The sequence below is a fragment of the Kitasatospora sp. NPDC088861 genome, from assembly GCF_044750105.1.
Classification (GTDB): Bacteria; Actinomycetota; Actinomycetes; order Streptomycetales; family Streptomycetaceae; genus Kitasatospora.
In genome coordinates this window covers 56251-112776 of sequence record NZ_JBIVJF010000002.1, presented here as the reverse complement: position 1 = coordinate 112776, position 56526 = coordinate 56251, and the positions used below count along the sequence as shown (strand labels likewise).

General features: G+C 74.5%; 49 protein-coding genes and 1 pseudogene (2 of these 50 cut by a window edge). 21 read left to right on the top strand and 29 right to left on the bottom strand.

From position 1 onward, the window contains the following. Positions 1-339: the 3' portion of an AMP-binding protein gene (locus ACIP37_RS04360; RefSeq protein WP_363579900.1), read on the top strand. The gene continues 1203 nt to the left of window position 1, outside the view; only the last 339 of its 1542 coding nucleotides appear in the window; the start codon falls outside the window, past its left edge; it ends in the stop codon at positions 337-339. 56 nt (positions 340-395) lie between these two features. Here the strand turns inward: ACIP37_RS04360 and ACIP37_RS04355 are convergent, their stop codons facing one another. After that, the gene (locus tag ACIP37_RS04355) at positions 396-1568 is read right to left on the bottom strand and encodes a HAMP domain-containing sensor histidine kinase (RefSeq protein WP_363579899.1); all 1173 of its coding nucleotides are present in this window, start codon (positions 1566-1568) and stop codon (positions 396-398) included. Continuing rightward, positions 1565-2335, bottom strand: a complete 771-nt coding sequence (locus ACIP37_RS04350; RefSeq protein WP_363579935.1) for a response regulator transcription factor — start codon at positions 2333-2335, stop codon at positions 1565-1567. The genes ACIP37_RS04355 and ACIP37_RS04350 overlap by 4 nt, the downstream gene beginning before the upstream one ends. 259 nt (positions 2336-2594) lie before the next feature. On the opposite strand from ACIP37_RS04350, the pseudogene ACIP37_RS04345 reads away from it, so the two are divergent. The 3 genes and pseudogenes from ACIP37_RS04345 to ACIP37_RS04335 form a co-directional block, all read left to right on the top strand. Then, positions 2595-3308 (top strand): annotated as a pseudogene (locus ACIP37_RS04345) (glycosyltransferase family 2 protein); the annotation flags it as partial. Positions 3309-3407: 99 nt separating this feature from the next. Then, the gene (locus ACIP37_RS04340; protein ID WP_400803819.1) at positions 3408-3935 is read left to right on the top strand and encodes a DUF2064 domain-containing protein; all 528 of its coding nucleotides are present in this window, start codon (positions 3408-3410) and stop codon (positions 3933-3935) included. Next, positions 3932-4588: a class I SAM-dependent methyltransferase gene (locus ACIP37_RS04335; RefSeq protein WP_363579898.1), complete on the top strand. Its 657-nt coding sequence runs from the start codon at positions 3932-3934 to the stop codon at positions 4586-4588. Before ACIP37_RS04340 ends, ACIP37_RS04335 begins: the two co-directional genes overlap by 4 nt. Before the next feature lie 116 nt (positions 4589-4704). Here the strand turns inward: ACIP37_RS04335 and ACIP37_RS04330 are convergent, their stop codons facing one another. The 4 genes from ACIP37_RS04330 to ACIP37_RS04315 all read right to left on the bottom strand — a co-directional run bounded on the left by ACIP37_RS04330 (position 4705) and on the right by ACIP37_RS04315 (position 7748). Continuing rightward, positions 4705-5961 carry an MFS transporter gene (locus tag ACIP37_RS04330; RefSeq protein ID WP_400803396.1) on the bottom strand — a complete coding sequence of 419 codons (1257 nt, stop codon included), beginning with the start codon at positions 5959-5961 and terminating at the stop codon, positions 4705-4707. Next, complete coding sequence (locus tag ACIP37_RS04325; RefSeq protein ID WP_363579896.1) at positions 5958-6119, bottom strand: hypothetical protein; 162 nt, start codon at positions 6117-6119, stop codon at positions 5958-5960. The genes ACIP37_RS04330 and ACIP37_RS04325 overlap by 4 nt, the downstream gene beginning before the upstream one ends. A gap of 323 nt (positions 6120-6442) precedes the next feature. Further along, a complete protein-coding gene (locus tag ACIP37_RS04320; RefSeq protein ID WP_363579895.1) occupies positions 6443-7051 on the bottom strand; it encodes a cytochrome b/b6 domain-containing protein in 609 nt (202 codons plus the stop codon). Next, positions 7035-7748 (bottom strand): molybdopterin-dependent oxidoreductase, encoded by a 714-nt coding sequence (locus tag ACIP37_RS04315; protein WP_371516110.1) that lies wholly within the window; start codon positions 7746-7748, stop codon positions 7035-7037. Before ACIP37_RS04315 ends, ACIP37_RS04320 begins: the two co-directional genes overlap by 17 nt. A 322-nt stretch (positions 7749-8070) precedes the next feature. Here ACIP37_RS04315 and ACIP37_RS04310 point away from each other — a divergent pair, with 322 nt between their 5' ends. The 3 genes from ACIP37_RS04310 (at position 8071) to ACIP37_RS04300 (ending at position 12566) form a co-directional block, all read left to right on the top strand. Beyond that, complete coding sequence (locus ACIP37_RS04310) at positions 8071-8544, top strand: hypothetical protein (RefSeq protein ID WP_363579893.1); 474 nt, start codon at positions 8071-8073, stop codon at positions 8542-8544. 311 nt (positions 8545-8855) lie between these two features. Beyond that, positions 8856-10070, top strand: a complete 1215-nt coding sequence (locus ACIP37_RS04305; RefSeq protein ID WP_400843277.1) for a glycosyltransferase — start codon at positions 8856-8858, stop codon at positions 10068-10070. 90 nt (positions 10071-10160) lie between these two features. Beyond that, complete coding sequence (locus ACIP37_RS04300) at positions 10161-12566, top strand: HelD family protein (protein WP_400843274.1); 2406 nt, start codon at positions 10161-10163, stop codon at positions 12564-12566. Here the strand turns inward: ACIP37_RS04300 and ACIP37_RS04295 are convergent. Continuing rightward, complete coding sequence (locus ACIP37_RS04295) at positions 12487-13899, bottom strand: glycosyltransferase 87 family protein (RefSeq protein ID WP_400843271.1); 1413 nt, start codon at positions 13897-13899, stop codon at positions 12487-12489. The two genes, ACIP37_RS04300 and ACIP37_RS04295, sit on opposite strands and share 80 nt — an antisense overlap. Before the next feature lie 113 nt (positions 13900-14012). Between ACIP37_RS04295 and ACIP37_RS04290 the strand changes: the two genes are divergently transcribed. Both ACIP37_RS04290 and ACIP37_RS04285 read left to right on the top strand, forming a co-directional pair. Further along, on the top strand, positions 14013-15116 hold the full coding sequence (locus tag ACIP37_RS04290) for a molybdopterin-dependent oxidoreductase (protein ID WP_400843268.1): 1104 nt from the start codon (positions 14013-14015) through the stop codon (positions 15114-15116). Further along, positions 15116-15538, top strand: coding sequence for a hypothetical protein (locus ACIP37_RS04285; RefSeq protein WP_363579888.1), 423 nt, complete (start codon positions 15116-15118; stop codon positions 15536-15538). The genes ACIP37_RS04290 and ACIP37_RS04285 overlap by 1 nt, the downstream gene beginning before the upstream one ends. On the opposite strand, the gene ACIP37_RS04280 is transcribed toward ACIP37_RS04285, so the two are convergent. Beyond that, positions 15513-16364, bottom strand: coding sequence for an S-methyl-5'-thioadenosine phosphorylase (locus ACIP37_RS04280; protein WP_363579887.1), 852 nt, complete (start codon positions 16362-16364; stop codon positions 15513-15515). The genes ACIP37_RS04285 and ACIP37_RS04280 overlap by 26 nt on opposite strands. 243 nt (positions 16365-16607) lie before the next feature. Between ACIP37_RS04280 and ACIP37_RS04275 the strand changes: the two genes are divergently transcribed. Beyond that, positions 16608-17252, top strand: coding sequence for a transglycosylase family protein (locus ACIP37_RS04275; RefSeq protein ID WP_363579886.1), 645 nt, complete (start codon positions 16608-16610; stop codon positions 17250-17252). A 76-nt stretch (positions 17253-17328) separates the two neighbouring features. Here ACIP37_RS04275 and ACIP37_RS04270 read toward each other — a convergent pair whose 3' ends face one another. The 3 genes from ACIP37_RS04270 to ACIP37_RS04260 form a co-directional block, all read right to left on the bottom strand. Further along, positions 17329-19332, bottom strand: coding sequence for an amino acid transporter (locus ACIP37_RS04270; RefSeq protein WP_363585964.1), 2004 nt, complete (start codon positions 19330-19332; stop codon positions 17329-17331). Positions 19333-19567: 235 nt separating this feature from the next. Further along, a complete protein-coding gene (locus ACIP37_RS04265) occupies positions 19568-21169 on the bottom strand; it encodes a multicopper oxidase family protein (protein WP_400803414.1) in 1602 nt (533 codons plus the stop codon). Positions 21170-21267: 98 nt separating this feature from the next. Then, complete coding sequence (locus ACIP37_RS04260; RefSeq protein ID WP_400803417.1) at positions 21268-21678, bottom strand: DUF6153 family protein; 411 nt, start codon at positions 21676-21678, stop codon at positions 21268-21270. A gap of 199 nt (positions 21679-21877) precedes the next feature. Here ACIP37_RS04260 and ACIP37_RS04255 point away from each other — a divergent pair, with 199 nt between their 5' ends. The 4 genes from ACIP37_RS04255 to ACIP37_RS04240 all read left to right on the top strand — a co-directional run bounded on the left by ACIP37_RS04255 (position 21878) and on the right by ACIP37_RS04240 (position 25085). Continuing rightward, positions 21878-22279, top strand: coding sequence for a hypothetical protein (locus ACIP37_RS04255; protein ID WP_363585961.1), 402 nt, complete (start codon positions 21878-21880; stop codon positions 22277-22279). A 3-nt stretch (positions 22280-22282) separates the two neighbouring features. After that, complete coding sequence (locus ACIP37_RS04250) at positions 22283-23986, top strand: alpha/beta hydrolase (protein WP_400803421.1); 1704 nt, start codon at positions 22283-22285, stop codon at positions 23984-23986. After that, on the top strand, positions 23983-24510 hold the full coding sequence (locus ACIP37_RS04245; RefSeq protein WP_363585959.1) for a hypothetical protein: 528 nt from the start codon (positions 23983-23985) through the stop codon (positions 24508-24510). Before ACIP37_RS04250 ends, ACIP37_RS04245 begins: the two co-directional genes overlap by 4 nt. Before the next feature lie 173 nt (positions 24511-24683). Beyond that, the gene (locus ACIP37_RS04240; protein ID WP_063346584.1) at positions 24684-25085 is read left to right on the top strand and encodes a YccF domain-containing protein; all 402 of its coding nucleotides are present in this window, start codon (positions 24684-24686) and stop codon (positions 25083-25085) included. Between the two features lie 136 nt (positions 25086-25221). On the opposite strand, the gene ACIP37_RS04235 is transcribed toward ACIP37_RS04240, so the two are convergent. From ACIP37_RS04235 to ACIP37_RS04205, 7 genes are all read right to left on the bottom strand, one after another. Beyond that, complete coding sequence (locus ACIP37_RS04235; RefSeq protein ID WP_400843264.1) at positions 25222-26853, bottom strand: AMP-binding protein; 1632 nt, start codon at positions 26851-26853, stop codon at positions 25222-25224. A gap of 139 nt (positions 26854-26992) precedes the next feature. Next, positions 26993-27232, bottom strand: coding sequence for a chaplin (locus ACIP37_RS04230; RefSeq protein ID WP_363585957.1), 240 nt, complete (start codon positions 27230-27232; stop codon positions 26993-26995). A gap of 92 nt (positions 27233-27324) precedes the next feature. Then, a complete protein-coding gene (locus ACIP37_RS04225) occupies positions 27325-27735 on the bottom strand; it encodes a hypothetical protein (RefSeq protein WP_400843261.1) in 411 nt (136 codons plus the stop codon). Next, positions 27732-30299: an Hsp70 family protein gene (locus tag ACIP37_RS04220; protein WP_400843258.1), complete on the bottom strand. Its 2568-nt coding sequence runs from the start codon at positions 30297-30299 to the stop codon at positions 27732-27734. Before ACIP37_RS04220 ends, ACIP37_RS04225 begins: the two co-directional genes overlap by 4 nt. A 31-nt stretch (positions 30300-30330) precedes the next feature. Continuing rightward, positions 30331-31110 (bottom strand): nucleotide exchange factor GrpE, encoded by a 780-nt coding sequence (locus tag ACIP37_RS04215; protein WP_400843256.1) that lies wholly within the window; start codon positions 31108-31110, stop codon positions 30331-30333. Next, positions 31107-31532: a hypothetical protein gene (locus tag ACIP37_RS04210; RefSeq protein ID WP_350883251.1), complete on the bottom strand. Its 426-nt coding sequence runs from the start codon at positions 31530-31532 to the stop codon at positions 31107-31109. Before ACIP37_RS04210 ends, ACIP37_RS04215 begins: the two co-directional genes overlap by 4 nt. A gap of 128 nt (positions 31533-31660) precedes the next feature. Then, the gene (locus tag ACIP37_RS04205; protein ID WP_400843253.1) at positions 31661-35803 is read right to left on the bottom strand and encodes a hypothetical protein; all 4143 of its coding nucleotides are present in this window, start codon (positions 35801-35803) and stop codon (positions 31661-31663) included. A 242-nt stretch (positions 35804-36045) separates the two neighbouring features. Here ACIP37_RS04205 and ACIP37_RS04200 point away from each other — a divergent pair, with 242 nt between their 5' ends. Continuing rightward, a complete protein-coding gene (locus ACIP37_RS04200) occupies positions 36046-37836 on the top strand; it encodes a protein kinase domain-containing protein (RefSeq protein ID WP_363585952.1) in 1791 nt (596 codons plus the stop codon). A 173-nt stretch (positions 37837-38009) separates the two neighbouring features. Here the strand turns inward: ACIP37_RS04200 and ACIP37_RS04195 are convergent, their stop codons facing one another. The 3 genes from ACIP37_RS04195 to metF all read right to left on the bottom strand — a co-directional run bounded on the left by ACIP37_RS04195 (position 38010) and on the right by metF (position 42666). Next, positions 38010-40250 (bottom strand): heavy metal translocating P-type ATPase, encoded by a 2241-nt coding sequence (locus ACIP37_RS04195; RefSeq protein WP_400803438.1) that lies wholly within the window; start codon positions 40248-40250, stop codon positions 38010-38012. A 210-nt stretch (positions 40251-40460) separates the two neighbouring features. Next, positions 40461-41624: a permease gene (locus ACIP37_RS04190; RefSeq protein ID WP_400803441.1), complete on the bottom strand. Its 1164-nt coding sequence runs from the start codon at positions 41622-41624 to the stop codon at positions 40461-40463. A gap of 103 nt (positions 41625-41727) precedes the next feature. Further along, positions 41728-42666, bottom strand: coding sequence for a methylenetetrahydrofolate reductase [NAD(P)H] (metF, locus tag ACIP37_RS04185; protein ID WP_400843249.1), 939 nt, complete (start codon positions 42664-42666; stop codon positions 41728-41730). Positions 42667-42916: 250 nt separating this feature from the next. Here metF and ACIP37_RS04180 point away from each other — a divergent pair, with 250 nt between their 5' ends. Beyond that, positions 42917-43249, top strand: coding sequence for a heavy-metal-associated domain-containing protein (locus ACIP37_RS04180; protein ID WP_400803447.1), 333 nt, complete (start codon positions 42917-42919; stop codon positions 43247-43249). A gap of 96 nt (positions 43250-43345) precedes the next feature. On the opposite strand, the gene ACIP37_RS04175 is transcribed toward ACIP37_RS04180, so the two are convergent. Both ACIP37_RS04175 and ACIP37_RS04170 read right to left on the bottom strand, forming a co-directional pair. After that, entirely contained in the window at positions 43346-43888 is a 543-nt protein-coding gene (locus tag ACIP37_RS04175; protein WP_363618399.1) for an MOSC domain-containing protein, read from the bottom strand. Between the two features lie 64 nt (positions 43889-43952). Beyond that, a complete protein-coding gene (locus ACIP37_RS04170) occupies positions 43953-44576 on the bottom strand; it encodes a TetR/AcrR family transcriptional regulator (protein ID WP_371516127.1) in 624 nt (207 codons plus the stop codon). Between the two features lie 105 nt (positions 44577-44681). On the opposite strand from ACIP37_RS04170, the gene ACIP37_RS04165 reads away from it, so the two are divergent. Together ACIP37_RS04165 and ACIP37_RS04160 are read left to right on the top strand one after the other, a co-directional pair. Continuing rightward, positions 44682-46259: an FAD-dependent monooxygenase gene (locus ACIP37_RS04165; protein WP_400803452.1), complete on the top strand. Its 1578-nt coding sequence runs from the start codon at positions 44682-44684 to the stop codon at positions 46257-46259. A gap of 149 nt (positions 46260-46408) precedes the next feature. Continuing rightward, a complete protein-coding gene (locus ACIP37_RS04160) occupies positions 46409-47638 on the top strand; it encodes a cytochrome P450 (RefSeq protein ID WP_400803455.1) in 1230 nt (409 codons plus the stop codon). A gap of 76 nt (positions 47639-47714) precedes the next feature. On the opposite strand, the gene ACIP37_RS04155 is transcribed toward ACIP37_RS04160, so the two are convergent. Then, positions 47715-48923, bottom strand: coding sequence for a Dyp-type peroxidase (locus tag ACIP37_RS04155; RefSeq protein WP_363627521.1), 1209 nt, complete (start codon positions 48921-48923; stop codon positions 47715-47717). Between the two features lie 31 nt (positions 48924-48954). On the opposite strand from ACIP37_RS04155, the gene ACIP37_RS04150 reads away from it, so the two are divergent. Continuing rightward, entirely contained in the window at positions 48955-50319 is a 1365-nt protein-coding gene (locus tag ACIP37_RS04150) for a right-handed parallel beta-helix repeat-containing protein (RefSeq protein ID WP_363585942.1), read from the top strand. A 42-nt stretch (positions 50320-50361) separates the two neighbouring features. Here ACIP37_RS04150 and ACIP37_RS04145 read toward each other — a convergent pair whose 3' ends face one another. Next, positions 50362-51126, bottom strand: coding sequence for a hypothetical protein (locus ACIP37_RS04145; RefSeq protein WP_400803459.1), 765 nt, complete (start codon positions 51124-51126; stop codon positions 50362-50364). 140 nt (positions 51127-51266) lie between these two features. Beyond that, a complete protein-coding gene (locus ACIP37_RS04140; protein WP_400803462.1) occupies positions 51267-53882 on the bottom strand; it encodes an SdrD B-like domain-containing protein in 2616 nt (871 codons plus the stop codon). A 640-nt stretch (positions 53883-54522) separates the two neighbouring features. Between ACIP37_RS04140 and ACIP37_RS04135 the strand changes: the two genes are divergently transcribed. After that, on the top strand, positions 54523-54897 hold the full coding sequence (locus ACIP37_RS04135) for a helix-turn-helix transcriptional regulator (RefSeq protein ID WP_363585965.1): 375 nt from the start codon (positions 54523-54525) through the stop codon (positions 54895-54897). Between the two features lie 36 nt (positions 54898-54933). Here ACIP37_RS04135 and ACIP37_RS04130 read toward each other — a convergent pair whose 3' ends face one another. Beyond that, positions 54934-55113, bottom strand: a complete 180-nt coding sequence (locus ACIP37_RS04130; protein ID WP_363585939.1) for a hypothetical protein — start codon at positions 55111-55113, stop codon at positions 54934-54936. A gap of 39 nt (positions 55114-55152) precedes the next feature. Next, positions 55153-55446: a helix-turn-helix domain-containing protein gene (locus ACIP37_RS04125; protein ID WP_400843245.1), complete on the bottom strand. Its 294-nt coding sequence runs from the start codon at positions 55444-55446 to the stop codon at positions 55153-55155. A 217-nt stretch (positions 55447-55663) separates the two neighbouring features. Between ACIP37_RS04125 and ACIP37_RS04120 the strand changes: the two genes are divergently transcribed. Continuing rightward, positions 55664-56491, top strand: a complete 828-nt coding sequence (locus ACIP37_RS04120; RefSeq protein ID WP_363627518.1) for an aldo/keto reductase — start codon at positions 55664-55666, stop codon at positions 56489-56491. A 17-nt stretch (positions 56492-56508) separates the two neighbouring features. On the opposite strand, the gene ACIP37_RS04115 is transcribed toward ACIP37_RS04120, so the two are convergent. Beyond that, positions 56509-56526, bottom strand: partial view of an NAD-dependent epimerase/dehydratase family protein gene (locus ACIP37_RS04115; RefSeq protein WP_363585936.1) — the end only. 915 nt of this gene lie beyond the right edge of the window; only the last 18 of its 933 coding nucleotides appear in the window; its start codon lies beyond the right edge, outside the window — the gene reads right to left on this strand; it ends in the stop codon at positions 56509-56511.

Sequence of the window (56526 nt, the reverse complement as noted above, 5' to 3'; positions counted from 1 at the left end):
GACGGCTGCCTCTACCTGGCCGACCGGGTCAAGGACCTGATCATCGTGGTCGGCGGGCACGTCTACCCGTCCGAGGTGGAGGACCTCCTCCTCACCCACCCGGCGATCGCCCGCTGCGCGGTCTTCGGCGTGCGCGACGCGCAGGAGGCGGAGCACGTCCACGTCGCCGTCGTTCCCGCTCCGGGGCAGCAGCCCGAGTTGGCGGACGTCCAGGCGTTCGTCACGGCCCGCAAGGGGCGGATCTACGCGCCGGAGGCCCTGCACCTCGTGGACGAGATCCCGCTGACGTCGGTCGGCAAGCCGGACAAGAAGCGGCTGCGCGAGGCCGTGGCCGAGTAGGCCGAGCGGGCCGAGCGCGCCGCGCGTCCGAAGGGCGGACCCCAGGACCTGCCTCGTCATTCCCGCCGGGCGCGCGGCGCGGGCAGGGCGATCTCGAAGCAGCAGCCCCCGGCGACGTTGCGCACCTCCGCGCGCCCGGCGTGCGCCTCGACGATGCCGCGCACGATGGCGAGCCCGAGCCCGGCACCGCTCTCGCCGGGCTCGCCGGCGGCCCGGCCGTCGTCGCGGCGGGGCGTGCGGGCGGAGCCGCCGCGCCAGCCCGTCTCGAACACCCGGGGCAGGTCCTGTTCCGGGATGCCGCCGCAGCCGTCGGTCACCGACAGCACCACCTCGTCGGCCTCCCGCCGGGCGGCGACGGCCACCACGCCGTCCGCGGGGGTCGAGCGGATCGCGTTGACCAGCAGGTTGCCGAGCACCCGGGTGATCTCCCCGCTGTCCACCTCGACCGGCTCGGCCGCCGCCGGCTCGTCGGCCACCTGCCGCCCCTCCAGCCGGACGCCGCGCCGCCGGGCCAGCGGGTACGCCCCGGCGAGCGCGTCGTCCACCAGGTCGTACACCGAGACCCGGGTGAGCGAGAGGGCGAGCGCGCCCGCCTGGATCCGGGAGAGCTCGAACAGGTCGTCCACCATGCCGGTGAGCCGTTCGACCTCGGTGCCGATCCGCACCAGGTAGCGGTCGGGGTCCTCAGCGACGCCGTCCTCCAGCGCCTCGGCCATCGCCCGCAGGCCGGCCAGCGGGGTGCGCAGGTCGTGCGAGATCCACGCGACCAGCTCCCGGCGGGAGTGTTCCAGGGCCTGCTCGCGCGCCCGGGACTCCGCCAGCCGGGCGCTGGTGGCAGCCAACTCCGCGCTCAGCGCGGCGAGTTCCGCGCCGAGCGGGTGCGCGGGCGCGGTGAACCCGGCGTCACTGCCGACCGTCCGGACGGCCTCGGTCAGCGCCCGGCTACCGGCCACCACCTGACGGCCGAGCAGCGCGGCGGTGAGCAGCGAGACGACGGCGGCCATGCCGAGCACCGTGATGACCACGCCGAGGTCGTGGGTGGACAGGAACATCGCCTGCGCCACGGCGAACGTCCCGGACGTCACCGCGAGGACGGTCACGACCGCCACGCAGAACAGGGACAGGGCGACGGAGCGGCGGCGCAGCAGCCGGATCGCCGCCCAGCCGAGCAGGCCGGCCCCGCCCGCGCCGAGGGCGGCGAACAGGGCGATCAGCAGCAGGTCCTTCACGCCGCACCGCCCTGCGGGTGGTGCGGCATGTCGTGAGCCGGGTCATGGGGAGCCGGGCCGTGGGGCGCCGGGTCGTAGCGGTAGCCGACGCCCCAGACGGTGCTGATCAGGGCGGGCGCGGCCGGGTCGTCCTCGATCTTCTCGCGCAGCCGCCGGACGTGGACGGTGACGGTGGAGAGGTCGCCGAAGTCCCAGCCCCACACCCGCCGCATCAGGCTCTGCCGGGAGAACACCGTGCCGGGGTGCCGGAGCAGGAACGCCAGCAGGTCGAACTCCCGCAGGGTGAGGGCGAGTTCACGCGCACCCCGGTGGGCGCGGCGGGCCTTCGGGTCGAGCGTGACGTCCCCCGAGCGCAGCACCCCGTCGCCCGGCCCGCCGCCCGTCCCCTCGGCGGCCCCGCTCCCCGCCCGGGCGCGGCGCAGCACCGACTGCACCCGCAGCACCAGTTCGCGCGGGCTGAACGGCTTGGTGACGTAGTCGTCCGCGCCCAGCTCCAGGCCGAGGATGCGGTCCGCCTCGTCGCCCTTGGCAGTGAGCAGCACCACCGGCAGCGCGGCGCCCCCGGCGGAGGCCCGCAGCCGGCGCAGCACCTCCAGCCCGTCGAGGCCGGGCAGCATGAGGTCCAGCACCAGCAGGTCGGGGCGGGTGCGCTCGGCGAGGTCCAGGCCCAGCGCACCGTCGGCGGCCCGGTCCACGTGGTGCCCGGCGCGGGTGAGGTAGCCGGCGACGACCTCGGCCACGGTCGGGTCGTCGTCGATCACCAGGATGTGCGAGGTGTCGTTCACCTCGCCGAGGATAGGAGGCCTCGGCGGCGGGCGCGGGCGGAAGCGGGCCCGCGTTCGCGTTCCGTAAGATCCGCCGCCCGCACCTCGCCCGACCCGGACCAGCCCAACCCGATGCGACCCAGCCCAGCCCAGCCCGATGCGGCCCGGGCCGATCCGCCGGACGGGTCAGCCGCCGGGGCGTCCGACTTCCGTAAGGCTGCGCCGCCGCCGCACCCCGCCGTCCCGCACTTAGCGTGGCCGGGTGACCTCACCCACCTCCCCCGTCTCCCCCGTCGACGTCGTGCTGCCCTGCCTCGACGAGGCCGCCGCGCTGCCCTGGGTTCTGGGGCGGATCCCGGACGGCTGGCGGGCCGTCGTCGTCGACAACGGCTCCCGGGACGGCTCCGCCGACCTCGCCCGCTCGCTCGGCGCGACGGTGGTCGAGGAGCCCCGGCGCGGGTTCGGCGCCGCCTGCCACGCCGGGCTGCGCGCCGCCACCGCCGACCTGGTCTGCTTCCTGGACTGCGACGGCTCCCTCGATCCCGCCCAGCTCCCCCTGGTCGCCGGTCCGGTGCTGGCCGGCTCCGCCGACCTGGTGCTGGGCCGCCGCCGCCCGGCCACGGCCGGGGCGTGGCCGCTGCACGCCCGCCTGGCCAACACCGTCCTGGCCCGACGGCTGCGCGCCCGCACCGGCGCGCCGCTGCACGACCTCGGCCCGATGCGGGCCGCCCGCCGGGAACAGCTGCTGGCCCTGGGGCTCGGCGACCGCCGGTCCGGCTACCCGCTGGAGATGGTGCTCGCCGCCTCGGCCGCCGGGCTGCGGATCACCGAGACCCCCGTCGACTACCTGCCGCGCGCGGGCCGCTCCAAGGTCACCGGCACCCTGCGCGGCACCCGCCAGGCCGTCCGCGACATGCGGGCCGTGCTGGCCGCGCCCCCGCCGACCCTGCTGGTGATCGCCAAGTCGCCCGCCCCCGGCCGGGTGAAGACCCGGCTCACCCCGCCGTGCACCCCCGAACAGGCCGCCGCCCTGGCCTCGGCCGCCCTCGCCGACACCCTGCACACCCTGGGCACGATGCCGGCCGGGCGGCGCGTGCTCGTCCTGGACGGCCAGCCGGGCGACTGGCTGCCGCCCGGCTGGGAGGTCGTCGCGCAGACCGGCGGCGGGCTGGACGAACGGCTGGCCGCCGCCTTCGCGCACGCGGCCCGGGTGGCCCCGCACGCCCCGGCGCTGCTGGTCGGGATGGACACCCCGCAGCTGAGCGCCGCCGCGCTGGCCGAGCCGCTGTCGGCCGCACGGCGGGCGGGCACGGACGCCTGGTACGGCCCGGCGGCCGACGGCGGCTTCTGGGCACTGGGCCTGGCCCGGCCGACCGCCGAACTGGCCGCGCGCCTGCTGCACGGCGTGCCGATGTCCACCCCGAGGACCGGCGCGACACTCCTGGAACGCCTCACCGAAGCGGACTTGACGATTCATCATCTTCCGCTGCTCACCGACGTGGACACCGCCGAGGACGCCCGCCGCGTCGCCGCCGAGGCCCCGGACAGCCGTTTCGCCGCCCAGCTGGGAACGGTCGACCCGAAGCCGGAGGTGGCGAGTTGACGACCGCCACCGCCTGGGTGGACGACCCGTTCGCCGAAGCCGTCCGCACCGGGCGCGGCCCGCTCTGGCTGCGCCGGGAGGACGGCCACCGCCTCCGGCTGGACATCGAACGCTGGTGCGCCCCGGCGGCCGGCGCCGACCACAGCCTGCTCCGGCGCTGCGCCCGCCGGGCCGCGCCCGTCCTCGACCTCGGCTGCGGGCCCGGGCGGCTGGTCGCCGCGCTGCTCGCGCTCGGTGTCCCGGCCCTCGGCGTCGACGTGACCAGGGCGGCCGTCGCCCGCACGGTCGGACTGGGCGGCCCGGCGCTCTGCCGCTCGGTCTTCGACCGGCTTCCCGCCGAGGGCCGCTGGGGCGCCGCGCTCCTCGCCGACGGCAACCTCGGCATCGGCGGCGACCCGGACGCCCTGCTCCACCGGGGCGCCGAACTCATCGCGCCGGACGGTCTGCTGCTGGTCGAGGTGGAGCCCGTGGAGTTGGACGAGCAGGTCACCGTCCAGGTCGAGGGCCCGGACGGCCGGCTCGGGCCGGCCTTCCCCTGGGCCCGGCTCGGCACGGCCGCCGCCCTACGGCGGGCCCACGCCGCCGCCGGACTGGTCGAGGCGGAGCGCTGGACCTCGCACGGCCGCCGCTTCCTCGCCCTGCACAAGCGCTGAGGCGCACAAGGCCGTTGCCCTTGACGGACGCGACCCCACCCTCCTGACGTGTCGGCGGGTCCTCGGCAACGACGGCATCCCGGTCCCGCTGCCATCAGGACGGGCCCCGCAGCCCCTCAGCGGGCCCGCCCACCTGCCCGTTCCGCCGCCGCGCCCACCGACGCCGGCTTCGACTCCGGCTCCTGCTCCAGGCCCGGCGGCGGGGCGGACTCATCCGTCGGCAGCACCCGGTCACGCAGCCGCAGTCCGCAGACCAGGGCGACCAGCAGCACCCCGAGCACCGATCCCAGTACGGTGCGCAGCCCGTACGCGTCGGCGATCCGGCCGAGCAGCGGGGCGGCCAGCCCGCCCACCGACATCGCCAGGCCCAGGGTCAGTCCGCTGGCGGTGCCGGGCCGGTTGGGCAGGTAGTCCTGGGCCAGCGTCACCTGGGCGGCGAACGGCAGAAACATCGCCAACCCGAACGCGACGGCGGCGAGTTCGGCCACCGCGAAGGTGGGGGCGAAGGCCACGCCGGCCAGGGCGGGGGCGGCCAACAGGTAGCCCAGCCGGATCGGGAGGAGCCGCCCGTACCGGTCGCCCAGCCGCCCGCCGAGCAGGGTGCCCGCCGCACCGGCCAGGGTGAGGGAGGTGAGGGCCACCGCCCCCGCGCCCGTCGAGGTGTGCAGGTCGCGCTGGAGGTGCAGGGCGAGCATCGAGGTCACCGTGACGTAGGGCACCGACCAGCAGACCGTGGCGACCACCAGCCGGCCGAAGGCCCGCCAGTCGTCGCGCTGTCCGCTCCCGGCCGCGCCGCCCGTCACCAGCGGCGGCGCGGGGGTGTGGCCCCGGCGGCGCAGCCACGGGCCCTGGGCCGCCCACAGTGCGCCCATCACCACTGCGGGGACGGCGAGCAGCCAGCTGCCGGCCAGGCCGAGCGAGCCGACCACGAGCGTCACCAGGGCCGGCGCCAGCGAGGCACCGAGTGTGCCGCCGACGGAGAACAGGCTCATCGCCTGCTGGGACTGGCCGCCCGCCGCTCTGGCCTGGTTGGTGGCGGGCGGGTGGTAGGCGGCGACGCCGATCCCGGCGAGGGCCACGCAGAGCCAGGTGAGCAGGTAGCTGTCGGCGAGTCCGGCGCAGCCGAGGCCCCCGGCGGCGGTCAGGAAGCCGGCCGGGACGAGCCAGCCGCGGTGGCGGCGGTCGACGAGCAGGCCGAAGAGCGGCTGGACCACGCTGGACAGGCCGGTGGCGGCCAGCGCGATCCCCGAGACGGCGGTGTAGCTGTAGTGCCGCTCGGACATCAGGAAGGGCAGCAGTGCCGGGACGGCGCCCTGGTAGAGGTCGTTGACGACGTGGGTGCCGGTCAGGAAGGCCAGCTGGCCGCGCTTCACGTGGTTCCTCCCTCGACCCGGAACGCGAGGCCCCGGTGCGCGGCGTCCCGGTGTGCGGTGTCCTGGTGCGCGGCGTCCCGGTCGAGCACCGGCTGCGAGGTGTCCTCGGCGGCGGCCGGCCGGACCTCGGCCAGGGTCAGTTCATGGAGTTCTGTCACGGTCACTCTCAAGTCCTCGGGTTCTCAGGTCCTCTGAGGAGTTACCTTAGAGTGCTGGTCAGAGCGAAAGCAAGGCATGCCTAACCTGGACGCCGGGTACCTACGAAGCCGGAAGGGCCGCCCGCGATCGACAGGGCGGCGAGGAGAAGATTGGCGCCGGGGTCCAAGGAGCCTTGCAGGATGCCGGTCGTGCACCACGCGTGCGGCTGTCGCCCAACCGCCTCTTGGCCCCACGGTCAGGGGTGCCCCGGCGGCACCCTTCGAGGCGTCCCGGCCGAGCCTGCCACACGCCCCGGGCCACGACAAGACGTCCGACCGGCCGCCTACTCCCGGCCCACCGGCCGCCACTGCGGGTGCTCGCGCTCGGCCCACCGGCGCTCCACCAGCCCGGTCCGCATCCCGAGCCGCGCCTGCGGATCCCGCCAGGCCATCCGGACGTGTCCGACCACCACCACGGCGATGGCGGCGGCCAGCCAGTCGTGGACGAAGGTCGCCCCGGTCCGCCAGGAGGGCGGGGCGAGGCGGGGCAGCCACATCAGCAGCCCGGTGCCGACGATCACCAGCATCGAGCCGAGCGTCCACTGCGCGTAGAGCTTCTGCCCGGCGTTGAACTTGCCCGCCGGCCGGTGCGGGGCGCGGCGCCGGACGGCGCGCAGCCAGTCCCAGTCCGCCGGGGTGAAGCGGCTCAGCCGGGCGGCGTCCGCGCGCAGCGCCCGCGAGGCGAGCCCGAGCAGCAGCGGCACGGGCAGCGCGAGGCCGCACCACACGTGCACCGTCACCACCAGCCGCCGGTTGCCGACCAGTTCGGCGAGCGGGGCGAGGTAGAGGCAGGCCGCCGTGGCCAGGCAGACGCCGGTCAGCGCGGCGGTCGTCCGGTGCACCCAGCGCTCGGCCCGGGTGAAGCGCAGCAGGAGTTCAGCCGGTGGGCGCATCGTCACGTCCGTTCGACCGGCCGACCCAGGCGTCGACGTCGTACCCGCCGCGCTCCCAGTAGCCCGGCTCCACCGAACCGGTCACGGTGATCCCGGAGAGCCACTTGGCGGACTTGTAGAAGTACATCGGCGCGACGTACAGCCGCACCGGGCCGCCGTGGGTGTGGGAGATCGGGCCGTCCTGCATCCGCAGCGCGACCAGTACGTCGTCCCGTCGGGCCTGCGCCAGCGTCAGGCTCTCGGTGTACGCGCCGTCGAAGCAGCTGAACCGGACGGCCCCGGCCCCCGGCCGCACGCCCGCGGCGTCCAGCAGGTGCGCGAGCGGCACCCCCTCGAACGGGGTGTCCGGCACCCGCCACCCGGTCACGCACTGCACGTCCCGCACGAGCCGCCGCTGCGGCATCGCCCGCAGGTCCGGCAGGCGGAACGTCGCGGGCCGCTCGACCATCCCGTCGACGCTGAGCGTGTAGTCCGCCACGCTCCGCTCCGGGACGGACGACACCACCGAGTAGTACCGGAATCCGTTGTTGCCCGGCAGCAGCCCGCTCAGCCCGCTCGGGTCCCGTTCGGCCAACCCCGACTCGGCCCGTTGCAGGTACGGCCCCGCCGCCACCCCGACGGCCCCGAGCCCGAGCAGTCCGAGCACCACCCGCCGCCCCACCGGGGCGCCCCGGCCCTCTTCGCCTGTTCTGTCCACGCCCCCGATTGCACCAGCCCGAGCCCGGCCGGCGCGAGGCCCGGCACCGGTCCGTCAGCCTTTCGTCATCTTCGCCCGCAGGCTCCACGGCCGAGCGGGCGAGCGGGCGAGCGGGCGAGCGGGCGAGCGGGCGAGCGGGCGAGCGACCGAGCGACGCCGAGCGTCCGAGCGGCGGGAGATCGTTTTCCAGTCAAGTTCGACGATCTTTCGAACCCCGTATTCCCCCGGCTCCGGCCACGCCACTACGGTGCCACGCATCCCCGCTGTTCCCCCCTCCCCGGCCGGCCGCGACCGCCGGGGCTACCGATCGGACCGGTGCGCCGTGACCAGAATCCTCCGTCGACTGTGGACCCACGCGGGAAGAGCGGCGGCCGTCGTCGCCCTCCTCGCCGCCGCCCTCACCGGCACGGCGGCCGGAACCGCCACCGCCGCCGCCCCGGCCGCCCCCGCGGCAACCGCCTCGGTGGGCGGCTGGACCTGCCCCGGAACGCCCGTCCCGGACGGCTACGTCATCACCATGTTCAACTCCAGCGGCTGCAACAACCACGGCGCCTGGTTCCAGGCACCCGCCCAGAACCGCCTGTGGACCTGCTCCGGCTCGCCGATCGTCTCCGGCTACGTCCTGACCAACTACAACCCCCAGGGGTGCAGCGGCGTCGGCGCCTGGTTCCACGAACTGGTCCGCAACGGCATCTGGACCTGCCCCTACTCGCCGATCCCGGCCGGCTACCGCAGCACCAGCTACGACGCCCGCGGCTGCAACGGCCTCGGCGCCTGGCTCACCATCAAGGCCTGACCCACACCCGGCGGGGCCCGACCGGAACTCCGGTCGGGCCCCGCCGACGTCGTCGCGTCGTCATTCCGGGCGAAGACCGCATCGCGCGCCGAACACTCCGCACACGCAGCACATGCGACACGCGCCGCACACAGCGTCTCACCAGCAGAAAAGAAGTCCGCCCGCAGCGGACGAGAAAAAAGGCACAGGAGGAAAAACCACTCCCGGCCACTTCCAACTTATAGCGTACGGGGGGCCTTGCGGCAAGGCCCTGGTCGTGCCGCACAATCGTCGACCTGAACCGGAATCCGCGGAAATTTGGGGTCGCGAAAATGCGTGTGCTGTTGTCGACGTACGGGTCCCGCGGGGATGTCGAACCGCTGGTGGGGCTCGCGGCGCGGCTGCGGGAGTCCGGCGCGCAGGTGCGGGTGTGTGCGCCGCCGGACGAGGACTTCGCGCAGCGGTTGGACCACATCGACGTGCCGCTGGTGCCGGTCGGCCCGTCGGCCCGGGCGCTGACGGTGGCGGCGCCGCCGCCGTCGTCCCTGCCGGAGCGCGCGGCCGCGGTGATCGCCGGGCAGTTGGAGGCGGTCACGGCGGCGGCCGAGGGCTGCGACGTGCTGGTGGCCACCGGCATGCTGCCGGCTGCGGCGGGCGCGCTGTCGGTGGCCGAGAAGCTGGGCATCCGCTCCGTGTCGGTGACCTTCCAGCAGCTCACCCTGCCCTCGCCGGGCCGCCCGCCGCTGGCGTACCCGGGCCGGCCGTTCCCGCCGGAGGTGACCGACAACCGGGTGCTGTGGGGCCTGGACGCCGAGAGCATCAACGCGCTGTTCGGCGCGGCGCTCAACACCAACCGGGCGTCGATCGGCCTGCCGCCGGTGGACGACGTCCGCGACTACGTCATCGGCGACCGGCCGTGGCTGGCGACCGACCCGGTCCTGGACCCGTGGCAGCAGCCCGCCGACCTGGACGTCGTGCAGACCGGCGCGTGGATCCTGCCGGACCGGCGCCCGCTGCCGGCCGGGTTGGAGGCCTTCCTGGCCGCCGGCGCACCGCCGGTGTACGTGGGCTTCGGCAGCATGCCGATGCTCGCCTCCCAGGACGCCGCCCAGGTGGCCGTCGAGGCGGTCCGCGCGCAGGGCCGCCGCGCGGTCGTGGCCCGCGGCTGGGCCGGTCTGGCCCCGATCGACGACCGGGGCGACTGCTTCGTCGTCGGCGAGGTCAACCAGCAGGCGCTGTTCGGCCGGGTGGCCGCCGTCGTGCACCACGGCGGGGCGGGCACCACGACGACGGCCACCCGGGCCGGCGCGCCCCAGGTCGTCGTCCCGCAGACCGCGGACCAGCCGTACTGGGCCGGCCGGGTGGCCCGGCTGGGCATCGGCGTGGCACTCGACGGGCCGACCCCGACCACCGAGTCCCTGTCGGCCGCGCTCAGGACGGCCCTCGCCCCCGAGACCCGGGTGTGGGCGACCGCCGTGGCCACCATGATCCGCACCGACGGCGCGGCGCTGGCCGCACAACTGCTGCTCGACGTGGCCGGCCGCTGAGGCGTGCCGGATAATTCCACCCGCCGCCACCCCCGATTCCTCGGCCGACCGCCCGCAGAATCGAAAAGCTCAGAACACCTGGAGCCAGGTTTGTCCCCCATCTCGTCCTCCTCATCCTCCTCATTCGAATCCTCCTCGCTCGAATCCCGCTCGCCCGAATCCTCCTCGCCCGAACCGAATTCACCCGCCGACGACTGGCGGTCCGGCGAACTGCGGGCGGAGAACGCGTACGTCGGCAGGCTGTACGAGCGGCTCGAAGCCCAGCGCGCGCTCGCGGCCGGCCGACTGCGCGAGGTCCACCTCCAGGACAAGGGCGGGACGATCCAGGCCCTCCTGGAGCGCGACACCATGGAGATCCACCACACCCGTCGGCTGGCTGCGCTGCACGCCGCCGAGTACGGGCTGTGCTTCGGCCGGATCGACGACGCCGACGGCGAGCGGCAGTACATCGGCCGGATCGCCCTGTCGGACGACGACCACGAGCCGCTGCTCACCGACTGGCGGGCGGCGGCCGCGGAGCCGTTCTACCGGGCGACGCCCGCCGCACCGGGCGGTGTGGTGGCGCGACGGCACCTGCGGACCAAGGGCCGGACCGTCGTCGACTTCGACGACGACGCCTTCGGCGTGGGCGCCCACGCGGGCCGCGACAACGCCGAGCTCAGCGGGGAGGGCGCCCTGCTCGCCTCGCTGACGGCGGCCCGGACGGGGCGGATGGGCGACATCGTCTCCACCATCCAGGCCGAGCAGGACCGCGTCATCCGCGACGCGCTCGGCGGCGTCCTGGTCGTGCAGGGCGGCCCGGGCACCGGCAAGACCGTCGTCGCCCTGCACCGCGCCGCGTACCTGCTCTACACCCACCGCGACCGGCTGGCCAAGCACGGCGTGCTGGTCATCGGGCCGAACACGACGTTCCTGCGCTACATCGACGAGGTGCTTCCCGCGCTCGGCGAGAGCGAGGTCGTGCTGAGCAGCATCGGCACGCTCTACCCGGGGGTGACGGGGACCGGCACCGAGACGCCCGAGGCGGCCGCCGTCAAGGGCGACGTCCGGATGGCGCAGGTCCTCGCCGCCGCGCTGGAGGGCCTGCGGCAGCTGCCCGAGGAGTCGTGGACCATCACCGTGGGCCGGACCTCGCCCTACAACCTTCAGCTCCGGATCGGCCGGGCGCTCTGCGAGCGGGCCCACGCCGCCGCGCACCGGAGCGGCAGGCCGCACAACGCGGCCCGGGCCGACCTGGTGGAGCGGCTCTCCTCGGAGCTGGCCCTGCGGATCGCCCGGGACCAGGGCGGGGAGATGGACCTGGACGCCGTGGCGGACCTCGCCGACGCGCTCGTCGACGAGCCCGAGTTCCAGGCCGTGGCCCAGAAGCTGTGGCCGCTGCTGAACCCGGAGCAGGTGCTCACGAGCCTGTTCGGCTCCCCGGAGCTGCTGGCGAGCGCGATGCCGGACTTCACCGAGGCCGAACGCGCCGCGCTGCTGCGCGAACTGCCCGGCCCGGAACGGGAGTCCGCCGCCGAGGCCGCCTCGACCGCTGCGACCGCCCGGACCACCTGGACCACCGACGACGTACCGCTGCTCGACGAGGCCGCCGAACTGCTCGGCCCGCTTCCGGGCGCCGCCGTCGCCCGCCGGGCCGAGGCCGCCGCCGAGGCGGCGGAGCTGGAGTTCGCCAAGATCGTCCTCGACGACTTCGGCGTGGGGCTGGTCGAGATGGACGCGAAGATGCTGGCCCGCCAGTACCGCGGTGAGGAGTCGCTCCGGCCGCTGGCCGAGCGCGCGGCCGAGGACCGGACCTGGGGCTACGGGCACGTGATCGTGGACGAGGCCCAGGAGCTGTCCCCGATGGCCTGGCGGATGCTGGCCCGCCGCTGCCCCGGCCGTTCCATGACGATCGTCGGCGACCTGGCGCAGACCGGCGCGCCGGCCGGGCTGAGCTCCTGGGGCCAGGCCCTCGACACGTACACGGCGGGGCGCTGGCGCACGGTGGAACTCACCATCAACTACCGCACCCCGGCCGAGATCATGCAGGTCACCGAGGGCGTCCTGCGGGCGCTCGACCCCTCGCTCGCCGCCCCCACCGCGGTGCGCAGCGGCGGAACCCGCCCGTGGAGCCTGCGGATCCCCGCGGACGGCCGGGCGGCGGCGCTGCGCGGCGCCGTCGAGCGGGAGCTCGCGGCGCTGGACGGCGGCCGGCTGGCGGTCATCCACGCCCCGGACGCCCCGGCCGAACTGCTCGGCGGAATCGCCGGGTTGGCAGGAATCTGCGTCAACGACGGTCCGGCGTCGCTGGATTCGCCGGCCGTCCTGCTGACGGCCGCCCAGTCCAAGGGTCTTGAGTTCGACGCCGTCCTGGTCGTGGAGCCCTCCGAGATCCTCGCGGCGCACGCCCACGGCGTGAACGACCTCTACGTCGCCCTCACCCGGGCGACGAAGTCCCTCGGGGTGCTGCACAGCCGGGACCTGCCGGAGATGCTCCAGGGCCTGGAACCCCGCTGAGGACGGCGGCCGTTCTCCCGCGCCGCCGGGCGCCGACCGCGACGCACGCCAACGCGGCGCCGTAGGCGGCCTGTTGGGCCTCGACCCCGCCCGTCAGATAGAGGTACTGCCCGGCGGCGGGGACGGCGAGCCACTCCCAGCGGCCGGTGAGGCCGACCAGGGCCACCACCAGCAGGCCGTACCAGGGGTAGGCGGGCGCGGCGAGGAGCAGGGCCGTGCCGGTGACGAACAGGGCGCCGTCCCAGGGGCGGGCAGGGTCGCCGCGCCGGAGCACCCACAGGGCGACGGCGGCCAGGACCGCCCCGGCGGCCCACGGCAGCAGGGCGTCCGGCAGGAGGAGGGCGAGCAGGCCGAAGCGGTCGAGGTGCCCCTGCTCGTACCCCTCCTCCTTCAGGTAACCGGGCAGGTAGCCGAGCACGCCGGTGCCGGAGGCGGCGAGGTAGGGCAGGTAGGCCAGGGCGAACGCGCCGAGCGAGGCGCCCAGGAGCAGGGCGCTCTCGCGCGGGCGGCGGGCCAGTGCGCCCGGCAGGGCCAGTGCGGGGATCAGCTTGACCGCCACGGCCGCGCCGAGCAGCGCGCCGGCCCGCGTCGCCTTCCGCCGGGCCGCGTACCCGAGGCCCACGACCAGCAGCAGCGCCCCGAGGGTGTCCACGTGCGCGTCGTTGACCGACCACACCGCCACGCCGGGGCACCACCCCCACAGCGCGGCCCGCCGGCTGCCCCGTCCGATCACGAGCAGCGCCCCCGTGGTCGCCACCGCGAGCAGGGCGCCGGCGGCCTGCATCCCGCGCACCCCTCCCCCGAAGGGGTGCAGGGCGAGGAACCAGGCCTCCGCGACCGGCGGGTAGATGGTGTGCACGGCGGGCCGGTTGATGCGGGTGCAGTCACCGGCGGCGGTGCGCCGCTCGTCCCAGCCGTCGCAGGCGCCGCCGGCCGGCCACAGGTCGGAGGTGCGCAGCCGGGCCAGCGCCGGGTCGTCCGGGGTGTGCGCGTACGGGGAGGTGCCGGCGGCCTGGACGCGGCCGTCCCAGACGTAGCGGTAGGCGTCGTCGCTGGTGCGCGGCGGGGCGAGCAGGCCGACGGCGGCGACGGCGACGCTCCCGGCCAGGACCAGGGGCACGATCTGACGGCCGCCCACCCGGCGCAGCGCCAGCAGGGCGAGCGCGTACAGGGCGGCGTCGACGGCGTACCAGGCGTACAGCGGTGCGCGGTGGCCGAGCGTGCCGCCGCCGGTGACGGTGAGGGCGAGCGCGGCGGTCAGGGCGGCCAGCGCGAGCAGGCAGGGCAGCACGCGGGCGGGCCGGAGGCGGGTGAGCGGGAGGCGGGTGGGCACCCGCCCACCCTGCCACCGGGCGGCGGCGCGCGACCGCAGCGGCGTGGCGCCGTTCGGATTCCGTAAGCACGTCGTACCGCCGCGAAACCGGGGCCCGGCGGTTCTATGGACGGGTGACTCCGAACCTCCTTCCGCGATTCCGCTCGGCGCTGCACGAGCCGCGCACCGCCGTGGTGCTCGGCCGCTGGCTGGGCTCCGCGCTGCTGGTGTGCTTCCTGACCGGGCTGGTCAGCCACGCCCTCCAGGACCCGCCCGGCTGGCTGACGCCGTATCTGTTGAGCCGCCCGGTGAACGGCTACCGGGTGACCCAGGGGCTGCACGTGATCAGCGGCCTGGCGGCCGTCCCGTTGCTGGGGGCGAAGCTGTGGACGGTCTACCCGCAGTTGTTCGCGTGGCCGCCGGTGCGCGGCGCGGCGCACGCGCTGGAGCGGCTGGGGATCTTCGTGCTGGTCGCGGCGATGCTGCTGGAGCTGTTCACCGGGCTGTTCGACACCCTGCAGTGGTATCCGTGGCCGTTCCCGTTCCGCCAGACGCACTTCTGGCTGGCCTGGCTGGCCACCGGCGGCCTGTTCGTCCACCTCGCGGCCAAGGGCCCGGTGATCGCGCGGCACTGGCGCCGCCCGGCGGCCGGGCTGCCGCAGCGGCGGGCGTTCCTCGCCGCCGTGACGGCCGCGGTGGGTGTGGTCACGCTCACCACGGCCGGGCAGACCGTCCCCTTCCTGCGCCGGCTGGTCCTGCTGGCCCCGCGCCGCCCCGACCTGGGCCTGCAGGGGCTGCCGGTCAACCGGACCGCCGCGCAGGCCGGGACGGTCACCGTGCCGGCCGACTGGCGGCTCCGGGTGGACGGCCCGCAGCCGTACCGGCTCTCCCTCGCCGAGCTGAACCAACTCCCCCAGTACGACGTGCACTTGCCGATCTCCTGTGTGGAGGGGTGGAGCTTCTCGGCGCGCTGGACCGGGGTGCGGGTGGCCGATCTGCTGGTCCGGGCGGGGGCCCCGGCCGGCTCGGGCCTGCTGATCACCTCGCTGGAGGCGGACGGCCCGTACCGCGAGATGCGGATGCCCGCCGAGTACGCCGTCGACCCGCTCACCCTGCTCGCCCTGCGGATCAACGGCGAGGTGCTGACGGCGGACCACGGATTCCCGGCGCGGATCATCGCGCCCAACCGGCCGGGGGTGCTGCAGACCAAGTGGGTCGCGCGCCTGGAGGTGATCTGATGCCTCGGTGGCTGCGCGCGGTACTGCTGCTCGGCGGCCTCGCCCTGATCGGCTTCGGCCTGTCGGGCCTGCTCACCGACTCCTACATCACCGCCCCGCTCGACGTGCTGGTCTGGGCGGTGGGCGGGGTGCTGCTGCACGACGGGCTGTGGGTGCCGCTGCTCTGCCTGGTCGGCGCGCGACTGGCGCGCGACTGGGCGTTGCGCGGCTGGCTGGTCGTCGCGGCGGCGGTGAGCGCGATCGGGCTGCCGGCGGTGCTGCGGGACGGCGAGAACCACGGCAACTCCTCCCTCCTGCCGCTGCCGTACCTGCGCAACTGGCTGCTGGTGCTGGCCGCCACCGCCGGGCCGGTGCTGCTGTTCGCACTCGTCCGGTGGTGGCGGCGTCGCCCGCGGGTCAGACGCCCGGCAGACCCGTCGTGAGCCCGTCCAGCGCGTGCGAGCAGACGCAGTCCCGGACGGCGGGCAGGCTCTCCAGCGCCTTGAACAGCACCGTGCGCAGCCGGTCGACGTTTCCGGCGAAGACCTCCAGCACCTCGGCATGGGTGACGCCCTCGCCGCTCTCCACGCCCGCGTCGAGGTCGGTGACCAGCGCCAACGAGGTGTAGCAGAGGCCGAGTTCGCGGGCGAGGACGGCCTCCGGGTGACCGGTCATGCCGACCACCGACCAGCCGTTCGCGGTGAACCAGCGGGACTCGGCGCGGGTGGAGAAGCGCGGGCCCTCGATCACCACCAGGGTGCCGCCGTCCACCGGCTCCCAGGCCGCGTCCCGGGCGGCGTCCAGGGCGGCGCGCCGCCCGTCCGGGCAGTACGGGTCGGCCATCGAGACGTGCACCACCTCGGGCACCGCCCCGCCGGGCAGCGGCAGGCCGTCGTAGTAGGTCTGCACCCGGCCGGAGGTGCGGTCGACGAACTGGTCGGGCACCAGCAGCGTGCCGGGCCCGTACTCCGGGCGCAGCCCGCCGACGGCGCACGGTGCGAGCACCTGGCGCACGCCCAGGGAGTGCAGCGCCCACAGGTTGGCCCGGTAGTCGATCCGGTGCGGCGGCAGGCCGTGGCCGCGCCCGTGCCGGGGGAGGAAGGCGACCCGGCGGCCGGCCACCTCGCCCAGGAACAGCGCGTCGCTGGGCGGCCCGTACGGCGTGTCGACGCGCAGTTCGCTCACGTCGTCGAGCAGCGCGTAGAGCCCTGAGCCGCCGATCACGCCCAGTTCGGCGCGCGGAGCACCGGTTCCCTGATCGATCGTCATCGTTCGTACCCTTCCTCGGGGAGGCGTCCCGGCCACTCTAGGGTCCACGCGGCGGCACCGGTCCTTACGGTTCCGGGACGGCGGGCGGGGCCGGATGGCCGCGGGCCGACGGGGTGGTCCGGGGCGGCCGAGCGGGTGACCTGCCGGACGTGTCGGCGGCGACGCGCCCCACCCGGCGTGCGTCGGTGGGTGTGCGCCGCCTCCGGGCGGTGCACGCCCTGTTCCCGAAGCTGAGAGCCGCCGATGCCTCCCACCGTTCGTCTTCGCCGCCTCGTCCCCGCCGCCCTGTGCGTGCTCGCCGTGGCCCTCACCGCTCCCGCGGCCCAGGCCGCTCCCCCGGGCCGCGGCCCGGGCACCGACCCCGGCCGGGGGTACGACGGAGGGAGGTACGACTGGGAGAGCGTGGCGGCCTGCGAGAGCAGCGGCAACTGGCACGTCAACAGCGGCAACGGCTACTTCGGCGGCCTCCAGTTCGACACCCCCACCTGGCGCGACAACGGCGGCCTCGCCTACGCACCGCGCGCCGACCTCGCCAGCCGCGAGGAGCAGATCGCGGTGGCCCAGCACCTCGCCGGGCGGCGCGGCCTCTCCCCCTGGCCCGCCTGCGGCGCCCGCGCCACCCGCGGCCACGACCGCGAGCGCGACGCCGCCCTTCCCCCGCCGCCCGCACCCGCACCCGCGCCCGCGCCTGCCGCTGACGGCGCCGGCGCCGGCGCCGAGGCCGGCGACGGCGGGTGGACGGTCCGCGAGGGCGACACCCTGGGCGACATCGCCGAAACCCTGCGCGTGCCCGGCGGCTGGCCGGCCCTCTACGCGCTCAACCGCGCCGCCATCGGCGACGACCCCGACCTCATCCAGCCGGGCACCGCGCTGCGCCTGCCGTCCTGAACCCGGCTCCCGCACAGCAGTCGGCCCGCCCGGTCGCACAGGACCGGGCGGGCCGACGACGTCGTGCGGCGGAGCGTCAGCCGACGTGGACGCGCGGGCGGCGGCTGCGGTCGGGTTCGGCCTCGCGCAGCACCTCGCGGGTGACCGGGGCCACCTCGCCCTGGCCGAACAGGAAGAACCGCAGGAACTGGGCGAAGGGGTTGCCCTCGGTCCACTCGAAGTAGAGGTGCGGCTGCTGCCCGGTGCGGTCCCGGATGGTGAGGGCCAGCGCGGCGATCGCGTTCGGGATGCTGGAGCTCTCCAGTGTCAGCACCCGGTAGCGGCCGTGCAGCACCTCGCCGCGCACGGTCAGCTCGGTCTCGAAGTCGGAGGCGTCCCGGACGGTCACCTCGACGAAGACCAGGTCGTCCTCACCGGGGATGTCGTTGTCGGCGCGGATCTGGCGGATCTTGTCGCGGTACTCGGCGACGTCGCGGCGGGTCGGCTCGTTGGCGATCAGCCGCAGCGGGCGGTGCGCGTAGTCCCTGACGAAACGTTCCGCCACGTCGTCCAGTAGCACGTCGGTGACGCGCAACTCGAAGGCGCGGCGCAGCCGGGAGAGCAGCGAGACCAGGATGATGCCGGCGATGAAGCAGGCGCCGATCTTCAGACCGTCCGGCCGCTCCAGGCAGTTCAGCACGGTGGTGTACAGGAAGATCGCCGCGATGATCGCGAAGGCGGTGGTCCAGCCCCGCTGCTTCGCCTTGTACGCGGCGATGGTGACGGCGATGGCCGCCGAACTGATCAGCACCAGCACACCGGTCGCGTACGCGCCGCCCTGGGCGTCCACGTCGGCGTCGAACAGCCAGGTGACCAGGAAGCCGATCAGGGTCAGCACGATCACCATCGGCCGCACCGCACGCGCCCAGTGCGGGGCCATGCCGTAGCGGGGCAGGTAGCGCGGCAGCAGGTTGAGCATGCCCGCCATGGCGGAGGCGCCGGCGAACCAGAGGATGGCGATGGTGGACAGGTCGTAGACGCTGCCGAAGGTGCCGCCCAGGTACTCGTGGGCCAGGTAGGCGAGGGCGCGGCCGTTCGCGTCGCCGCCGGGCTTGAACTGGTCGGCCGGGATCAGCAGGGTGGTGATGAAGCTGGTGGTGATCAGGAAGCAGCTCATGATCACGGCGGCCGTGGTGAGCAGCTTGCGGGTGCCGCGGATCCGGCCGGTGGGCTTCTCCTCGGTGTCGTCCGGGTCGCCCTCGATGTGCGGCATCACGGCGACGCCGGTCTCGAAGCCGGACAGGCCGAGCGCCAGCTTCGGGAAGACCACCAGCGCCACGCCCACCATGATCACCGGGTTGCCGTGCTGGGCGGTCAGCGCACTGGTCCAGTCCGTGACCACGTGCGGCGCCTCGATGATCTTCCAGATGCCGACGGCCACCACGACCACGTTCAGCGCCAGGTAGACCCCGACCAGGGCCACCGCCAGGCCGATCGCCTCGCTGAAGCCCTTCAGGAACACCGCGCCGAGCAGCGCGACCAGGATCAGCGTGATCAGCACCTGCTTGCCGCCGAGGACGCTGGTCAGGTGCGGGTTCTCCACCAGGTGCGCGCTCGCGTCGGCGGCCGACAGGGTGATCGTGATGAGGAAGTCCGTCGCCGCGAAACCGAGCAGCGCCAGGACGAACAGTTTGCCCTTCCAGAACGACAACAGCCGCTCCAGCATGGCGATCGAGCCCTCACCCCGCGGGCTCTCCTGCGCGACCCGCCGGTAGACCGGCAGCGCGCCCAGCAGGGTGACGACCACCAGCACGATCGTCGCGATCGGCGACAGCACGCCCGCCGCCAGGGCGGCGATGCCCGGCTGGTAGCCGAGCGTGGAGAAGTAGTCCAGGCCGGTCAGGCACATCACCCGCCACCAGCGCCGGCCCTTGTGCGCGCCGGAGTCCCCCGCCTGCGCGCCGCCCTGCGAACCGTCCTGACCGGCCTGCCCGGTGGCCGGCTTGTCCGCCGACACGCCCTCCAGCAGCCAGCCCCGCAACCGTATTCGCGCCGACGACGGTTCCGCCGTCGCCGCCTCCGTCGAACCCGACGAAACCACCTTGCACCTCTTGTTAAAGACCCCGTAAAAGCGCCGTCGGGCGACGGCAGTGCGACAGGCTATGCGACCGGCGTTAAGGACGCGTCATCGCCCCGCGTTAAGAAAGCGTCATTGCTCCGCAGGTCGCGGCGGGTGGTGCGGCCGGTGACAGTGCGCCCGCGACGGGGCTCCGACCGGCGGCACGCGGCGTCGGGGCAGGGCCGCTCCCCCGCCCCGACGCCGCGTGCCGCGAAGGTCAGGCCCGGTAACCGAGGACGGTCATCATGCCCGTCTCCGCGTGGTAGACGTTGTGGCAGTGCACCATCCACAGGCCCGGATTGTCGGCGTCGAAGTCGACGGCGAGCGTCGCGCCCGGCAGCACGATCGCGGTGTCCTTGCGGGGCCCGTCACCGGGCAGCGCGAAGGTGTGGCCGTGCAGGTGGACGGGGTGCCACATGCTCGTGGTGTTGCGGAACTCCAGCCGCACCCGCTCCCCCGCCGCCACCGGGTAACGCTGCGCCGGGTCGTACCGGCGGCCGTTGAACGCCCAGTCGGCCTTCGCCATGCCGCCGGTGAGCTCCAGCCGCACCGTCCGGTCCGGCGCCCTGGCGGGCAGTCGCACGCTCGGGTCGGCCTTGAGCTGTGCCGCGCCGAGCAGCCTGCCGTCCAGCTCCGCCGGGCGCACCGAGGCGTCCGGCGCGGCGCCGCCGCCGGTGCGCAGCAGGGCGAGTGCGGCGGCGTTCTTGCCCTCGGCGAGCGCGGTCAGCGGGAAAACGCCGTCCTGGACGGTCACCAGCACGTCGTAGCGCTCGCCCATGCCGAGCAGCAGCGCCTGGGTGGTGGCCGGCTCGACCGGGAAGCCGTCGGTGTGGGTGACGGTCAACTCGTGGCCGCCCAGCGCGACCCGGTAGGCGGTGTCGCCGCCCGCGTTGATCAGCCGGATCCGGACCCGGTCGCCGGGCTTGGCGGTGAAGGTCTCGGGCGCGCCGGCGAGCCGGCCGTTGACCAGGTGGAACGGGTGGCCGACATCGCCCGCGTCACCGCCGAGCAGCGCGCTGCGGGCACCCATCAGCATCCGGGACGGGCCGGCGGCGGGCGGGGCGGTGCTCGGGGCGCCGGTTGGAGTGCCGCCCATGGCTGCCATGTCGTGGCCGCCCATCGCCGGGTGGTCCATCCCCGCGCGGTCCATCCCGCCCATGCCCCGGGCGAGTTCGGCGAGCACGGCGTCCGGGGTGCTGCCGTCGACCCCGTCCACCCAGTCGTCCAGGACGACGACCCACTCCTGGTCGTAGCGCAGCGGCTCCCTCGGGTCCTCGACGATCAGCGGCGCGTACAGGCCGCGGTCCTGCTGGACGCCGGAGTGCGGGTGGAACCAGTACGTCCCCGGGTGGGCGAGCGCGAAGCGGTACTCGAAGCCGGCGCCCGCCCGCACCGCGTCCTGGGTGAGCCCGGGTACGCCGTCCATGTCGTTGCGCAGCGCGAGGCCGTGCCAGTGCAACGAGGTGGGCTGCGGAAGGTGGTTGGCGAGACTGACGGCGAGCGTCTCGCCGACCGTGGCGCGCACCGCCCGGCCGGGCAGGCGGTCGCCGTACGCCCAGCTGCGGACGGTGCGTCCGCCCAGGTCGAGCGTCGTCTCGGTGGCGGTGAGCGCGACCTTGCGCTCCGGCCCGGGCCCGCGCCGCGCCTCGGCGGCGGCGACCTCGGGGCCGCCGGGGGCGACGAAGCCGCCCGGGGTGGTGGGGGCGGCGCCCCCATGGTCCATGCCCTTCATCGGATCGGCGGAACAGGCGGCGAGCAGACCGGTGCCGGCGGCGGCGAGCGCCGCGCCGAGCACGGTACGACGGGTGGGTGTGCGCATGACGGAGTGCACCTCGTGCGGTGGGTGTGGGTGAGCAGGACGTCGCGACGGCCGTCCCGCCCGCGCCGGAGCGCGGACCCGGGGCGGCCGGCGTACGCCTACTGACGCAGCACCGACAACCGGGCGAGGAGGATCCGCCCGCCTCCGGGCGGCGGCAACGCGCGAACGGCCCGCAGCAGCCGGGCCCTCACCTCGGCGGCGGCGTCACCGCCGTGCCGCAGCAGGGGGCCGGCGGCGAGGAGCAGCAACGTCCAGCCGGCGAGCACGGCCAGACACGCCGTCATCGGATCCATGCCGTCGGCCGCCGCGGTGTGCACCGTCTCCCCGGCGCCCGCCGGGTGACCGGCGCTCACGGCGTGCCGCGTCGGCCCGTGGTCCGTCCCGTGCTCCACCCCGTGCCCGCCGGCGGCCGGATGGCCGAGCGTGTGCATCGTCACGATGCCGAGCAGGAGCGCCGCGAGGAGCAGCAGGCGCAGGGCCCGGGGGACGGTCGGACGCGGCTCCGCCATCGTCCACCTCCCGACCGACCTCGCCACCAGTTACCCCCGCAGGGTATCCCGAGCCGCGCCCACCAGCCGAGCCGGGGCAGGTCGCCCGGCCCATGCCCTCCCCACCGCCGGAAGATCGATCCGTTAGCATCCGTCAGCAGTTTGTCGACACGGACCCGGGCGGCGCGCCGGCCCGGGAGCTCATCAGCGGGGGAAAGACATGGCAGGTCCTGATCTGGCCTTGGAGTTCAAGGTCAACCCAGCCGAACTGGACGGCTGCGGACAGAGCGCTCAGCACATCGGCGGTCTCATACCGGGCGAGACCTCGAAGATCACCGATCCGTGCAACCAGGCCGCCGGGGGCCTGAAGGGCTGGCTCACCGCCGCCGCCATCCAGAACTGCGGCACGAACTGGAAGACGCTGCTGGACAAGCTCGGCGGCGACATGGGCGACGTCGGCACCAAGCTCGCCACGTCGGCCGCCTACTACCGCCAGGTCGAGAAGGACATCCACGGGAGCATGCGGAACCCGGCCGCACCGGTCCCCGACGAACCGGACCCCTTCAGCACGACCTTCGTCCCGGGCCCCGTGAAGCCCGCCGGCGCGAAGGCGGCCGAGTAGGCGATGGACATCAAGACCCTCCACGACGCCGACCTCATCAACCTCACCACCGCGAAGACCGCCTTCGACACCCTGGCCACCGCCTTCGGCCAGCACGTGGAGAACTGGCAGCACGAGGTCGTCGACCGGCTGAACCACTCGCAGTGGACCGGGAACGCCGCCGGTCACGCCCAGGCCCGGATCCAGCTCCTGGAGAACGAACTCCAGGCCGCCCAACAGGAGATCGGCCTCGTCAGCAGGGCCTTGCACGACGCGGCCGAGGGCTTCGCCGCCGCCCAGGCGCACCTGATCAACGCCCTCGACGACGCCAAGACCCACAAGCTGACCGTCGCCGCCGACGGCGGGATCACCTGGGACAACGACCCCGGATCCGCCGCCTTCGCCGGCACCGACGCCGAGTCGCAGGCCCAGCAGATCAGCAGCCGGATCACGGCCGCGCTCACCGAAGCCGCCCACGCGGACCAGACGATCAGCGCCCGGCTCGCCCACCTGGCCGACAACGCGAGCGACGGCACCGGGCTCGACGCCGCCACGGCGAAGACCGACCTGGCCGCCGCGAACGCGCTCGAACAGGTCCCCGCCGCCGGCACCGACCCGAACAGCGTCAAGGGCTGGTGGAACGGCCTGACCGACGAGCAGCAGCACCGGATGATCCTCAACCACCCCGATCAGGTCGGCGCCCTCGACGGCGTCCCCGCGCTCGCCCGGGACCAGGCCAACCGGATCAACCTCCAGCGCGGCAAACAGGACCTCCAACACCAGCTCGACAGCCTCGGCCCGGAGCCGAAGCACTACCTGTCCGTCGCCGAGACCAACGGCGGGCCCGTCCAGAACCCCGACTACACGGAGTGGAAGCAGAAGCGCGACGACCTCGAAGACAAGCTGAAGGGCGTGACGGCCATCGAGAACCGGCTGAACACCCCGGTCAACGCCGAACACCCGCCCACCTTCCTGCTGGGCTTCGACACCAACGGCAAGGGCCACGCGATCATCGCGGCCAACAACCCCGACACCGCCGACAACGTCTCCACGTACGTACCCGGCACCGGCGCCCGGCTCGGCAGCATCGGCAGTGACATCAACCGCTCCGATCTGATGGTCCAGTCGGCCAACACCGCCGACAAGAACTCGAAGACCACCTCGTCGATCACCTGGGTCGGCTACGACGCGCCGCAGACGATCATCCCCGAGGCCGCGGACGACAAGTACGCGAAGAACGCGGAGGACAAGCTGCACACCTTCGAGACGGGACTCCACGCCACGCACGAGGGGAAGCTGTCGAACAACACCATCCTCGCCCACAGCTACGGCACCACGACCGTGGGCTACGCCATGCGCGACAAGGGCCTTCCCGTCGACAACGTCGTCCTCATCGCCAGCCCCGGCTGCGGCGTCGAAAACGCCAAGGACCTGAACATCGACCCGTCCCGCGTGTACGTGGCGCAGAGCCCGGCCGACGCGATCGGCTGGGCCGCCGCCACCGACCCCGGCGGGATGACGGACAACATCGTCGACAACGTCGCCGGCTCGTGGGGCCTGGGCGACGGTGACCACCACCTGATCCACGGCCGACAGACCACCGTCCCCCAGTTCGGCGCGCAGATCCTGCCCACCGACCCCAAGGCGGGGCACTCGGACTACTGGAACGAGAATTCGCCCACCCTGACCTCCATGGGGGAGATCATCGCCGGAAAGCGGGCCTCATGAGCACCACCGAGCACACCCCGCTGATCAAACGGGTCACCGCCACCGCCGTACTGGCGGTCGCCGTACTGGCCCTGAACGCCTGCGGCGTGCAGACCTTGAACGAGCGGTCGAAGTCCACGATCACACTCGACCAGGCCAAGAAGCAGATCGACACCTATCTCGCCGACACCCTGGCCAAGCTGCCGGTCAAGCCGACGGCGAGCTCGGGCGATTTCTTCGACATGGAATGCGACGCCAACGACATCGGCCCGCACGGCAGGAAGCAGACCCATCGGGGATACGACTTCGAGGATCTCCCCCTGTCCGGCAGGACGGAGGTCGCGGACGCCTTCCGCGTCTACCTGACGGGACAAGGCTTTCAGCCGGTCGAGGACCCGCCCGGCTTCCATCCCGGCTGGGTGAAGCTGAAGAACCCCAAGGACAACTTCCTCGCCGTCCTGGACGGCGCCACGGACTCGAGCCGCCTTCTCAAGCTGACCGTCAGCTCCCCCTGCGTCTGGCCCGACGGCACCCCGCCGGCCTGATCCGAGCCGCCACACCGGGGCCGCACCCTCCGGAGGGTGCGGCCCCGGCACGTCCGCCCGCGCCGACCCCGGAACAAACCCCGAGGAACGTCCCCTAAGGGCGTAGACGCGCCCGGGGGCGGGCATGGCTGGATCGTGGAACCCCGAGCAGCAGCCGTGAGAAGGTGTCGGCCATGAAGGTGATCGAGTTCGTCCTCAATGTCATTTGGCTGATCTTCTGCGGTATCTGGATGGCTATTGCCTATACCGTCGCCGGAATCATCTGCTGCGTGCTGATCGTGACCATCCCGTTCGGCGTCGCGTCCTTCCGGATCGCCGGGTTCATCCTCTGGCCGTTCGGGCGGACGACCGTGGAGAAGCCGGGTGCCGGGGCGGCGTCCTGCGTCGGGAACGTCATCTGGCTGATCTTCGCGGGCTGGTGGCTGGCGATCGCGCACCTGGTGACCAGCATCCCGCTGTTCCTGTCGATCATCGGCATCCCGTTCGGCTGGGCGAACCTCAAGATGATCCCGATCTCCCTCATGCCGCTCGGCCGCGAGGTCGTCCCCACCGACCAGGCCTGGGGCGCCCGGTAACCGCAGGAGAAGCAGCCGCAGGACGAACGGCCCCGGGCCGGCGGAAGAACCGCGGCCCGGGGCCGTTCGGCGTGTACGGGCGGGCTCGGACCGGGCGGCGGTGGGGCGGCGGCCCGTCGACCGGTTGCGGGTCGGGTCAGAGGCCGAGCAGGCGCACGGCCTCCGCGCGCATCTCGACCTTGCGGACCTTCCCGGTGACGGTCATCGGGAACTCCTCGACCACGTGCACGTACCGCGGGATCTTGACGTGGGCGAGCCGGCCGGCGCAGTAGGTGCGGACGGTGTCGGCGGTGAGCGGCTCGGCGCCCGCGCGCATGCGGATCCACGCCATCAGCTCCTCGCCGTACCTGGCGTCGGGCACGCCGACGACCTGGACGTCGAGGACGTCGGGGTGGGTGTACAGGAACTCCTCGATCTCGCGCGGGTACAGGTTCTCGCCGCCGCGGATCACCATGTCCTTGATCCGGCCGGTGATGGCGAGGTAGCCGTCCTGGTCCATGACGGCGAGGTCGCCGGTGTGCATCCAGCGGGCGGCGTCGACGGCCTCGGCGGTGCGCTCGGGCTCGCCCCAGTAGCCGAGCATGACGGAGTAGCCGCGGGTGCAGAGTTCACCGGGCTCGCCGCGCGGGACGGTCCGGCCGGTGGCCGGGTCGACGACCTTGACCTCCAGGTGCGGGCCGACCCGGCCGACGGTGGAGACCCGGCGGTCGACCGTGTCGTCGGCGCGGGTCTGGGTGGAGACGGGCGAGGTCTCGGTCATGCCGTAGCAGATGGCGACCTCGGCCATGCCCATCCGGCCGATGACGTCCTTCATCACCTCGGCCGGGCAGGGGGAGCCCGCCATGATGCCGGTGCGCAGGCTGGCGAGGTCGTGGCGCGCGAAGTCCGGGTCGGCGAGTTCGGCGATGAACATGGTGGGCACCCCGTACAGCGAGGTGCAGCGCTCGGCGGCGACGGCGGCCAGGGTGGCGCCCGGGTCGAAGGAGGGTGCGGGGATCACCGTGCAGGCGCCGTGGGAGATGGCCGCGAGGTTCGCCATCACCATGCCGAAGCAGTGGTAGAACGGCACCGGGACGCAGATCCGGTCCTGCTCGGTGTAGTTGAGCAGTTCGCCGACGAAGTAGCCGTTGTTGAGGATGTTGTGGTGCGACAGGGTCGCGCCCTTGGGGGAGCCGGTGGTCCCGGAGGTGTACTGGATGTTGATCGGGTCGTCCGGCGCCAACTCCCGCTGCCGCCGCGCGAGAAGGCCGGGGTCGGCGCGGCGCCCGGCGGCGAGCAGGGCGTCCCAGTCGGGGCCGCCGATCAGCACCCTGCTCTCCAACTCGGGGCACCGGGGCCGCACTTCCTCGATCATTCCGGCGTAGTCGGAGGCCTTGAAGCGCTCGGCCGCGACCAGCAGGCGGATCCCGGCCTGGTTCAGCACGTACGCCAACTCGTGCGAGCGGTAGGCCGGGTTGATGGTGACCAGGATCGCGCCGAGCTTGGCGGTGGCGTACTGGGTGAGCGTCCACTCGGCGCAGTTGGGCGCCCAGATGCCGACCCGGTCGCCCTTGGCGATGCCGAGGTCGAGCAGGCCCAGGGCCAACGCGTCGACGTCGGCGGCGAGTTCGGCGTACGTCCAGCGGCGGGCGGTGGCCCGGTCGATCAGGGCGTCCCGTTCGGGGAAGGCGCGCACCGCGCGGTCGAGGTTCTCCCCGATGGTGTCGCCGAGCAGCGGCACGTCCGAGGTGCCGGAGGCGTAGCTGCGCGGGGTCGGCGTGGTCGGCACGTTCTGGCTCCTGGGTGGGCGCGTGCGGGTCGGACCCCATGGTCTCCACCGCGTGCCCCGCGCCGCCACCCCCGAACGGGGGTGCGGACACGATGCTGGGGCCGCCCGTCGGGTGCGACGGACGGCCCCAGCAGTCGGGTCAGGCGTTGACGCAGGTGTTGCCGAAGGCCGGGTTGAGGATGCTGATGATGCCGATCGAGTTGCCGCAGACGTTGGCCTCGAGGTTGATCGGGATCTGGATCTGGTTGCCGGAGAGCACACCGGGGGAACCGAACGCGACACCGTTCGCGGTGGCGTCGCCCGCGGCGGCGGTGCCGGCACCGGCCAGGACGGCCACGGCGGCGAGTGCGGTGGCGGCGAGGGTGGTACGAATACGCATTGCGTCACTCCTTGTGAGGGCAGCGAACATCCATGTGACGAACACACTCGCACCGATCGAACTCGATGGCAGGCCGGGAACGGCCGAATTGGTCACTCAGAGGGCGTGTCGTCCTCCCGCTCCCCCGACTCCGGCCCCGCGGACCCGGACGCGCTCACCCATTCCAGCAGGTCCCGGGCCGGTTCGAGCCCCGGTTCGGCCGCCACCGCGCGGTGCAGCAGTCCGAGCGCGAACGCCCCGTCGCCGGCCGCCAGCACCGCCAGCGCCCGGTTGTAGTCGATCCGAGCGGCGTAACGCAGCCGGAACAGCACGCCGAGATCCTCCCGGCAGGACGGACAGCGCAGGCCCTGCGGGTCCGCCGGGACGGCGCACTGCGGGCAGAGCACCTCGATCGGCGGAACGTCGGCAGCCCGCCCGCCGATCGGGTGCACGTCGGCCGGGGACAGCTCGGACCGGTACACCTCGGACGGAGGTACCTCGGACGGAGTCACGTCGGAGTTCATCGCGGACCGGCCTCCTCCGGGCGGACCGGGCCGAGCGACTCCGCGAGCGGCTCGCTGCCCAGCTCCCGCTGCGCCTGCGCGTACAGCGCCAGCAGCGCCGAGCTGTGCTGGTTGGCGGCCTCCATGTTGGCCGACTCCACCGCCTCGTCCAGCCCGCGCAACTCGGCCATGATCCGCTGGGCCAGCGCCGGCGAGACCATGTTCTGGTTGACGTAGACGTTGCACATGGTGAGCATCCGGAAGGTGTGCCCGAGCGAGTCGCACAGCTCGTCGGCCCGCTGGGCGGCGCGCATGGCGCCCTCCCAGTCGGCCGCCTCGCGGCGCAGCCGCAGGTCGGCGGCCACCGACCGCAGCCGGTCGAGGTCGCTCGGGTCGAGGTGCTTCTCGCAGTAGTGGATGAACAGGCTGAGGTACGCCTCCGAGCCGCGCACCCAGCGCTGGGCCTTCAGCTGGCGCTGGGCCCGCTCCAGCGCCTCGTCCACCGACTGGCCGCGGGTCTGGCCGGCGGCCAGGTCGTCCAGGCTGTCCATGAGGCGCTGCGCCTCGCGCATCTCGGCCTCGGTGAGCTCGCCGCCCCAGCGGTCGGTGAAGGTCTCGATCTGCCGCTGCTGCTCCTCGACCTGGACCTTGAGCTCGGGGTCGAGGGTGACGCGCTCCAGCTTGACGGTCTTCTCGCCGCCGCCCTGGATCCGCACCGACAGGGTGATGGTGCGGTCCCGGTCGAGACCGAAGGACACCTCCACCGGGGTGCGGCCGCCGAGCCCGGCGGGCAGCCGCAGGGTCAGGTGGCCGATCAGCTCGTTCTGCTGGGCGATCTCGTGCTCGCCCTCGTAGACCGCGATCTCCAGCCGCTGGCGGCCGCTGCCGGAGACCACGAACTCGCGGCTGACCGGCGAACTGGTCGGGTAGCTGGTGTTCTTGGGGATGATGACGGCCAGTCGGCCGTCGTTGAGCTCGATGCCGAGGTTCTTCGGGGTGATGTCGAACGGGTTGGTGACCTGCATCAGCTCGCCGCAGCCCTGGCAGGCCTCGCTGCCGGGCGGGTTGACCACGCCGCAGGCCGCGCAGCGCAGGCCGACGTCCTCGGCGGCGGTCGAGGCGACCCTGGTCTGCCCGGGTGCGGCGGAGTTGAGTGCCTCGCCGCACAGTTCGCAGGCGGTGACGCCGGGGGCGGCGGGTGTGCCGCAGCGCGGGCAGTTGTCGCTGCGCACGGCGGTGGCCGCCTGGGACTGCGCCGGGATGGCCGCGCCGGCGGCCGAACCTCCCAGCTCCTGGCCGCACTTGGGGCAGGCTCCGGCCTCGGCGTCGACCGGGAGGTGGCAGCCGGTGCAGGAGACCCGGGGCCCGCCGAGCAGCGTGGTGGCGCAGTTGGCGCAGTTGGAGGCGGAGAGGTCGCCGGGGGCCCGGCACTCGGGGCACTCCACCTCGCCGACCAGCGCGGACTGCACGGCCGCGCCGAGCGCCACGCACTGCATCGGGTTGACGCCGCGCCGGATCCGGCGCGGCCCGAAGACCTCGCCGAGCCGCCGGGCCACCAGCGGGATCGCGGTGGAGCCGCCGACCAGCACCACCTCGTCGATGTCCCCGACGGTGAGGTTGGCCTGCATGATGGCCTTGTGGGTCAGCTCGATGGTGCGTTCGATCTGGGCCTCGATCAGCTCCTCGAAGCGGGCCCGCTCGAACTCCGTCTCCAGCACCAGCTGGCCGGCGCCGAGGCCGGGCAGGATCACCTCGGAGGCCTCCTGGTGGGAGAGCTCGATCTTGATGGTCTCGGCCGTGGAGGCGATCTTGGGGCGGTCCCGCAGGTCCGGCTGGTAGTCCGCGCCGTACTCCTCGCGGATGTCCTCCAGCAGTGCGGTGGTGATGGCCCGGTCGAAGTCGTCGCCGCCGAGCAGGTTGTCGCCCTCGATGCCGAGCACCGAGACCGAGCCGGGGACCAGCAGCAGGATGGAGATGTCGAAGGTGCCGCCGCCGAGGTCGTAGACCAGGACGGTCCGGCCCTCGTCGCCGGCCTCGGAGGTGATCCCGTAGGCGAGCGCGGCGGCGGTCGGCTCGTTGATGATCCGCAGCACGTGCAGGCCGGCCATCCGGCCCGCCTCCTGGGTGGCGGCGACCTGCCGTTCGCCGAAGTACGCGGGGACGGTGATGACGGCCCGGTGGAAGGGCTCGCCGAAGCGCTGCTCGGCGTCCTCCTTGAGGCGGTGCAGGATGATCGCGGAGATCTCGATCGGGGTGTAGGAGCGGCCGTTGAACCAGACGTTGACGTCGCCGTCGGTGCCTGCCGTGACCTTGTAGTCGACCTCCTTGAGGGCGGCCTGGACCTGCGGGTCCTTGAACTTGCGGCCCATGAAGCGCTTGACCGAGCGGATCACGTTGGCGCCGTCGATGGCGACCCGGCTGCGCGCCGTGGAGCCGACCAGCAGTTCGCCCTTGCGGCCGCTGCCGACCACGGAGGGCGTGGCCTCCTGGTTCTGCCGGTTGAAGATGATCTCCGGCTCGCCCCGGCGCAGGTGGGCCACCACCGAGTTGGTGGTGCCCAGGTCGATGCCGAGTGTGCGGTACATGTCGTTCCCCTCTTGCCCCTCGTGGTCCTGGCTACTTCTTCCGCTTGCGCCGGCCGCCCGCGGCCGTTCCCTTCCGGCGGGCCCGGGGCGGGGCCGCCGTGGCCCGGGCGGCGGGGTTCACCGGCGCGACGGCGGGTTCGGTGCCGCCGTCCTCCAGCTCGGTGTCCGCACCCTCGGCTTCCGTGGGCCCGGGGTCCGCAGGTTCGGGATCCGCCGGTGCGGGATCCTCGGTGGGCCCGGCCTCCTCGGCCTCGGCCTGCTCCGGTGCGGGCTCCAGGGCCCGCTCGACGTCCTCCGCGAGGACCGGCTCCCCCACCGGGGCGGGCTCGGGCACCGCGGCGACGACGACCTGGGCGCGGCGCAGCACCTCCTCCTCCCAGAAGAACCCGGTGACCACCGTCCGGACGACCGTCTCCGGCGCCACTCCGGGACGCGGCTCGGTGCCGACGATCTCGGTCAGCGCCGGGTCCGCCGCCAGCCCCTCCAGCCGCATCGGGCGCACCCCGGCCTTGGCGAGGCGGCCGAGCAGCCGCCGGCGGGTGGCCTCGATCCCGGTGCCGCGCCCGAGCAGCACCAGCTCCCGGTCCAGGCCGAGCGCGGCGAGGGCGTCGTCCACCTCGACCAGGATGCCCAGCAGGTCCCGCTGGGTGGCCCGGGCGGTCTGCGCCTCCTCGGCCCGCAGGCGCTGCAGGAGGGAGGCCCGGTACAGCAGTTGGCTGAACGCCTGGTCGAGGTCGACCTCCAGGGCGCGCTGCGGGACGTCCAGCGTCCGGTGGCCGGCGGGCGCGGGAGCGGTCGGCGTGTCGGTCATTCGGGTACCTCGATCTGCGGCAGCACGGACAGGTCGGCCGCGTAGCGGGCGGGGACGGGCGGTTCGGGGTCGGCGCCGCCGGGGGCGGGTTCGGCGAAGTCGGCCGCCGCCTCGGCCCGGTGCAGCACCAGGAGGGCGGCGGCGGGCGGCAGCGGCGGGCGTTCGACGACCAGCAGCGGTTCGGCGAGGGCGGGCGCCAACAGTTCGGCGGCCTGGTCGACCGGCTCCGGCGGCAGGGGCCGCTGGAGGTCCAGCTCCAGCCGCCGGTCGGGGTTGCGCAGCAGGGCGGCGGCGTCCTGGATCTGCTGGCGACTGTAGCGGCCGGCCTTCATCGCCGGGCCGACGGCGAGGTTGATCTCGCGCACGCCGGCCGTGAGCGCAACGCCCAGGACCTCGTACGGCGACGGTTCGTGCAGTGGCATGGCGGGCGGCTTCTCTCCTCACGGCTGACGGGGACTCATGGATCGGTTGCGGCTCAGGGATTGGCTGCGACTGCGGATCAGGAACGGGTGCATGGGCTACGACGACGACGGCGGCGCCGCGGTTGCCGTCAGCGCAGCGCGCCGATCCTCCGTTGCAGGGCGCGCAGGTCGCGGTCGTCCGGGTTGTACTCGACGGCCTTGCCGATCAGCGAGCGGGCCTCCCGGAACTGGCGCAGGTTGGCCCGGCTGACGGCGTAGGAGCTGTAGACGACGCTGAGTTCGACGTGCAGCTTGGCGACGTCCTCCGGGGTGCGGGAGAGCGCGAGCGCCTCCTCCAGCAGCCGGATCGCGTCGCGGTAGCGGTGGGCCTCGTAGTGGCCGATGGCCTCGCCGCGCCAGACGCTGACCATCAGGCGGCGGATCTCGTCCGAGTCGTCGTAGGACCGGGCCTTCTGGAGCATGGCGGCCTGGGTGGTGAACGGGCTGCCCTGGAGGTTGTCCAGCATGTGGTTGGCCAGCATCACGGCGACCCGGCGCGGGGCCTCCTCCTCGGTGTCGCCGTCCCATTCCGGGTCGGCGCGCAGGGCTTGCGCCATCCGGTCGACGGCGAGGGCGCGGTGGTCCGCGAAGGCGGCGATGCGGGAGAGGTGGCGCAGCACGAAGGCGAGGCCGAGCCGGTGGTCCGGGTCGGGGTTGAGCGCGATCAGCTCCCGCCACGCGTCGGCGGCCTCCTCCAGTTCCGCTTCGGGGGCGTCGGGGCGGCTGAGCTGGCCGGCCCGGTTTCCGAGGGCGGCCTCCAGGAAGTGGACGGCGGTCGGGTCGCCGGGGGCGAGTTCCATGCTCTTGCGCAGCAGGACCAGGGCGCGGGGGTAGTCCTTGTCCTCGTTGTTGATCTTGCGGGCCCACTGGGCGTAGGTGGCGCCGAGGTCGCCGCGCACCTCGGGGTGGTCGGGGGCCAGCGCGAGGGCCTTCTCCAGGAGTTCGGTGGCGCCCGCCTGGTCGTCGTCGCTGCTCTTGAGCAGGGCGCGGGCGGCCCGGACGCCGGACTCGGCGGCGATCGCGGGCGCGTCGGCGGGCAGGACGGCGCCGGGCACGGCCCGGGCGCGGGTGAGGCAGTCCAGGGCCTCGCGCCAGTCCTGGTTGCGGTGGTGCTCGCGGGCCTCGCTGACCAGGCTCTCGCCGAGCAGGTCCCGCCAGCCCGTTCCGCGTTCGGCCTCGGGCACCGCGTCCAGGGCGCCGACGGCGGCGGCCTGGCGGCCCTGGAGGAGCAGGTAGCGCTGCGGGCCGAGGTCGCCGAACAGGCCGAGGGCCCTGGTCAGCGGGTGCCCGTCGGGAGTTTCCGGCTGCCGCCAGGCCCGTACGGCCTCGTCGAACCCGGCTGCCCAGGCCGCGAGTTCGGGCTCCTGGCGGAGCAGCCGGTCGAGCGCGGGGCCGAGGGCGAGGCGCCGGGCGGGGCGGCCGGGCAGGGCGATCCGGACGTCCTCCTGGGCGAAGGCTTCGGCGCTGCGCGCCTCCATGCCGAGGCGCAGGGTCCAGGCGGTGACCTCGTCGCCGGTGCGGCCGGCGGCCCGGTCCAGGGCGCGCAGGTCCTCGCGGAGGCGGTCGGTGAGCGCGCTGCGGGCGGTGGACATCCGCTGCGGTTCGGCCGGGCGGCCGGTGATCCGGGCGGACTCCGCCCACAGGTCGGGCTGGTGCAGGGCGGCGACCAGGCAGCCGAGCGTCCAGGTCCAGATCCGCTCGTCCGGCCCGGCGCCGTCCGGGCTCTCCGGGGCTTCCGGGCCTGCCTGGAGGGAGACCGCGAGCCGGTAGCCGGCCAGGCCGAGCGCGTGCAGCAGCCGGGGGTGGGCCGGGTCCTTGAGCAGCAGGGCGTGGTAGCCGTCCCAGGCCTCGCGGTGGCGGCCCTCGACGGCGTGCTGGTGGGCCTCGTGCTCGGCGAGCAGGACGAGCGCGGCGGCGGCCTGCGGCCGGCCCTGGGCGAGGGTGAGGGCCTGGCGCAGGTCGCCGGCCGCGCGTCCGGGCTCCCCGGCGTCGAGGGCGGCGCCGGCCCGGCGGATCAGGACGGCGCCGCGCGCGGCGGCCGCGTCCGCCGGCAGGTCGGCCAACGCCTCGTCCAGTCGGCCGAGTTCGGCCCGCAGCAGGGCGAGGTCCAGCCGTACGGACGCGGCGGCGGGGCTGTCGCCGAGGGCCTGCGCCCAGGCGGCGAGGACGGGTTCGGCCTGCTCGGGCACCCCGGCCCGGCGGGCGCAGTCCAGGACGGCGCGCAGTGCGGGGCCGACGCAGCGCACGCAACGCGGCGAGGCGCCGTCGGCGGGGCGGTGCAGGTGGGCGGCGCAGACCTCCCGGCCGCAGCCGGCGCAGGTGCCGGTGGCGGGGACGGCGGCTGGGCAGACGGCGCAGTCGGCCGTCGCGGGCTGCGGCGGTTCGGGGGCCTGGCCGGCGGTCAGGAAGTGGCGGTACCAGTCCAGTGCGGCGGCCCAGTTGCCGGCCCGTTCGGCGAGCAGCGCCCGCAGCCGGGCGAGGGCCGGGTCACCGGCCGGGTCGGGGGCGAGCGGGGCGAGCAGGGCGATGGTCTGGACCGGACGGCCGGTCAGCAGGGCGGCGGCCAGGTGGTAGCGGTCGCGCGGCCCGGTGGCGGCGTCGAGCAGGGTGCCCAGCGGTTCGGTGGAGCCCCCGGCCAGGGCGAGGGCGGCGCGCAGCCGGGCCTGCCGGTGGGTGACGGAGCCGGGCAGGGTGTCGGCGAGGGCGAGGGCGGCGGCGGCCCGCTCGCGGGGTTCGGGCCGGTCGCGGCCGGTGATCAGCAGGTGCGCGGCCTCGCGCAGGGCGGCCTCGCGCAGCGCGGCCCGGTAGCCGGGGGCGGCCGGGTGGTCGGCGGCGGCCTGCTGCCAGAGCTCCCGGGCGGCCACCGGGTCGTCGGCCAGCCGGGTGCGGGCGAGCCGGTCGCGGGCCAGGGCCTGCCGTTCGCGCAGGTCCTCGTCGTGCAGCGGCTCCCAGCGGGCGAGGGCGCCGGCCGGGTCGTCGGTGCGGGCAAGGGCGAGACCGTGGTGGAAGGCGGCGATCCGGGCCCAGCGGGAGTCCGGTTCGACGTCCGCCTCGGCGCCGAGGACGGGCGCGGCCTCGGCGGCCTGCCCGGCGGCGAGCAGGGCCGCGCCGAGCCGGACCCGGGCGGGGCGCCAGTCGGGGGCGAGGCCGAGGCCGGTGCGGTAGTCGGCGGCCGCCTCGGCGGGGCGCGCGGCCCGCTCGTGCACCAGGGCGAGGCCGAACCGGGCCGGGGCGAAAGAGGGTTGGACGGTCAGGGCGGCGGTGAACTGGTCCCGGGCCTGGTCGTCGGCGCCGAGCAGCAGGGCGAGCCTGCCGAGGGCGTAGCGGGGGCGGGCGTCGCCGGGGGTCTCGGTGGCGGCGGCCGCGAGGTCGGACCAGGCTGCGTCGGTGGCGCCGAGCCGCTGCCGGGCCAGGCCCCGGAAGAGCAGGCTCTCGGTGCGCAGCGCCGGGCCGCGCCCCCACGGGGAGGGCTCGCCGGGGCCCCGGCGCAGCGCCTCGTCGAAGGCGGCGACGGCGGGTTCGTCCTGGTACAGGGTGAACAGCTGGGCGCCCCAGCGGAACCAGAGTTCGCCGCTGCCGCCGGGGGCGGCCGCGGCGAGCAGGGTCTCGGCCTCGGCGGCGCGGTCGGTGCCGCGCAGCAGGGCGGCCCGGGCCAGGACCGGCCAGTCCCGGCCGGGCAGTGCGGCCAGCGACCGGGTGGTGGCGCTCTCGCGCTGCTCGGGGGAGCCCTCGTGGCAGAGCCGTTGGAGCCAGTCCGTGGCGCGGGCGGCGGCTGCGGCCTCCTCACCGGGTTCGGCGCCGTCGGCGGTGGCCTGGAGGAAGGCGAGCAGCGGCCCGAGGTCGCCCTCGGGGGCGGATATCCGCTCCTCGGCGAGGCGGTGCAGGCTCCACCGGGGCAGTTGCCGGGCCGGGTCGGCGAGCAGCGGGAAGGCCTCACGGTGCAGGGCGAGGGTGGCCTGCTGGTCGCCGGTGGGGACGGTGGCCTCGGCCTGGCCGAGCAGGGCGAGGCCGCGTTGCGGGCGCAGTTCCTCGGGGCCGGCGGCGAGCCGTTGGGCGAGGCGCGCGTAGCGGCGACGGGCCTGCGGGGCCTTGCCGGCGGCGAGCCGTTCGGCGGCCGCGGCCAGGGCCTTGGCCACGGCCTGGGCGTCCAGGCTCCGTCGGCGGCGGGCCAGTACGACGGCTGCCGCACCGGCCAGTGCCACCACGATCAGCAGCACCGCGAGCTGCACCATGCACCGTCCCCCTGCGTCTGGAAATACGCCACTCGATGATCAACACGCGGTGTGTGATCATGACTTGACGCTGATTCGATGTTGCTCGGGCGCCCATCAGAATAGGCCCTCCACCGGACAGACGAACAGAATTGAGCACTATCCTGGGCGACGCAGCGGAAGCGGTGCGAGAACCACCGCGCGGGAACCGGCCCGAGGCCGGGTCAGGGCGAACAGGCCAACAGGGTCCAGTCGGGGGATGCGTGTCCGAGTCGCGTTGGGTGCCCGGGCTCCGGTTCGGGCCGGAGTTCGACCCCGAGCAGTACGAGCTCCTGGAATTCCACCACCGGGGCGGCGAGGCCGAGGTGTGGCGGGCGGTGCGGACCGGCCACAGCGGGCTCAAGGAACTCGTCGCCGCGAAGATCATGCTGGAGCGCGACCCCTCCGAGGTGCGGCGCTGGCTCGGCCGCTGGGACGACGTCTCGCACAACGCCCACCGCCTGGACGTGACCGACCTGGTGGTGCCCAGCTTCCTGCTCGGCCCCTCCCCGCACCGGCCCGGCGCCGCGCCCTCCGCCGGGCTGCTCGGCTACCAGATCTCCCCCTGGGTCGAGGGCGTGCCGCTGCACACCTGGGCCCGCACCCAGCGCGGCGGCCCGGCGGCGGTGGCCGAGGTGCTGGCCCGGCTCTGCCGGATCGTCGACGAACTGCACCGCAAACGCTGGGTGCACCGCGACATCTCCCCCGCCAACGTCCTGGTGGACGCCCAGAACCAGGTCAAACTGATCGACCTGACCTTCCTGGCCCCGCTCGACCACACCCTCACCGTCGCGGTGTTCACCCCCGGGCACGTCCCGCCGGAGGCCGAGCAGGTCGGCGGCTTCCCCACCACCGCCAAGGACCTGTTCGCGGTCGGCACCCTCGCCCGCACCCTGCTGCTGCCCGACCACGGCCGGCTCGACCACCGGCTCGCCGCCGAACAGGCCCGCGCCGAACTCCTGGCCGCCGGCTACGGCGAGGACCTGGCGCGCTGGGCCTGCGAACCGCTCGCCCGCGAACCGGACCGCCGCCCCTCCCCGCTCGGCCCCTGGGTGGGCCGCGGCCGCGAACTCCTGCGCTCCCGCCGGCCGGTGGCGCGCACCGCGGGCCTGGCCGTCCTGCCCGACCGGGCCGGCCGGCCGCTGCTGGTCACCGGCGGCGCCGACGGCACCGCACTGGCCGGCCCCGGACACCACGGGCAGCGCCTGCCGGCCGGCCAGGGGCCCGGCCCGGTCAGGGAGTTGCTGGCCGGCTGGGCCGGCGGCCAGGGCGAACTGGTGGTCTGCGCCGAGGACCGCGGCGGGACGCTCTGGGTCGGCACCTCGGCCGGCTGGTGGGAGGCCGCGCGCGGCGTCAGCGGACTCGCCGGGGCGGTCAACTCCGCCGGGGAGATGACGGTCTGGACGGCGGCCGGCGGCGCCCTGCGCTCCTACCGCTGGGCGCCCGGCCTCACCCTCACCGGCCAGGAGCTGCCCGGCTGCCCGGCCGACCGGGTGCTCGCCGCCCTGGAGGAGCGGGCCGGATCCTGGCTGGTCCTGGTCGAGCACCGGGAGCGGGTGCTGAGCTGGCGACCGGGCTCGGCCCAGGGCCCCGCCCCGCTGGGGCAGCCCGGCGCCCTGCGCGCCGGGGCGCTGGCCCGCACCTCCGCCGGCCCGCAGGCCGCGACGCTGCGCCCGGACGGCTCCGTCCAGCTGCACACCCTCGGCACGGCCGGCCCGGCCCCCGAGATCGGCGACGGCGAGCCCTCCCTCGGCGTCGCGATGGCCGGCCACCGGGGCGGCCCGACGGTGGCGCTGGCCGGCGCGGGCGGCGTCCGGCTGCGACTGCCGGCCGGCGGCGCCTCCCGGCGTCCGCGCTGGTGGCGGCCGACGCTGCGCCCGGCCACCCGGGTCGCGCTCGCGATGGGCGAGGACTGGCGGCTGTGCCTGGCCGCGGTGGTGGAGGGCGAGTTGCAGTGCTGGCAGGAGGACGCGGCGTACCGGTGGCAGGCGGTGGCGCTGCCCGAGCAGGGCTGAGCGGGGCTTCGCGGGGCTGAGCGGAGTGTCCGGCGACAGGCCGGGGCCCGGGATGCGCCGGGGCCCCGGAACCTGGTGCGGTTCCGGGGCGCCGGCGGCTCGGGCGGGTCCAGCAGGGTGGGCGGTTCGGCGTTCGGACGGTCGGTGTTCGGACGGTCGGCGTTCGAACGGGCTCAGCGGAAGCGGCGCAGCCGCAGGCTGTTGCCGACCACGAAGACCGAGGAGAAGGCCATCGCGGCCCCCGCGATCATCGGGTTGAGCATCCCGGCCGCGGCCAGCGGCAGGGCGGCGACGTTGTAACCGAAGGCCCAGAACAGGTTGCTCTTGATGGTGGCCAGGGTCTTGCGGGAGAGCCGGATGGCGTCGGCTGCCGCCAGCAGGTCGCCGCGGACCAGGGTGAGGTCGCCGGCCTCGATCGCGGCGTCGGTGCCGGTGCCCATCGCCAGGCCCAGGTCGGCCTGGGCGAGGGCGGCCGCGTCGTTGACGCCGTCGCCGACCATCGCCACGACCCTGCCCTCGGCCTGGAGCCGCTTGACGGTCTCCACCTTGTCCTGCGGCATGACCTCGGCGATGACGTGCTCCGGGGCGATGCCGACCTCGGCGGCGACGGCCTCGGCGACCGCCCGGTTGTCGCCGGTCAGCAGCACCGGACGCAGGCCCAGCGCGCGCAGCCGGGCGATCGCCTCGGCGCTGGTCGGCCTGACCGCGTCCGCGACCTCCAGGACGGCCCGGGCCTCGCCGTCCCAGCCCACCGCGATCGCGGTCCGCCCGGCCGCCTCGGCCGCGGCCTTGGCCGCGGCCAGGCCCTCCGGCAGGTACTGCGACCAGTCGTTCAGCAGCGCCTCCCGGCCGGCGACCACCGCGTGGCCGTCGACCACGCCCTGGACGCCCAGGCCCGGTACGTTCTCGAAGCCCTCGACCGCGGGCAGCTCACCGGCCTCGGCGGCGGCGGTGGCGATCGCGGCGGCGATCGGGTGCTCGGAGGCGTGCTCCAGGGCGCCGGCCAGGCGCAGCGCCTCGGCCTCGCCGACGCCCTCGGCGGTGTGCACGGCGAGCAGGGTCATCCGGCCGGTGGTGACGGTGCCGGTCTTGTCCAGGACGATGGTGTCGACCTTGCGGGTGGACTCCAGCACCTCCGGGCCCTTGATCAGGACGCCCAGCTGGGCGCCGCGGCCGGTGCCGACCAGCAGCGCGGTCGGGGTGGCCAGGCCCAGGGCGCACGGGCAGGCGATGATCAGCACCGCGACCGCTGCCGTGAAGGCGGCGGTCCAGCCCTCGCCGGTGCCCAGCCAGTAGCCGAGGGTGGCCACCGCCAGGACGATCACGATCGGGACGAAGACGGCGGAGATCCGGTCGGCGAGGCGCTGGGCGGCGGCCTTGCCGTTCTGCGCGTCCTCGACCAGCCGGGCCATCCGGGACAGCTGGGTGTCCGCGCCGATCCGGGTGGCCTCGACGACCAGTCGGCCGCCGGCGTTGACGGTGGCGCCGGTGACCTGGTCGCCGACGGAGACCTCGACCGGTACGGACTCGCCGGTGAGCATCGAGGCGTCCACCGCCGAGGCCCCCTCGGCCACCACGCCGTCGGTGGCGATCTTCTCGCCCGGTCGCACCACGAACCGGTCGCCCACGGCCAGACCGCCGACCGGGATCCGGACCTCGGCCCCGCCGCGCAGCACGGTGACGTCCTTGGCCCCCAGTTCCAGCAGCGCCCGGAGCGCGGCGCCCGCGGTGCGCTTGGAGCGGGCCTCGAAGTAGCGGCCGGCCAGGATGAAGGCGGTGACGCCGGCCGCCGCCTCCAGGTAGATGTTCGACGGGCCGTCGCTGCGGGCGATGGTCAGCTCGAAGCCGTGCCGCATGCCCGGCATTCCGGCGTCGCCGAGGAACAGCGCCCACAGGGACCAGAGGAACGCGGCGCCGGTGCCGAGCGAGACCAGGGTGTCCATGGTCGCGGCGCCGTGCTTGAGGTTGGTCCAGGCGGCGCGGTGGAACGGCCAGGCGGCGTAGGTGACCACCGGAGCGGCCAGCACCAGCGACAGCCACTGCCAGTTGTCGAACTGCAGGGCCGGCACCATCGCCATCGCGATCACCGGTACCGCGAGCGCCACCGCCGTGACCAGCCGCTGGCGCAGCGGGGCGAGTTCGTCGGCCGACTCGGCCTGCCCGGCCGGGCCTTCGGCGGCCGGCGGCTTCGGCAGCGCGGCGCTGTAGCCGGTGGCCTCGACGGTGGCGATCAGGTCGGCGACGTCGACGCCCGCGGGGAAGGCGACCTTCGCCTTCTCGGTGGCGTAGTTGACGCTCGCCGAGACGCCGTCCATGCGGTTCAGCTTCTTCTCGATCCGGGCCGCGCACGAGGCGCAGGTCATGCCGCCGATCGAGAGTTCCACCTCCGTGGAGGCGGGTGCCTGGGTGGTCATCGTTGCTCCTCGTGACAGTCGTCGTTCCGGGAACGCGCTGAGCGTCTCCGGCCCGGCCTTCATACCCTAGGGGGGTATCGGTCGGCGTCGGGTTCCTTTATACCCCCCAGGGGTACCCGAGGCAAGCATGGACCGATACCCCCGGCTGGTATTTTCCGGTCCGGCGATCCGCCCGGCCCGAAACCCCCGGGAGGTACCCGCTGCCGGGCGTCAGCGCTGGTCGGGCCGGTGCCCGTCCCCGGCCGCGGGCTCGCCGCCCATCATCCGGAGCATGGCGCGGCCGCCGGTGCGCAGGAAGCGGGCGAGCAGGGCGGCGGCGAGGAGCAGGAAGGCGATGTTCAGCCAGGTGGTGTAGTTCCACTCGATGCCCGCCATCGGGATCTCGGCCTCGCGCCGGTCGGGGACCAGGCCGAGCGCGCCGAAGAGGAACTCGACGGTGTAGCCGGCCACCACCATGGCCGCGTAGAAGGTGCCGAGCAGGAACAGGGCCGTCCGGCGCCCGTAGTACTTCCGGTAGATGTTGAGGATCGGCAGGATCAGCAGGTCCGCGAAGATGAACGCGACGACCCCGCCGAAGCTGATCCCGCCCTTCCACAGCACCACCGCGAGCGGCACGTTGCCGATCGAGCAGACGAAGGACGCCATCGCCACCACCGGACCGACCAGCGGACCCCACAGCCGGCCGACGAGCGGGTGGTCGGCGAAGAAGAAGGCCTGCCAGAAGGAGTCCGGCACCCAGGCGGCGATGGCACCGGCGATGAGCAGCCCGAGGACGAGGTCCTTGAGGATGGCCGCCCACTCCATCACGAACACGTGCGACACGGCCGTGACGCCCCGCCGGGACAGCAGCCGCCGGGCGAAGGAGCCCTCCCCGGCGACGGACATGTCCATCGCCGCGTGGCCCTCCATCGAGCCGGCCAGGCCGCGCTCCGCCTGGGCGCGGGCCTCGCGCAGCAGCCGGTCACGCAGCAGCAGCCGGAAGAGCAGGGCGAGGACGAGGATCATCACCGGCCCGCCGACGAACTCGGCCGCCGTGAACTGCCAGCCGAGCAACAGGGCCAGGATGACGCCGAGTTCGACGACCAGATTGGTCGAGGCGATCTCGAAGGCCATCGCGGCGGTGAAGTCCGCGCCCTTGCGGAACAGCGAGCGGGCGAGGGCCACGGCCGCGTACGAGCAGGAGGAGGAGGCCGCGCCGAGGAGCGCGGCGACGCCGAGGGTGCGGGGGCGGTCGTCGCCGAGCATCCGGACGACGGTGGACTTGCGGACGACGGCCTGGACGACGGCGGAGAGCAGGAAGCCGAGGATCAGCGCCCAGGTGATCTCCCAGGTCATCGATCCGGCGATGGACAGCGCGTGCAGGATCGCGTGCATGGTGGGTCCGCCTTCCCTGGTGCCCCGGGTTCGCCAGCGCCGAGCACCATATACCCGTACCGGGTATCACCCCTCGCACCTCGCCGGGGGCGGCACTCCCCCGTCAGGCCGCCGCCAGCGGGGCCGGCCGCGCCGGCCGGTCCAGCCCGAGGTTGCGGTGGATCTCCAGGGCCGCGGTGGAGCGGTTCAGCGTGATGAAGTGCAGGCCGGGCGCACCCTCGCGGAGCAGACGCTCGGCCATCCGGGTGGCGTGGTCGACGCCGATGCGGTGCGCGGCCGGCCGGTCGCCACGGGCCGCCTCCAGCCGTGCGGCCAGGCCCGCCGGGAAGGAGGCGCCGCTGAGTTCGGCGAAGCGGGCGATCTGGCGGACGTCGGTGGCCGGCATGATCTCCGGGATGACCGGGGTGTCGCAGCCGGCCTCGGCGAGCCGGTCGCGCAGCCGCAGGTAGTGCTCGACGTCGAAGAACATCTGGGTGACGGCGTAGTCGGCGCCCGCCCGGCACTTGGCGACGAAGTGCCGGATGTCGTCCGCCCAGTCCGCCGAGCGCGGGTGGCGCTCCGGGAAGGCCGCCACCCCGACCGTGAACGCGCCGCAGCCCTTGACCAGTTCGACCAGTTCGGCGGCGTGCCGCAGGCCCCGGGGGTGCGGCTGCCAGACGCCGTTCGGGTTGCCGGGCGGGTCGCCGCGCAGGGCGAGGACGTCGCGGATCCCGACGTCCGCGTAGCGGCGCAGGACGGCCTGGAATTCGGCGGTGGAGTGGCCGACGGCGGTCAGGTGGGCCACCGGCCGCAGCGTGGTCTGGGCGGCGATCCGCTCGGTGGTCTCGATGGTGCGGTCGCGCGAGGAGCCGCCGGCGCCGTAGGTGACGGAGACGAAGGTCGGCGCGACCGCCTCCACCCGCCGGATCGCGGCCCACAGGGAGCGCTCACCGGCGTCGTCCTTGGCCGGGAAGAACTCGAAGGAGTACGTCCGCTCGCCGGCCGCCAGGATCTCGCGCAGTCCGCGCGGCCCGCGCGCTCCGGGTCGGGTGGTGTGGTCCATGGGGTGTCACCTCGGGTGATGGGATCGGCCGCCTGCCGGCGCCGGCCGCCGGGATGCGGGCGGCCGCTTCCACCCTGCCGGAAGGGCGCAACGAGAGTGCCACAAGGATCGGTTGACGATCGGTCGAGTCCGTTCGCGGCCGTCGCGGGCGCCGCCCTCAATTACCCCTGGGGGGTATGGTACGTTCTCCAGGCGAAGCGGCCGGCCGCACCCGCGGCCGGCGCCGGGCACTGATGACAGGAGCACCCCCATGTCCGAGACCACCGCCACCGTCGAGTCCCCCGCCACCGAGACCGCCGCCGAGACCACCGCCTCCTGCTGCGGCTCCTGCGGCACCGGCGCCACCGAGGCCCCCGCCACCGGGACCGCCGGGCGGGCCGTCTTCCAGGTGAAGGGCATGACCTGCGGCCATTGCGTCACCTCGGTGACCGCCGAACTGCGGAAGATCGACGGCATCACCGACGTCGCCGTGGACCTCGCCACCGGCAAGGTCACCGTCGACAGCACCCTGCCGCTCGCCGACGAGGCCGTCGCCGCCGCCGTGGACGAGGCCGGCTACGACCTGGTCGGCCGCCTCGGCTAGGCCCTGTCGGCCGAACGCCCCCGGCGGCAGGGCCGTCGGGGGCGTTCGGTGTACGGGGCGGGGGTATGCCTGGCGGGATGCGGGCCGGGCAGCCGGTCAGACCCGGTCGAGCGGGCGGTGCGGGCCGGGCGGCAGCTCCACCGAGATCGCGTCGCCGGGAAGGACCGGTCCGCCCGCGCGCACGACGGTCATGATGCCGGCCCGGCGGACGACGGCGCCGTTCTCGTCACGCCCGACGACCTGCTTCAACAGCCCCTGCCGGTAGGCGTCGATCTGCCGGCACGGATTGCGCAGGCCGGTGACCTCCAGCACCGCCTCGGGGCCGATCCGCAGCACCGCGCCGACCGGCAGGCCGAGCAGGTCGAGGCCCCGGGTGGTGATGTTCTCGCCGAGCGCGCCCGGCGCCACCGCGAAGCCCGACTCGCCGAGTTCGGTGAGGAGCTCCTCGTGGATGAGGTGGACCTGGCGCAGGTTGGGCTGGTCCGGGTCCTGGGCGACCCTCGAACGGTGCTTGACCGTCACCCCGGCGTGCACGTCCCCCTCCACCCCGAGCCCGGTGAGCAGCACGATGCCGTCACGGTTCGGCTTGGTGAACGAGTACTCGGCGCTGCTGCTGACCGCCACCACGCTGCCGCTCATGCGCGGACCCCTTTCGCGTACGGATGTTCGACCGGCTCCGAGCATAGGACCCCGGCCTCGCGGGTCAGCCCGCGGAGGGCGCCCTGAGCAGCGGCAGGACGACCTCGTCGAGGATCTCGTCGACGACGCGGTCGGGCGGGACGCCGCCGCCGAGCAGGGCGGCCTCGCGCAGGAGGTCGAGCGGGAGGGAGCAGGTGCGGGGGGTGAGCCGCGCGGGGTTGATCTCGCCCCGGTCGGCGGCGCGGCGCAGCATCGCCGTCAGGCCGCCCACCGGCCCCTGGGAGACCAGCCCGCGGAAGTGCTCGCGCAGTTCGGGGTCGCGCATCAGGTCGACCAGGAGGCCGTGCACGGCGTCCTGCGGCAGGTCGTCGAAGCGGTGCAGCAGCCTGCGCAGGAAGAGCGAGAGGTCGGCCCGCAGTTCGCCGGTGTCGGGCGGCTCCCGGTAGTCGGGGGCGTTGCGGCCGAGGGCGGCGACGACCAGCGCGGCGCGGTTGGGCCAGCGGCGGTAGAGCACCGGTTTGCTGGTCCGGGCGCGGGCGGCGACACCGTCCATGGTGAGCCGGTCGTAGCCGTGGTCGGCGAGTTCGGCCCAGACGGCGTCGAGGATCGCCTGTTCCAGTTCGTCGCCGCGCCGGCGGGAGGCCCTGCCGCCCGCCGGTCCGTCCTCCGTTGTGCTGCCGGTCGTCACCGAGGTCCGCACCCATCCTTGTAGATACGTTGCGTTTCTTATCGGGCCGAGTCTACAGTCGAGATTAAGAAACGATTCGTATCTTATGTCGAGGAGGGGCCCGCCATGAGCACTGCCCGTACGACCGACGTCCTCGTGGTCGGCGCCGGCCCGGTCGGACTGACGCTCGCCGTCGGACTGGCCCGCGCGGGAGTCGACTGCCGGATCATCGAACGGGACCCGGCCCTCCGCGACCGCGGCGTCCGCGGCAAGGGCGTCAACCCCCGGACGCTGGAGGTGTTCGACGACCTCGGCGTGGCCGGCGAGATCCTCGCCCGCGGCGACCTCAACCTCAAGATCCGCAGCTACCGGGGCGACCGGCTCCGCCACGAGGTCGACCCGGCACCCGCCAACGCCCCGACCCCCGACCGCCCTTACGGCGGCCTGCTGATGCTCGCCCAGCACCACACCGAGGCCGTGCTGCGCGACCGGCTCGCCGACTACGGCGTCACGGTCGAACTGGACACCGGGCTCGTCGACCACACCCAGGACGGGGACGGCGTCCTCGCCACCGTCCAGCACGGGGAGCACACCGGGGCCGCCACCGAGCGGATCGCCGCCCGCTACCTGGTCGGCTGCGACGGCGGCCGCAGCACCGTCCGCAAACTCGCGGGCATCCCGTTCCTCGGCGAGACCTGGGAGGAGGAGCGCTTCCTGATGGCCACGATGCGCCTGGACGGGTTCGCGCCGGACGCCCTGCACGTCTGGGACGACCCCCGGTTCGGCGTCGGCGCCCTGGTACTGGTCCCGCTGCGCCAGGACGACACCTGGGCCGTCCACGCCTCCGTCACGCCCGACGGGCACGGGCGGCTGCCCGCCCCCACCCTGGACACCTTCCGGCAGCTGTTCGCCGAACGGGCCGGCCTGCCCGGCGCCCGGCTGCACGAGCCGACCTGGTCCACCGTCTGGCGGCCGACCGTACGCATGGTCGAGCGCTACCGCGAGGGCCGGGTGTTCCTCGCCGGGGACTCCGCCCACTGTCAGTCCGCGGCCGGCGGCCAGGGCATGAACACCGGCATCCAGGACGCGCACAACCTCGGCTGGAAGCTGGCGGCGGCGCTGCGCGGCGCCCCCGACCCGCTCCTCGACAGCTACCAGGCCGAACGGCTGCCCGTCGCCCGCGCCGTCCTGGCCGCCTCCTCCGCCCAGCACCGGGCACTGTTCAGCGGCGACGGCGGGGCCCGGGCCCTGACCGACCAGCTCCTCAGCCTGGCCAACTCGGCCGGCGCCGACCTCACCGGGCTGTCCGTCCACTACCGGGGCGGGCCGCTCGGCCGCGACCTGGACGACGCCACCGGCATCCGCGCCGGGGACCGCGCCCCGGACGCGCCCTGCGCCACCGCCGACGGCGCCCCCACCCGCCTGTTCGACCTCTTCCGCGGCCCGCACGCCACCCTGCTGGCCTTCGGCGAGCACCCCGCCCTGACCGCCCTGCCCGACCTCCCGGGCGTGCACCGGGCCGGCGTCCTCGACCCCGGCGGCCACGCCCGCCGCGCCTACGGGATCGACGGCGACGCCGTCGTACTGGTCCGCCCCGACGGCCACGTCGGGCTCACCGCGGGGGCGGTCGACCCGGCCGCGCTCACCGCCCACCTGCGCGACCTCGGGCTGGCCGACCGACGGACCGGCCCACTGACGGGCTGACGGGCCGGGCCCGGTGAAACCCTGACCGGGGGAGGTGGAATCGCTACCATCGGGACCAACGGGACAAGCAGCAGCGGAATCCAACGATCTACGTAAATAAGACAGTTGGATTCTCATCCCGCGCCGGACCGCCGACCCCGAAGGGACCCATGTCCACCGCCGCACCCGCCCTCCCCCCGTTGCACCGACTCCCCGTCACCCCCGCCCAGCCGCCCCACCCCACCACCCTCCCCGACGGCACCCCCGCCTGGCTGGTCACCCGCTACCACGACGTCCGCCAGACCCTCACCGACCCCCGCTTCACCCGCGGCGACCTGGCCACCGTCGGCACCCCCGGCGGCGGCGCCGACGTCTCCAGCAACCCGGCGTCGATGTTCAACCAGGACGGGCCGGAACACCGCCGGCTGCGCAGCACCGTCCAACGGGCCTTCACCGCGCGCGCCATCGCCGGCTGGCAGCCCTGGGTCGCGGAGAGCGTCCAGCAGGCCGTCGACGCCCTCGCGGCCGGCGGCACCCCCGCCGACCTGGTCACCGCCTTCACCCGGCCGGTGCCCTTCGCCGTCACCAGCCGCCTGATGGGGCTCGACGGCGACGGCCCGGACCGCCTCGACGAGCAACGGCTCCGCCGCTGGACCAGGGCGATCCTCGCCGACGGCACCCCGGACGACGGCGGCACCCCGGACGACAGTGGCGACGCGGCGGACGGCGCCCTGGACCCGGCCGAGGCGCTCGCCGAATACGCCGCCTACACCGGCGAGTTGATCGCCCGCCGCCGCCACCACCCCGGCGAGGACCTGGTCAGCCGCCTCGTCCAGGCCGCCGACCAGGACGGCGGCGTCCCCGAGGAATCACTCGTCTACCTGGTCTGCGGGCTCACCGCCAGCGGCAACGAGAGCGTCACCGGCGCCCTCGGCAACGCCCTCGTCTACCTGCTCGGCGAACGCCCCGAGCAGTGGCCCCGACTCGCCGATCCCGACACCACCGAACGCGTCACCGAACGCCTCCTCCACTTCATCCCGCTCGGCGACGACGAGGCCACCACCCGGCGCGCCACCGAACCGGTCGACCTCGGCGGCGTCCGGATCCCCGCCGGCGCCGTCCTCGCCGTCAGCCTCGGCAGCGCCAACCGCGACACCGCCGTCTTCCCCGAGGGCCTCGACGCCGGCCTCGACCACCCGCTGCCCGCCCCGACCCTCGCCTTCAGCGCCGGCCCCCACTACTGCCTCGGCGCCTGGCGGATGCGCCTGGAAATGCGCGAATCCCTCCGCCGCCTCGCCGCCGCCCTCCCGGGCCTGCGCCTCACCACCCCCGTCGACCGGCTCACCTGGCAACTCGGCACCACCACCCGCAGCCCCGCCCACCTGCCGGTCACCTGGTAGCCGGGGGCGCCGGGCCGCCCGCGGCGAGCAGCCCGCGCCGGCCCCCGGGCCGTCGCGGGCAAGCCCCTGCTCCCCCTCAGCCCCAGAGCTGCTCGCCCAGGGTGGCGCCCTCGGGGGCGCCGGGGAGGACGTAGGCGACGGCGGAGGCCTGGTGCTGGACGAACGGGTTGAGGGCGTCGCGGGTGGCGAGGCGGGTCTGGACGCGGGTGAACTGGGCGGGGTCGCGCATGAAGGCGCAGAAGAGCAGGCCGCGGTCGTCCGGGCCGTCGTCGTAGCTGTAGCCGCGGCGGAGCATGCGCGCGCCGCCGTCGAGGCGGGGGCTGCTGAGCCGGACGTGGGCGGTGGCGGGGATGACGTAGGAGCCGTCCGGGTTCTTGGCGTAGACGTCCGGTTCGTCGTGTTCGGCGCTGCCGGTGAGCGGGGCGCCGTCGCCCGCGCGGCGGCCGATGACCAGGTCGCGCCGGTCCGCGGGGAGGGCCGCGAAGGCGGCGACGTCCATCCGGATCCGCCGGTAGACCAGGACGGTGCCGTTCTCGTGCGCCCCCGCCGGACCCCAGACCCACTGCCGGGCGGTCGACTCGTCGGGGTTGGCGGTGCCGTCCTTGAAGCCGAACAGGTTGCGGGCGGTGGTGCCCGGGGCGGTGGCGGGCAGAAAGCCGGACTGGGTCCAGCGGGGCGTGGCCCCGGCGGCGCGGGCGGCGGCGGTGGCGAGTTCGGCGACGACGGTCAGCGTCCAGCGGTCGGCGCCGCAGAGTTGGAGGAGGACGTCGCCGCCGCCGCGCGCCGGGTCGAGGCGGTCGCCGGCGAAGGCCGGCAGGTCGGCGAGCGCGGTCGGGACGTTCAGGCCGAGCCGGGCGGCGAGGTCGGGGCCGACGCCCACCAGGCTGGTGAGCCGGGCCGGTTCGGCGCCCTGGAGCCGCAGGTCCGGCGAGCTCCCGGCGGTCGCGGCGGCCAGCAGCCGGGTGAGGTCCGCGAGCAGGCCGCGCAGGGCGTCCCGGCCGCCGGCGGTGGTCGCGGGTGCGAGGTCGAAGGCCAGCAGCTGGGTGGCGGGTTGCGGCGGTGTGGTCACGCCGGCCTGGCGGGGGCCGTGGAAGAGGGGTGCCGGTCCGGGTGGCGGGGCCGCCGGGTGCGGCGCGGCGCCTTCGTGGCCGCCGTGCGCCAACGCCTGGACGCCGGCGCCGAGTCCGGCGGCGAGCACCGCTCCGGCCGCGAGCAGCGCCCTCCGCTCCACACCGGATCCGGCGGCTTCCGTCTGTTTCCGCACTTTTCCGGTTTCGGCATGCATGGGCGACATTGGAGACGATAGAACACCTCTCATGCAAATCCCGATGATGCGTCAACTCACCCACCGACCCTCACCTGCACGTGCGACGAGACCGCTGCGACGGCTGTCCGCGGCGCTGCTCGCCGCCACCCTGGCGCTGGCCGGCTGCGCGGCATCGGGCTCCTCCTCCGACGAGGCGCGCCATCCGGCCGGTACGGTCGTCCAGGTCCCGGAGGACTTCCCGACCGTGCAGCAGGCCGTGGACGTCGCGCGCGAGGGCGACACGGTGCTGGTCCACCCGGGCGTGTACCCGGAGAGCGTCCGGATCACCAAGCCGCGCATCGTCCTGCGCGGGACGGACCGCAACGGCGTCGTCCTCGACGGCGGGGTGCGGCTCGTCAACGGCATCACCGTCACCGGCGCCGGCTCGGTGGTGGAGAACCTCACCGTGCACGGCTACCTCGCCAACGGCGTCCTGTTCACCGGCGTCACCGACGAGCACCTGCAACGGCACGGCGCCGGCGGCTCCGCGTACGACCCGCTCGACACCAACCGCTTCCCGCCCGTCCAGGGCTTCCGGGCCTCCCGGGTGACGGCGTACGACAACGGCCTGTACGGCATCTACGCCTTCGACGCGCGCGGCGGCGTGATCGAGGACTCCTACGCCTCCGGGCAGGCCGACTCCGGGATCTACGTCGGCCAGTGCAAGCCCTGCGACACCCTCGTGCACGGCAACACCGTGGAGCGCAACGCGGTCGGCATCGAGCTGACCAACGCCTCCGACGGGCTCAGCATCCTCGGCAACCGGGTGGTCGGCAACCGGGTCGGCGTGACGGTGAACTCCAACGACCTGGAATCCCTCGCCCCGCAGCACGGCGCGGTGATCGCCGGGAACGTGATCGCCGACAACAACGCCGCCGACACCCCGGAGCAGGCGGACGGCGGCTTCGGCATCGGCCTCGGGATCGGCGGCGGCACCGCGAACCAGGTGCTGCGCAACCTCGTCCAGGGGAACCGCGCCGCCGGGGTCATCGTCACCGACCCGCCCGGGCACCCGGCGAGCGGCAACCGCGTCGAGGGCAACCGCGCCACGGGCAACGGCGTCGACCTCGTGCTGGCCTCCACCGACCCCGGCAACTGCTTCACCGGCAACACGCCCGACACCCAGAGCCCGGAGCAGTTGGAGGGCCTGGCGGCGTGCGGGGCGCAGGGCCGCGGCCCGCTCCCCGGCGGCCGGCCCGCCACCGTCATGGCGCCGCCCGGCGTGCCGTTCCACCAGGTGCGGGCCCCGGACGCGCAGCCCTCCCTGCCCGACCCGTCGGCGCCGGGCCGGCCGGCGACGGACCTTCCGGGGCCCGTCGACCCGGACCGCTACGCCCTGCCCACGGACACCGCCGCCGTGCCGCAACCCCGGTGAGCCCGGGCCCCGGTGAGCCGCAGCCCCGGCGGCCCCGGGGCCTCACCCGGCGGCCCACGGCGCCTCCGGCATCCGCACGCCGTCCTGCCGCCCGGTGAGGTCGACGGTCGTCGGGGTGCCCAGGCCGGACATCCGCATGGTGACCCGGCGCAGCGCGCCGGCGCCGTCGACCCAGTAGGTCAGCGGCGACGGCCCGCCGTCCGGGGCGGCGCCCTGGGCGCGCGGGCCCGAGAAGCGGTCGTAGTCGCGGCCGTCGATGCGGTCCCGGCCGAGCAGGCGCGCCCCGGACTGGGCGAGCAGCAGCGGGTTGTCCGGCCGGTCCGCGCCGAGGCGGACCAGCAGGCCGAGCCCGGCGTCCAGCGGGTCCGCCGTGTAGGAGCGCGGCGACCAGCCGGAGCGGGGGACGTGCTCGGCCTGCTCCCAGGCGGGGCCGGAGCCGGCCGGCTCCGGGGCCAGCCCGAGGCCGTCGCCGTCCCAGATGATCAGGCCGTGGTCGAGCTGACCCGAGGCCCCGGAGACCTGGTAGCGGCCCACCCCCCGGCGGGTGCGGTAGTCCACCACCCCCTCCACCCGGATCTGCACGCCGCCGCCCTCCGCCGCGGTGAGCACCACCGCCGCCGGGCTGGCCTGGTACAGCGTCAGCCGGGACAGCGCCAGCCGGGACGCCTCGTCCATGGTCACCGCCCGTTCCTCCGGTTCGCCCCAGGCCGTCACCCCGAGGACCGTGGCCCCGGCGACCACCACCGCGCCGACCACCCCGACGAGCAGGCGCAACCGCGCCCTCTTCCCGATCTTCCTGCGGGCCATCTGGCACCCCTCCTCCTTGTCATCACCGTCGTGCTCGTCGTCGCCGTCATGCTTGTCGTCACCGTCGTGCGAACGAGCGGCGGGCGGGCCCGTGGCATGAATCACGCCACGGGCCCGCCCCTCCTCACCGCTTCCTATTCCTACTGGTGCCGCGCCCTGCGCTTACGGGCGACGAGGACCAGCGCACCACCGGACGCCACCAGCACCGCGCCGCCGACGATCCCCAGCGGCACCAGGGCACTGGCGCCGGTGCTGGGCAGCTGTCCCCCGGGCGGGGGCAGCGGGTTCGCCGTCGACGGGCTCGGCGACTCCGTCGGCCCCGGCGGCGTGGTCCGCTCCGGCGTGGTCGGCGAACTCGACGGGCTCGGCGGGCTCGACGAGTTGGTCGGCGTCGGGGTCGGCGTCGGAGTGGGCAGCAGCCGGTTGACCGCCGTCACCGAGACACCGTCCCCGAGGTTGTCGGAGGTCAGCGCCAGCGGGCCGAACACGGTGGTGTCCGGAGCCGCGTAGCCGTCGGGCGGGCTGAGCTCCTGCCAGTAGTACGTCCCCGGCACCCCGGCGCCCTGGCAGAGGCCGTCGGCGCCGGTCGTGCAGGGGCCGCCCACCGCCGTGTCGGGCTTGTCACCGCCGGTCTGCAACCCGTCGGTGCCGTTGGTGTCGTGCCACAGCTGGAACTTCGCCCCCGCCAGCGGCTTGCCGTCCTGGTCGTGCTTGACCAGGCGCAGCGCGCCCTCCTGCTGCCGGAACCCGAAGTCGAAGGTGTGGTCGTTCTCGCCCGGCCCGCCGGTGGTCAGCGCCCGCTCGGGGAACTTCGTACCGGGCGGCACCAGGCCCTTGGAATCGATGAAGTGGTTGTCGCCGACGTCCGCGTCGGTGGGCACCCACTGGTAGAGCGGCCCGCCCTTGGCGTAGTCCGCCGGGTTGTCGAGCCGGATCGTGTACTTGGTCCTCGGCTTGAGACCGCCGGTGACGTTCGAGTCGTCGAAGTAGTACTCGCCGCGCTTCGTCGTCTTCGTCGTGCCGACCAGCTTGCCCGACTCGTCGTAGAGGTGGACGGTCGCGCCCTCGACGGGGCGCTGGCCCGGGTTCTGGATGCCCTTGCGCTCGGGGTCGTACCAGACCCGGTTGCCGATCTGCAGCGGCGCCTGGTCGCAGAGCACCTCCAGGTCGCCCATCGAGGCGCCCTTGCCGAACGGCGCGATCGTCCCGGCCGGGTTGAGCCGGAAACCGAACTGCGGGTCCTGCTGGCCGTTCGCCCGCTGGAGGAACGACGTGCCGTACCCGAGAGCGGTGTGGTTGGGGTCGAAGGCGGAGACCGCGACGGTGCTCTCGACCTTGGACAGCGCCATGCCGGCGAACGCCGTGTTGCGGTGGCCTCCCCAGGTCGTGTCGAAGAACCGGGTGCCCCGGGGGGCGAGCCCGCACCCGTTGTTGGTGTCCATCACGTACGTGCCGTTCGCCCGGCAGGCCTTGTTCAGGTCCCCGCCGGACATGACGACGGCGACGAAGCCCGGCACCGGGGCGCCCGGCGCGCGGTCGCTGAAGCGGTCGCGGAAGGCCAGCAGCATCGAGCCGTCGGTCTCGAACGTGATCTCGCCCAACTCGGGCTCGGGCTTGGCGATGGTGGCGCTGCCGCACGGGCGGCCGTTCTGCGTGGTCGGGTAGGTGCTCGTCCACGGGAACCAGCCCGCACCGTCGCACGGGCCCGAACCGACGGTGGACTGGCGCGGGTAGTCCAGCGGCTGGTCCAGCACCGGCTTGCCGAACACGCCGGTGGCGAGGTCGAAGGGCAGGACCACCGCGCGCAGGTCGGTGAGCTTGCCGGTGGACTCGCCGGAGCACACTCCGCCGAGGTAGCCGGTGCCGTCCTGGAGGCCGAGGCCGAACGGACGCCAGTCCCCCGCCGCCGGGCAGCCCGGGTCGGGGATCGGGTAGGAGGCCGTCGGGCTCCCGGCGGCCGGCAGGGTGGCGTTGTAGCGGTAGAGCCTGCGGTCGTTGAGGTTGACGACGAACAGGTCCTTGCCGTCGTCGGTGATCTTGATGCCGCCGAGGCTCTCCTTGCCCGGCGTGTCAAGGAAGGCGTCGTCGGTACCGCCGCCGTGGGCCGTCGAGCCCGCGTTCGGGACGGTGGTGAACAGCGTCGTCTTCTTCTGCGCGATGTCGGTGACGTAGACCGCCCCGGCACCGCCCGGGCCGTAGTCGGTGGTGCGCTTGGCCACCGCCGAGGAGAACAACCGCCGGTCGGCCTTGTTCCAGGCGATGCCGTACAGCGTGCCGGTATCGGCGTTGGTGGCGAGGTTCGTGGCGGTCACGCCTTCGCCGTCCTGGCCACGCGCGCTGTACGGGAAGGAGACCAGCGTGCGCTGGGCCCCGCCCTCGCGGTCCATCGGCTGGCAGGTCGTGACCAGCGGGGCGTTCTTCTGGCAGTAGTCACCGGGGTTCCAGAGCCCGGTGGTGTACGCCACGTTCTTGCCGCCCGAGAGGTCGACGAACTCCTCGTTGCTGCTCAGCTGGGTCGGCGCGCCGTCCAGCCCCTGCCGCGAGGCGAACGCCGGGAACAGCACCCCGGGCTTCGGATTCACCACCTGCACCCGGTACTTGCCCCCGGACGGCTTGGCCGTCGCCGGGGCCAGGGTGACCGTCCCGTCGGCCGCCGTCACCCCCTCGATCGCGACCCCGGCGTCATCCGTGAGCGTCACCTTCACGCCCGCGAGCCCTGGCTCCAGGGCCGGTGTCCACACTCCACTGGTGTCCACCGCCCGGATCACCCGGACGGTCACCGTCCCGTCGCCGGGTTGTGGAAAAGCCGCCGGCGCCGTCACCAGCGCTGCGGCGGACAGTCCCACCGTCAGCGCCGCGACCTGCGCGGCGCACCTCGTTCGCTTCCTCGTTCGTCCCAATGTCCCGCTCTCATCATCGACGGGTTATCACACCCGGGCCGATCAGGAGTTCATCAGCAGACCGGCAATCTAATATATCCGCAAGGGAATTGACGAAAGTTCATGTGCACGCGCGACAAGAGCGGCACACCCACTCCACCACCAGTTCGAATCTGGACCCGTTCGTCCGATACCGGCCGCCCTGCTCGAAAACAGCACCTTTGACCGGAATTCGTCCGGACGAGGCGGTGGGGTGCGGAGGCGGGGCGCGGGGACAGCGCAGGGCAGGGCAGGGCGCAGGAACGGGGGTGCGGGGACAGTGCAGGGCAGGGCGCAGGAACGGGGGTGCGGGAGCGGGGGCGCGGGAGCGGACGGGGCGGGGAGGCGGCCCGGGGCGGCGGCCGGCGCACGCCTCCGCGCGACCCTGTCGGACCGGGCGGGTAGCGTGGCAGACGTGCCCCAGGTGTCCCGACTCCCCCTACCCGACCTCGCCCGGCTGCGGCGGGCCCGCGACCGGATGGACCGCGACTACGCCCAGCCACTGGACGTGCCGGCGCTGGCGCACACCGCACTGATGTCGCCGGGCCACTTCTCCCGCAGCTTCCGCGCCGCCTTCGGCGAGACCCCGTACGGCTACCTCATGACCCGCCGGATCGAGCGGGCCAAGGCACTGCTGCGGCGCGGCGACCTGAGCGTGACGGAGGTCTGCATGGCGGTCGGCTGCACCTCGCTGGGCTCGTTCAGCTCGCGGTTCACCCAGCTGGTCGGCGAGACCCCCAGCGCGTACCGGGCCCGGGACCACGACCACGCCGCCGCCCTCCCGGCCTGCGTCGCCAAGGTCCACACCCGGCCGACCAGGACCGGGGAGACGGGCGACCCCACCGGCCCGTAGCGCGGCTCCGGCCGGGCTCGGCAGTGGCCCCGGCCCCTACCGCCGGCCCTGCTCGGGCCGGTCGTCCGCGTCCGGGTCCGGGGGCAGGCCCACCTCCTCGCGGTCCTCCTCGGTGCGCTCGTCGAGCTCCTCCTCGTCGGGCCGCCGGGGCAGACCGCGCCCGTGCCCGGTGTCCGGGTCGCCTTCGACGTCCTTGTTGGACTTGTGGTGCGACATGGCGCCTCCTCGCCCCCGATTCCGCCGGTACCTTCCCACTCAAACGCGCGCCCCGGGCCCCCGCAAGCCGGGGCTGCGATCACGGGGCGCCGCGCCCGGCCCCTCGGGGAACGCCGTCGACTCGAACGCCGCCGACTCGAACTGCGCCCGCTGGTCGGCGTCCAGCCGCAGCACGTCCACGAGCAGCCGCACCGTCTCCCGCCGGGGCCGCAGCGCCCCGCCCCGTTCCAGGTTGCGCACCGCGCGAACACTCAGCGTGGCGAGATCGGCCAGTTGCTGCTGGGTCAGGCCCCGGTGCTTCCGGTGTCCGTGCAGCATGTCGCCAAATCGCATCTTTCCCGACCTTTCCCTGTCCGCGTCAGCCGGCTGCTCTAGCCTTCGTAACGCGACCGGGGAACCGTCGGGTTCAGCGGCGAACCCGCGCGCGCTTCGGGCGGCACAACGAATCTGACCGTCCGTCACCACCTGGGCGGTCTTCCTCGGAGCGGCCTGCGGCGACACACTCGAAGGGCAAGCCGCCGCCGTACCCCGGAACGGAAAGGCCCGCCCCGTGCAACGCCTCGTCCTCAACAACGGCTCCGCCGTCCCGCGCGTCGGCCTCGGTGTCTGGCCGCTGACCGACGACCAGGCCTACACGGCCGTCACCCACGCGCTGGAGGCCGGCTACCGCCGCATCGACACCGCCCGGGTCTACCGCAACGAGGAGGGCGTCGGCCGGGCCGTCCGCGACGTCGGCATCCCCCGGCCGGAGGTCTTCCTCACCACCAAGCTGGGGAACGCCGACCAGGGCTACGACCGCACCCTCCGCGCGTTCGACGCGAGCGTGCGCAGCCTGGGCACCGACTACGTGGACCTCTACCTGATCCACTGGCCCCTCCCCCGGCAGGCCCGGTACGTCGAGTCGTACCGGGCCCTGGAGCTGCTGCACGCCGAGGGGCGCGCCAGGGCGGTCGGCGTCTCCAACTTCACCGCCGCGACGCTCGGACGGCTGCTGGCGGAGACCGGCGTCGTCCCGGCCGTCAACCAGATCGAGCTGCACCCCTACCTCCCCCAGGAGCGGATGCGCACGCTCGCCGCCGAGCACTCCATCGCCACCGAGGCGTGGAGCCCGCTCGCCCAGGGCGGCCGGCTGCTCGCCGAGCCCGCCCTCGCCCGGATCGCCGACCGGTACGGGAAGACGCCGGCCCAGGTGGTCATCCGCTGGCACCTCCAGCTCGGCAACCTGGTGATCCCCCGCTCCGCGACCCCGGCCCGGATCAGGGAGAACATCGGCGTCTTCGACTTCGCCCTGGGCCCGGAGGACCTGTCCGCCATCGCCGCCCTCGCCGACGGGGGCCGGATCGGCCCCGACCCGGACACCTTCGACCACCGGGGTTGACCAGGGGCACGGGGGCCTCAGGCCCTGCTGCGGAA

Bases quoted from the DNA above. Each gene is read 5' to 3' on its own strand.
- ACIP37_RS04340 (WP_400803819.1), top strand. From the start codon at position 3,408: ATGCCGGCCGGGCGGCGCGTGCTCGTCCTGGACGGCCAGCCGGGCGAC.
- ACIP37_RS04320 (WP_363579895.1), bottom strand. From the start codon at position 7,051: ATGCGCCCACCGGCTGAACTCCTGCTGCGCTTCACCCGGGCCGAGCGC.
- ACIP37_RS04305 (WP_400843277.1), top strand. From the start codon at position 8,856: ATGCGTGTGCTGTTGTCGACGTACGGGTCCCGCGGGGATGTCGAACCG.
- ACIP37_RS04285 (WP_363579888.1), top strand. From the start codon at position 15,116: ATGCCTCGGTGGCTGCGCGCGGTACTGCTGCTCGGCGGCCTCGCCCTG.
- ACIP37_RS04280 (WP_363579887.1), bottom strand. From the start codon at position 16,364: ATGACGATCGATCAGGGAACCGGTGCTCCGCGCGCCGAACTGGGCGTG.
- ACIP37_RS04275 (WP_363579886.1), top strand. From the start codon at position 16,608: ATGCCTCCCACCGTTCGTCTTCGCCGCCTCGTCCCCGCCGCCCTGTGC.
- ACIP37_RS04265 (WP_400803414.1), bottom strand. From the start codon at position 21,169: ATGCGCACACCCACCCGTCGTACCGTGCTCGGCGCGGCGCTCGCCGCC.
- ACIP37_RS04260 (WP_400803417.1), bottom strand. From the start codon at position 21,678: ATGGCGGAGCCGCGTCCGACCGTCCCCCGGGCCCTGCGCCTGCTGCTC.
- ACIP37_RS04255 (WP_363585961.1), top strand. From the start codon at position 21,878: ATGGCAGGTCCTGATCTGGCCTTGGAGTTCAAGGTCAACCCAGCCGAA.
- ACIP37_RS04250 (WP_400803421.1), top strand. From the start codon at position 22,283: ATGGACATCAAGACCCTCCACGACGCCGACCTCATCAACCTCACCACC.
- ACIP37_RS04245 (WP_363585959.1), top strand. From the start codon at position 23,983: ATGAGCACCACCGAGCACACCCCGCTGATCAAACGGGTCACCGCCACC.
- ACIP37_RS04240 (WP_063346584.1), top strand. From the start codon at position 24,684: ATGAAGGTGATCGAGTTCGTCCTCAATGTCATTTGGCTGATCTTCTGC.
- ACIP37_RS04230 (WP_363585957.1), bottom strand. From the start codon at position 27,232: ATGCGTATTCGTACCACCCTCGCCGCCACCGCACTCGCCGCCGTGGCC.
- ACIP37_RS04225 (WP_400843261.1), bottom strand. From the start codon at position 27,735: ATGAACTCCGACGTGACTCCGTCCGAGGTACCTCCGTCCGAGGTGTAC.
- ACIP37_RS04220 (WP_400843258.1), bottom strand. From the start codon at position 30,299: ATGTACCGCACACTCGGCATCGACCTGGGCACCACCAACTCGGTGGTG.
- ACIP37_RS04215 (WP_400843256.1), bottom strand. From the start codon at position 31,110: ATGACCGACACGCCGACCGCTCCCGCGCCCGCCGGCCACCGGACGCTG.
- ACIP37_RS04210 (WP_350883251.1), bottom strand. From the start codon at position 31,532: ATGCCACTGCACGAACCGTCGCCGTACGAGGTCCTGGGCGTTGCGCTC.
- ACIP37_RS04205 (WP_400843253.1), bottom strand. From the start codon at position 35,803: ATGGTGCAGCTCGCGGTGCTGCTGATCGTGGTGGCACTGGCCGGTGCG.
- ACIP37_RS04195 (WP_400803438.1), bottom strand. From the start codon at position 40,250: ATGACCACCCAGGCACCCGCCTCCACGGAGGTGGAACTCTCGATCGGC.
- ACIP37_RS04190 (WP_400803441.1), bottom strand. From the start codon at position 41,624: ATGCACGCGATCCTGCACGCGCTGTCCATCGCCGGATCGATGACCTGG.
- metF (WP_400843249.1), bottom strand. From the start codon at position 42,666: ATGGACCACACCACCCGACCCGGAGCGCGCGGGCCGCGCGGACTGCGC.
- ACIP37_RS04180 (WP_400803447.1), top strand. From the start codon at position 42,917: ATGTCCGAGACCACCGCCACCGTCGAGTCCCCCGCCACCGAGACCGCC.
- ACIP37_RS04175 (WP_363618399.1), bottom strand. From the start codon at position 43,888: ATGAGCGGCAGCGTGGTGGCGGTCAGCAGCAGCGCCGAGTACTCGTTC.
- ACIP37_RS04165 (WP_400803452.1), top strand. From the start codon at position 44,682: ATGAGCACTGCCCGTACGACCGACGTCCTCGTGGTCGGCGCCGGCCCG.
- ACIP37_RS04160 (WP_400803455.1), top strand. From the start codon at position 46,409: ATGTCCACCGCCGCACCCGCCCTCCCCCCGTTGCACCGACTCCCCGTC.
- ACIP37_RS04155 (WP_363627521.1), bottom strand. From the start codon at position 48,923: ATGCATGCCGAAACCGGAAAAGTGCGGAAACAGACGGAAGCCGCCGGA.
- ACIP37_RS04150 (WP_363585942.1), top strand. From the start codon at position 48,955: ATGCAAATCCCGATGATGCGTCAACTCACCCACCGACCCTCACCTGCA.
- ACIP37_RS04145 (WP_400803459.1), bottom strand. From the start codon at position 51,126: ATGGCCCGCAGGAAGATCGGGAAGAGGGCGCGGTTGCGCCTGCTCGTC.
- ACIP37_RS04135 (WP_363585965.1), top strand. From the start codon at position 54,523: ATGGACCGCGACTACGCCCAGCCACTGGACGTGCCGGCGCTGGCGCAC.
- ACIP37_RS04130 (WP_363585939.1), bottom strand. From the start codon at position 55,113: ATGTCGCACCACAAGTCCAACAAGGACGTCGAAGGCGACCCGGACACC.
- ACIP37_RS04125 (WP_400843245.1), bottom strand. From the start codon at position 55,446: ATGCGATTTGGCGACATGCTGCACGGACACCGGAAGCACCGGGGCCTG.